This is a genomic window from Streptomyces sp. NPDC048606, assembly GCF_040650855.1.
Taxonomy (GTDB): Bacteria; Actinomycetota; Actinomycetes; order Streptomycetales; family Streptomycetaceae; genus Streptomyces.
Genome location: NZ_JBEZIB010000053.1, coordinates 1 through 41,970 on the forward strand (window position 1 = coordinate 1; position 41,970 = coordinate 41,970).

Below are 41,970 nucleotides of genomic sequence, written 5' to 3' on the forward strand. Positions count from 1 at the left end.
GTACACGTGCTTCCGCCCGGCACGCCGAGAGCACGCACCAGACGCCGCAGGGCCGCCCTCCGGGCGACGACAGGAGTTTGACGACAGGCCCTAGCGGCCCGAGTGGTCGATGACGTTGCCGTTGGAGCAGTTGTTGACGTGGTCGCCCGTCCAGTCGCCCAGGACGGGTACGACGGCGACCTCCTGGAGGCACACGGCGGCGGCCGTGAAGTTCCAGTTGTTCGCGGCGTTGACGCCGCCGCCGAAGTTGGAGTCGTTGTCCGCGTGGGCCGGGGCCGCGAGGCCGACGCCGGCGAGGACCAGGGCGGCGGCTGTGATGATCTTCTTCATGCCGGGGTAACGACGCACCTCCGGCGGCGATACGGGCGTCCCCCCGTCCGGTCGCCCACCGCAAGGTCGCCGGCGGTGCGCGGGCCGTCCCGGGATACGGTCACCCCGAAGGAAAGCGCTCTTCGGCGGGCCCGCTCGTACGTGGCCGACCACCCGTACCCACCGCGGCCCGCGCGAGGAGCCCCGCACGCACACCACCATCCGGGGGAAACCAGTGACCGCATCCGACGTGCGCGCCCGTGCGCCGCGACCGCCTCGAATAACGGAGGTCGACGCCCTGCGCGGCTTCGCGCTCCTGGGCATCCTGCTCGTCAACGCGCTGATGATGGCCGGTCCGTACGGGGTGGGGTCGGTCGCGGACCCGGACGCCTCCACGCTCGACCGGACCGTGTACGGCGTCGTCCAGGCCCTCGTGGTCGGCAAGTTCTACCTGATGTTCTCCTTCCTCTTCGGCTACAGCTTCACCCTCCAGCTCGCCGCGGCCGACCGCGACGACGCGCGCCCCGTGCCCCGGCTGCTGCGCCGCTCCCTCGGCCTGCTGGTCCTGGGGGCCCTGCACGCCGTACTGCTCTACGTCGGCGACATCCTCATGACCTACGCGCTGCTCGGCCTGGTCCTGATCGCCGTGCGCGACCGCCGGGCTTCGACGGCCCTGCGGGCCGCCCGGATCGTGTACGTCTGCGTGAGCGGCGTCCTGCTCCTGCTGAGCCTGCTCTCCCTGCTCGTGCCGGAAGCCGAAGCGGCGAAGCTGGACGCCGAACTCTCGGCGGGCTTCGCCGAGCGGGTCGCCGACTACCGCGGCGACGCGGCCTCCGTCGTACGGGCCAACCTCGCGCTGCTGCCCGAGGCGCTCCTCTCCGTCCTCGCGATGGGCGGCTTCGTCCTGACCGCCTTCCTCGTCGGGCTGTACTGCGGCAAGCTGCGGCTGCTCGCCTACACGGAAGGGCACAGGGCACGGATGCGCCGCCTCTGCGTGCTGGGCGCCGTCCTCGGGCTGCCCGGCGGCCTCTTCATGGTGCTGGCCACCAACGGCCCGCTCGGGGCGCGTTGGGCGATCCTCGGCGAGATCGTGGGCCTGGTCACGGCGCCGGCCCTCACGGCCTCCTACGTCTGCGGCCTGCTGCTGTTCCTGCGATCCGCCCGCGGGGCGCGCGTCACGGCCCTCCTGGCACCGGCCGGCCGCATGGCCCTGACGAACTACCTGGGCCAGTCGCTCGTCATGGCCCTCGTCTTCACCGCGTACGGCCTCGCCCTCTACGACCGCCTCGACCCGGCGGTCGTCGTCCTCGGCGCGTTCCTGCTCTACGCCGCCCAACTGGCCCTGAGCGCACGGCTCATGGCCCGGTTCCGGTACGGCCCGGTGGAATGGCTGCTCCGCGCCGTCACCCTGGCCGGTCCCCCGCACGCCCCCGCCCGCGCGAGGACGACGACCACCCGCTGAGGCGCGCCGCGCGGCCCCGCCGCGAGCGCTCACGGGCCGCGTACGGCCACGAGCGCGCACGGCGGCGGCCCGCCGGGGGGTCAGTACGCGCGCGGGCCCGCGTCGGTGGCGCGCATCGGCTGCGGGTAGTACACCTGCCCGTCCTTCATGACCTGCTGGCACGTGTACGGAGTGGGCCCCATCGGCACCGCGACGGCCTCGGGGACGTCGTTGCACAGGATGTGGTCCAGGGTGTCACCGCTGTTGCCGAAGATGATGCGGCGGACGCCCTCCTGCGTGATGAGCCCCTGGCGCGGGGAGGCCGTGTAGGTCACGAGGTTGTCCGAGAAGCCGGACTTGTCGCCGATGGTGACGTCCCACTGCACCACCGCGCCCTTGTACTCGGACGTGCAGACGACGGTGGTGCCCTTCGTCGAGTTGAGGTCCTTCGGGCACTTGGCGGTGACCTCACCGGTGCCACCGCCGAGGCCGAGGGTCTTCTTGCGGAGGGCGTACTCCACGTTCGCCGAGAACGGCGCGTCGGAGGCGGGCGACGGTTGCAGCTCGCCGGTCGGGAGGGGTTCGGGACGATCCAGCCGGTTGGGCAGTCGACTGACCGACGGCGCCGGCTTGGCGCTCTTCGCGTCGGTTCCTCCGCACCCGGTGGCCAGAACGGCCACGCTCGTCACCGCCACCACACCCAAAATCTTCATGCGCATGACGAAAAGATTACTGGTCGGAACGGGTGTGACCGTCCTACCGGATGGTCGGTCCGACCCCCGACCGGAAGATCCACACCGGTGGGGGCCGAACGGGTCCGAACGGGTCCGAGCGATCCGAGCGGGCCCGGAACCCTTCGCTCAGCGGAACAGGTGCGCGTGCTCCTCGGCCCACTCGTCGAAGGTGCGGGCGGGACGGCCCGTCAGATCGGCGAGGGTGGGCCGCTGGTCGAGCGTCCACTGCCGGAGCTCGTCGAGGCGCAGCGCGTACTCGCGGAGCGCGAAGAGGGTGACGTCGATGCCGTCGTCGGGCCACCCGCGCTCGCGCCACGCGTCCCGGCCCGCCTCGGGGGCGAGGTCGACCGTCGCGACGGTCCTGCCGATGGCCCGGCCGATGCTCTCGACGCGGTCGCGGGTGGCGAGCGGCGGTCCGACGGCCTCCAGGACGGCGCCCACGTGGTCGGCCGTGCGCAGCGCCGTCGCGGCGACGGCGGCCAGGTCCTCCTCGTGGACGAACGGGTAGTAGCCGTCCTCGACGAACGCCTCGCGGACGGTGCTCTCGCCGCGCACCGTGTCGGGCCAGTCCGATCCCGTGGCCGGGTAGGTGCCCTCCAGGACGGCTCCCATGACCGCGGAGGGCCGGATGTGCGTCCACTCCATCCCGGACGCCTCGACGGCGCGTTCGACGGCCAGCCAGAACCAGGTCTCCGGCGGGTACGCCTCCTCGTGCTCGGGCCCGTGCGAGGAGAGCGTGACGACGCGCCGCGCGCCGGCCTCGCGGGCGAGCTCCAGTGCCTCCCGTACGGTGTCCGGCACGGCGCCCGCCAGGAAGACGGTGTCCGTGCCGGCGAAGACCCCGACGCGTTCGGCGGGTCGGGTGACGGATCCCTCGACGAGTTCGACGCCGGCGGGCCAGTGGCCCATCTGCCCGGGCTCGGCCAGGACGCGCACCCGGTCCCCCGCGGCGAGGAGTTGCCGGGCGAGGCGTCGCCCGACGACTCCGGTGGGGCTGCTGCCGGCGCCCTTGCGGGCCTCGACGGCCGTCAGCAGGTGCAGCGGGGAGGCGGACGACGGGGACGGGTCGGAAACCGTGTTCGGGATCGTCTGGTGAAAGGACACGGCGAGCACCTCCGGTGAAGCCGGCGGAGACCGTGCGCCGTCCTCCCCGTCCCGGGGGGAGCGGTTGCCGATCAGGGCCGCCCACACTACCAAGGCGACCCGCGGCGCGCAGGGCCGCGACCGGGCCGACCCGAGGCGCTCCGCGCCCGCGCGAAACCCTCCGACCTGCGCCCGGCCGGCGGGCGGGATATCAAGGAGCGTGAAGGCGGACGCGAGGTCCGGCGGTCGCCTCCCACGGCTGAGGAGTACGTCTCGTGGAGTTCGAGGTCAATGGCGCCCGGCGCGCGGTGGACGTGGACGACGATCCGGCCGCCGTGGAGGTGGTCCGCGACAGGCTGGGGCTGACCGGCACGAAGCTGGTCTGCGGGGGCGGGGTGTGCGGGGCGTGCACGATCCAGGTCGACGGTGAGCCCCGGGTGTCCTGTCTGACGCCGGCGGCCTTCCTGGCCGGTCGGCGGGTGACGACCGTCGAGGGTCTGTCCGACCATCCGGTGGCCCGTGCCTTCGCCGGCGAGGACGCCCTCCAGTGCGGTTACTGCACGCCGGGGTTCGTGGTCGAGGCGGCGGCGTTCCTCGATCGGTGGCGGGCGGCGCACGGCCACGCCCGACCGGAACGGGAGCTGATCTCCGAGGCGCTCTCGGGCCACCTGTGCCGGTGCGGCGCGTACGAGGCGATCCTCGCCGCGGTGGCCGCCGCCTGCGCGGGCGACTACGACACGGCGCCGGCCCCCGGGCGGGAGCCCGCGGCCCCGCGCGTCGAGGCTCCGGCGAAGGTCGACGGTTCGGCCCGCTACACCACGGACCGGCGCCCCGAGGGACTGCTGCACGGGGTGATCGTCCGTTCCCCGCACGCGCACGCCCTCGTGCGTTCCCTGGAGGCCGGGGACGTGGCGCTGGTGTCGCTGCTGCCCCCCGACGGCGTCGTGCGCTACGTCGGGCAGCCGGTGGCCGCGGTCGCGGGGCCCGACCGGGCCGGCGCGCTGGCGGCGGCCGCGCGGGTGCGGGTGGACTACGAGGTGCTGCCCGCGGCCCTGGACGCGCGGCGGGCCCGGTCCGGGGAGGGACCGCTCGTCTACGAGGACAAGGCGGCGCGCGAGCGGGCTCCGGGCTCGGGCGAGGCGCCCCAGCTGGTGCCCGCGCGCTGGCGGGGAAACCTGCGCGGGCCGTCCGCGATGAGCAGGCGACCGGCCACGGCCGTGCGCCGCATCCTGGACGCCCGGACCCACAGCCCCGAGCGGCTGGTGGAGGGCGTGTTCACCACCGCCGCGCAGACGCACACCCCGCTGGAGCCGCACGCCTGTCTGGCCTGGTGGGAGGAGGGGACCCTCCGTCTGGAGGTGTCCACGCAGTCGGTGAGGCAGGTGGCGGAGCAGGCCGCCGAACGGTTCGGCGTACCCGCCGACCGGGTGGTGGCGAAGGCCGTCCACGTGGGCGGCGGCTTCGGCTGCAAGATGGGGCTGACCTCGGACGTCGTCGCGGCCGTCGAACTGGCGCGGCTGCACGACGCGCCCGTACGGGTGGTGCTGGACCGGGACGAGGAGCTCGTGGACGGCGGATACCGGCCCGGCACCCGGATCCGGCTGGCGATGGCCGCGGACGCGGACGGCGCCCTGAGCGCGCTGGCCATGGACGTCGACAACGACGGCGGTGTCTCGGTCGGCGGCACGGTCGCCGCCCTCGCCCGGTTCGTGTACGGCAAGGCGCCGCGCCGGCTGCGGGACTTCGACACGCTCACCCACCGGCCCCCGGGCGCCCCCTTCCGCGGCCCGGGCGGGCCCACGATGTGCTGGGCCCTGGAACAGGCCGTCGACGAGATGGCCCACCGGCTCGGCGAGGACCCGATCGCCCTGCGGCGCCGCTGGGACGGCAATCCCAAGCGGCACGCCCTGTACGACTGGGCCGCCGCCCTGCCGGTCTGGTCGGCGGCGCGCGGCGGCGGCGGCGGACGGTTCCGCCGGGGCGTCGGCGTCGCGGCGGCCAACTGGCTGTACTTCCTCGATCCCGACACCGAGGTGGAACTCACCGTCGAGGACGGGGTGGTCGTGGCCCGCTGCGCGGTGCAGGACATGGGCACGGGATCACGGTCCGTGCTGTGCCGGGCCGTCGCCGAGGGCCTCGGCGTCACGGCGGCCCGGGTGCGGGCGGAGGTCGGCCACAGCGACGCCGTCCACGGTCCGACCTCCGGCGGCAGCCGTACGACGCCCTCCCTGGTGCCCGCGGCGTCGGACGCCGCCCGGCGACTGCGCGAGGCGCTCGGCGGCGGCGACGACCTCGCCGCCCGTCTGGACGCGGCGCACGGCCTGCGGGTGGTCGGCCGTCGGCCCCGCGACCGCCGGGGGTTCGTGACCCCCTTCGGCCTCACCATGGGCGGCGTGGCCATCGGCCGTGGGTTCACCGGATCGGTGCAGGTCGCCGAGGTCGAGGTGGACACGCGCCTCGGCCGGATCCGTCCGCTGCGCGTGTGGAGCGGCATCGCCGCGGGCCGGGTCCACGAGGAGCGGTTGGCCCGCAGCCAGTGCGAGGGCGCCGTGGTACAGGGCATCGGCTACGCCCTGTACGAGGAGCGGCGCACCGATCCGGTCACGGGCCGGGTGGTGACGGAGAACCTGGAGGACTACCGCATCCCCGGTATCGGCGACACCCCCGAGATCACCGTCCACTTCCATCAGGAGGGCTTCGAGCACGTCCCGGGAGGCGGTGTCGGTCTCGGCGAGATCGCGACGCTGCCCACCGCGGCGTGCCTGGCCAACGCGGTGTTCGACGCGACCGGCCGGCGCCCGTACGACATGCCCATCCGCCCCGACCGACTCCTGGAAGGACCGGGCGCATGAGCAACGAGCCCGCCCTGGCCGACCTTTCGGCCGTCGTCCTGGCCCGTGGCGGGGAGCTGCGCGCGGGCGGCACCGACACGACCGCACGGCAGCGCAGCGGCATCTCCCCCGGGCCGTTCACCGACCTCGGCGGGGCCGGGGAGATGCGTGGCATCACGCCGTTGCCCGGGGGCGGGCTGCGGATCGGCGCCCTGACCACCCTCGCCGAGCTGGCCACCGACCCGCGGGTGCGCGACGGTTGGCCGGGGTTGGCGCCGGCGGCCGCGACCGCGGCCACTCCGCAGATCCGCGCGGCCGGCACCCTGGGCGGCAACCTGCTCCAGCGCAACCGCTGCTGGTACTACCGCAATCCGCACGTCGACTGCCTCCAGAAGGGCGGGAGCGACTGCCCGGCGCGTCGGGGCGACCACCATTTCGGGGTGGTGTGCGGCGACGGCCCGTGCGTCACCCCGCACCCGTCGACGCTGGCGACGGCCCTGCTCACCTACGACGCCGAGGCCGAGGTCCACGGCGAGTCCCCGCGCGGGGTGGCCGCTTTGTACGGGGACGGCGACCTCCTCTTCCGTACGGACCACCTGCTCGCGCCGCAGCGGATCCTGACGGCGGTCCGGCTGCCCGCCCCGTGGCCCGGTGAACGCGCCGCCCACCACCGGACCATCAGCCGGGCGCACGCCGAGTGGCCCCTGGTGGAGGCCTCGGTCCGGCTGGTGCTCGACGGTTCCACGATCACGCACGCCGCCGTCGCGGCGGGCGGGGTGGCGCGCGTCCCGCTGCGGCTGCCGGAGGTGGAGACCGCCCTGATCGGCCGTGGGCACGACCCCGACTCCCTCGCTGCCGCGGCGGCGACGGTGCTCGCCCGTTGCCGACCCCTGCCGCAGACCGGCTACAAGGCCGCGCTGTTCAGGGACACGGTCCTGGAGGCCCTGGAACGGGCCGCCGCCGCGCCCGCGGACGCCTGACGCGCGGCCCGGCGCCGGGGGTCAGGCCGTGTCGAGCAGGGAGTCGAAGGCGGCGGGCAGGGCCTTCCAGGCCTCGCGCCCCGACCGGTACTCCCTGTCCGTCAACAGGCAGGAGTCCAGGAGCCGTTCCAGCGCGTCGCGGTCGAGCCCCGGCGAGGTGAAGACGAGGTGTTGGCAGCGGTCGCCGTGGTCGGGGTGCCAGTCCAGGGCGGCGGCGGCCCGGCGCATCGGGGGGACCAGCTCCCAGGCCGCGTCGGGCAGGGAGGCCAGCCACGGGCCCGCGCTCTCCACGCACAGCGCGCCGCCCGCGGCGTCCCAGGCCAGCAGGGTGTCGGGCCGGTCGGCGAGCCAGAACCTGCCGCGGCTGCGGGTCGCCGCGCAGCACAGGTCCTCCAACGCCTCGTAGAGGCGCTCGGGGTGGAAGGGGCGTCGGCGGTGCCAGACGAGGGTGGTGACGCCGGCCTCGTCCGCCTCCTGCGGCAGGAGCGCGCACGCCGGGTGCTGCGCTGCTGCCGCGATCTCGACGTCGAAGCCGGCGAACGCGGCCCGGGCGAGGTCGGCGGAAGCCGCCGACACCCGCCGCGCGGTGGGGTGCAGCTGCGCGAGCAGCGCCCGGTCCTCCTCGTCGGCCCGCTCGCCGTCCACGATCGCGAGGACCGGCGCGTACTCCAGCTGTCGGGCGAAGGTGTCGCCGACGGTCCGTCGGTCGGTGGGGGCCGCGGCGAGCCCCACCTCCGCCAGGTCGTCGCCGTTGGCGAGGCAGGGCAGGACGAGCGCGGGGTCCACGGCGGTGATCACGTTGGTCAGGGCGAGCCGACCACCGCCGTGACCGGCGACGACCTCCGCCATGGCCCTGGGCTCGACCGAGTCCCACAGTTCGACGACCGCCAGGCGGGTCGGGCCGCCGTCGGCCATCCGCTCCAGTTCCGGGACGAGGTCCTCGCGCAGCGCGCAGCAGGCGCAGTCGTTGACCAGCGGCGTCTCGCCGCGGGCGAGGGTGCCGGAGGCGTCGCGGATCAGGCGGAGCACGGTACCCGCCGGCGCCCCGGACAGGTCGTGGTGCAGCGCCACGCTGCCGGGAACGGTGCGCAGGAGCCGTTCGACCACCTCCGCGCGGGCCTCGGCGTGCATGCCGGCGACGATGACGACGGGCAGGCGCTCTCCTCCCATCAGCGGGCTCCGTAGCGGCGCTGGAACTTCTCGACGCGGCCGGCCGTGTCCACGACGCGTGCGGTGCCCGTGTAGAAGGGGTGGCTCGCGGAGGAGATCTCGACGTCGACGACCGGGTAGGTGTTGCCGTCCTCCCAGGTGACGCTCCTGTCGCTCGTCATCGTGGAACGGGTGAGGAAGGCGGTGCCGGAGGCGGTGTCGCGGAAGACCACGGGGCCGTAGGCGGGGTGGATGCCGGACTTCATGGCAGGAACCTTTCGGGGGTGGGGTGGGGTGCGGGGTCGGGGGTCGTTCGCGCGCCGGCGGGGCCGGTCAGCGGTCTTCGCGGAAGTCGACGTGGCGGCGGGCGACGGGGTCGTACTTGCGGAGCACCAGCCGGTCGGGGTCGTTCCGTCGGTTCTTGCGGGTGACGTAGGTGAATCCGGTGCCCGCCGTGGAGCGGAGCTTGATGATCGGGCGGATCTCGTTGCGTGCCATGCGGCTAGTATATGACAACGGTTTCCATTTCCAACAAGCTCGGCCACCGGGGCCGGCCTTCGAGAAGGGCGACACACCCATGTCCGCACACTGCCAACTGACCGGCGCCAGGCCGGGATTCGGCAACACCATCTCCCACTCGCACCGGCGCACCTCGCGCCGCTTCGATCCGAACATCCAGCACAAGCGCTACTGGCTGCCGAGCGAGGGCCGTCACGTACGCCTCACCCTGAGCGCGAAGGCGATCAAGACGGTGGACGTGATCGGCGTCGAGGCCGCCGTGGCCCGGATCCGGGCCCGCGGGGTGAAGGTCTGATGGCGAAGAAGAGCAAGATCGCGCAGAACCGGAAGCGCGAGGAGACCGTCAGGCGGTACGCCGCCCGGCGGGCCGAACTCAAAGAGGTGCTGCGCCGACCGCGCTCCACGGCAGCCGAACGGGAGGCCGCCCGCGCGGAACTGGACCGCCAGCCGCGGGACGCGAGCGCCACCCGCGTGCGCAACCGCGACAGCGTGGACGGCCGCCCCCGCGGCCACCTGCGCAGGTTCGGACTCTCGCGCGTGCGCCTGCGCGAGCAGGCACACGCGGGATTCCTGCCGGGCGTGACGAAGTCCTCCTGGTAACCGCCGGCCGTTGCGCACGCCCGTACGCGCACGCCCCGGGTTCGAGGCGTGCGCGTACGGCTCTCGCGCGGGCGCCCGGGCGGAGCGGCCCCGCCCGATCCGGCTGCGGTCAGCGGGCCTGGCGGTCCCAGAACGCGCAGTGGTGCGCGGAGCCCGCGTCGACGGGACGGATCCCGCCCGGTCCGGGCGCCAGCGACAGCACCGACCGCGCGGGGGCCCGTGTGGTGCGCAGGCGGGGCCAGGTGGGGGCGCCGTGGGCGTTGGGGTCGCCGGTGCGCGCGAAGTTCGTCCAGTAGTCGACCATCCGGTCGGAGAGCTCGCGTTGGGCGGCGTCCATCGGCTTCTCCGTGGGGAAGGAGGGGAACAGGAACGGGATCTCGAAGCCGTGCGCGGCGCCGTAGGGGAAGTCCGGGTTCGCGGGCAGGCCCGCCAGGACCGGAGCGTTCGGATCGTCGAACTCGTACCCGTAGAGCGGCAGTCCGGGGGCGTGCGCGGCCAGCGTGCGGGCCGCCGACAGGGTGGTGCACGCGAGGGACCGGTCGGTGAGCACCGAGGCCCAGGCCAGTGCGGGGGTGGCGTGGCGCGCCGCCGGGTACCTCGCCTCGACGGCCGGCGCCCCGGACCCGAAGGCGTCGACCAGACGGGCCCGGTAGTCGTCCTCGGTGCGGATCGGGAAGGCGGCGAGCGACAGCCCGACGAACGTGCGCATCTCGTCGTGGTTGGTGCCCAGCAGGACCGGCACGCGGTGGAAGCGTCCCGCCCCCAGCGCCCGACGGGGCTCCTCGGGCAGCAGGTCGTTGCCGAAGGCGGGCCGGTTGAAGGACGCCATCAGCCCCGCCGTGGCCAGTCGCTCCGTGCTCTGTGCGCGCAGGCACGCCAGTACCCCGTCCCCGCCGCCCGCCGTGCAGCCGAGTTGCCGGGCGGTCTCCTTGCCGGCGGTCTGGACCTCGTCGCGGGAGGAGAAGGGTTCGTACGCGGGCGTGCCGGGTCCGAGGGCGCCGCGCGGGAAGGACATGAGGCAGGAACCGCTCTGCAGGACGGCACGCCGGAAGAGGCCGGCGGCCGTCGGCGAGGTGAGGTGCGCGCAGATGCCGATGGCGCCCGCGGACTCGCCGAACAGCGTGACGTTGCCCGGATCGCCGCCGAAGCGGTCCGCGTTCGCCCGGACCCAGCGCAGGGCGGCCTGTTGGTCCGCGAGACCGAAAGGCGGGGCGGAGCCCAGGTCGGGGTGCCCGAAGTAACCGAAGATCCCCAGGCGGTAGTTGATCGTGACGACGACCGCGTCGCCCCGGACCGCCAGTCGCTCGGTGTCGTGGTCGCCGCCGGCGCCACCGAGGAAGGCGCCGCCGTGCATCCAGACCAGGACGGGCCGCTTCCCCCGGTCCGGTCTCGGGGAGGGCGTCGTGACGTTGAGGTAGAGGCAGTCCTCCGAGCCGACGACGGCGCCCGCCCCCGGGGCCGGCATCTGCACGCAGCGCGGCGCCGGCGTCGTCGCGTCCCGGACACCGCCCCACGCGGCCGCGGGAACCGGGGCCCGCCAGCGCAGCGGCCCGGTCGGCGGCGCGGCGTAGGGAACGCCGAGGAAGGTGGCGTACGCGCCGTGGGAGACCCCGCGCAGGAGGCCGCGGTCGGTGCGCACGACAGGGGCGTCCTGCCCGGCGGAAACCGGGGAAGCGGGCCGTGCGGCGCTCGCCGGCGCGACGCCGGCCGCGAGCAGGGCAAGGGCGCACAGCAGCGGGGCGAGCACCGCACGGAGCCCGCGTGGTGGGCGTGGAGGTGGTGCCGTCGTGGTCGGGGGCATGCGTGGCCACCGTTCTGGGTCGAGGGGAGCGGACGCGTCGCGCCGCGGGCCGGGCGGTAGCGGGCCCGAGCGGCGGGTCTCGGCCGGCCGAACCGGTGTGGTCGGTGCTCGGTACGCTAGGACCTCCCCCGCACAGGAGATTCAAGGCACCGTGACGCACGACACGTGGAGCATCGGCGAACTCGCGGCCGGAACCGGCGTCTCGGTCAAGACCCTCCGTTACTACTCCGACAGCGGCCTCCTGCCCGTGGCCGCCCGCAGCGCCGGCGGCCATCGACGCTACGGGCCCGAGGCGTGGGAGCGCATCCGCCTCATCCGACGACTCCGGGCGCTGGGCACCACCGTGGCCACCATCACGCAGGTGGTCACCGGAGAGCGCTCCCTCGGCGAACTGGTGGCGACCGAACTCGAAGCGGTGCAGGAGCGACTGGCCGAGTTGCGGTGGCGCGAGGCCACGCTCAAGGCCCTCGACGACTGCGCGGGCGAGGAGCGGCTGCGTCGCCTGGAGGTGCTCTCCGGTGTGCGGAGCCTGCCCGAGGCGCACCGCGACCTCACCGATCACTGGTACCGCGCGCTGTCCGCGACCATGCCCCGGCGGCGGCTCGACATCATGGTCGCCATGCTGTCGCCCGGCCCGCCGCAGGACCCCGACGCCTCCTCCGCCCTGGCCTACGCCGAGCTCCACGTGCTCGTGGCGACGCCCGGCTTCACCCGCTGGACCCGCGACCACGACGCGGAGTTGCGGGACGGCCCGGCCTTCTACGAGGAGATCGACGAGGTCGCCGCCCTGACGGCGGCCGCGCTGACCCGGGGCTTGCCACCCGGCCCGGGGGAGGCCGTGAACGCCTTCGTGTCCGCCCACGCCCGCGCCCGGCGCGCGTCGGACACCCCCGCCTTCCGCGCTCACCTGCACGAGCTGGTGTCGAGGTCGTCCGGCTTCGATCCCCGGCTGGAACGCTACTGGGCCCTGGTCGGCACGGCGACGGGCGGCCGCGTGCCGAACATGACGGTGGCGCACCAGTGGCTGACGCGGGGGTTGTCGATGTCGTTGTCGCCCGGCGGGCACGGCTGATCGCGCGGCCGACCGCGTGGCCGACGGCCCTGCCGACCGCCGTGGGGCGCGCTGTTAGCCTGCCCCTCATGATCGAGAAGAGCTCCGGATCGCGAATATCCCGCCTGCTGGGGTCGGACGGTCCGCAGCGCGCCCTGATCGTCGCGAGCTTCGTCAGCCGGGTGGGCAACGGGCTGTTCAACACCGCCTCGGTGCTCTACTTCACGCTCGTGGTGCACCTGCCCGCCGCCCAGGTCGGTGTCGGGCTCACCATCGCCGGGCTGGTCGGACTGCTCGCGGGGATCCCGGCCGGGAACCTGGCCGACCGGCACGGGCCGCGCACCGTGTGGCTCGCGTCCCTCGCGGTGCAGGCCGCGACGATGGCGGCGTTCGTCCTCATCGACGACTGGCTCACCTTCACGCTGCTCGCCACCCTGGACCGGCTGGCGGCGACGGCGAGCGGCGCCGCCGGCGGAGCGCTCATCGCCCGCGCCGGCGGCGAACGCCCGGCGGCGTTCCGGGCGAAGCTGCGGACGTACGTCAACCTCGGCGTGGTCCTGGGCACGCTCGGCGCCGCCGTGGCCGTCTCGATCGACACCCGAGCCGCCTACACCGTGCTCATCCTCGCCAACGCCGCGAGCTTCGCCGGGGCCGGTGCGATCGCCTTGGCCCGCGTCCCGAACTACCGGCCCCTGCCGCGGCCCGCGGAACACCACCGCTGGGCCGTCCTGTCCGACCGGCCGTTCGTGTCCTTCGTCGCCCTCTACGGAGCGATGGGGCTCCAGTACCAGACCGTCTCCCTGTTGCTGCCGATCTGGCTGTCGGCCCACACCGACGCGCCCCGCTGGACCGTGGCGGCGGTCTACGCGGTCAACAGCGGGGTCTGCGTACTGCTCCAGAGCCGGATCGGCTCCCGGGTGGAGACGCCGCGCCAGGGCGGTCGGGCGCTGCGGCGCGCGGGGCTGCTCTTCCTGGTCAGTTGCCCCCTGATGGCCCTGACCGCGAACGTCCCGGTCTGGGTCGCGCCGGGACTCGCCGTCCTCGCCGTCGTCCTGCACAGCCTCGGCGAGGTGTGGGAGTCCTCGGGCGGCTACGCGCTCGGCTTCGGTCTCGCCCCCGATCACGCCCAGGGGCAGTACCAGGGCTTCTTCGGGATCGGCTTCGACGCCGGACAGGCCCTGGCCCCGGTGGTGCTGACGACGGCCGTCCTCGGCCTCGGACACGCGGGCTGGCTGGGTCTCGGCGTGTTCTTCGCGGCGGTGGGCGCGGCGGGCCCGCCGGTGGCCAGGTGGGCGGAGCGCACCCGACCCGTGGGCGGCGCGGCGGCCGAGGCTGCGGCGGCGGTCGCGGATCGGCCGGACGGCAGGCCTGCGTCGCTCGACGCCGACACCCGCTGAGGCCCCGCCCGACCGGGGCGGGCGGGCTCGGGTCGGCGCCCGGCTCACCCGGCGTCGGCCGCCGGGGACAGGCAGGCCCGCAGTTCGGCCTCCCCCGCGTTCCCGCCGGTGCACACGATCGCCACCCGCTGCCCGGCGAATTCCCCGCGCGCCGCGAGGAGCGCAGCCAGGGGCGCGGCGGCGGCCCCCTCGGCCACGGTTCGGGCGTCCCGCATGAGCGTCCACTGGGCGCGTCGGATGGCGTCGTCCTCGACGAGCCGGAAGTCGGCGAGGTGCTCGCGCATCAGGCGTTGCGTCAGCTCGAAGCCGGACCCGGTGGCCAGTCCCTCCGCCGTCGTGGTGTTCGGGCGCGTGACGCAGTGGCCGGCGCGCCAGGAGTCGTGGGCGGCCGGGGAGGCGGCCGACTGCACCGCGATGACGCGGCAGCGCGGGCCGATCGCCGCTGCCACCAGGCCCGCGGCGGCGGCGCCGCTGCCGCCCCCGACCGGGACGAGGATCGCGTCGAGGTCCGGTTCCCGCTCGAAGACCTCCAGGAACGCGGTGGCCACGCCGGCGATCAGGTCCGGTTCGTTCGCCGCGCTCACCAGCCGCATCCCGCGCCGGGGGGCGAGTTCCTCGGCGTGCCGGCGGGCCTGGTCGAAGTCCGCGCCGTGCTCGACCAGTTCGGCGCCGAGGCGGCGTACGGCCGCGGCCTTCAACGGGTTCGGGTCCCTCGGCATGACGAGGGTGCACGGGACGCCGAACAGCGCCGCGGCGTGGGCGAGGGACTGCGCGTGGTTGCCGGTGGAGTACGACAGGACGCCCCGGGCCCGCTCGGCCGGGTCCATCGCCGCGAGCAGGGTGACGCCCCCTCTGACCTTGAGGGCGCCGGTCGGCTGGAGGTTCTCGTGTTTGACCAGGACCCGGACGCCGCCGCCCACGGAGGCGTCGAGGGCGGGATAGGACATCAGGGGGGTGGGTGAGAGGTGGGCGCGCTGGAGACGGCGTGCGCGAAGGACGTCGGAGATCGTCGGACGGTGCATGTCCCCATGCTGCGCAGGGGGCGACCGATAGGACCAATGCCTGTTTCCGATGGACCCATCGATACCATCGATGGATGTTCGACGAGAACCGGCTGCGGGTGTTCGCGGCCATCGCCCGCGAGGGTTCGGTGACGGGCGCGGCGGCGGCCCTGCACTACGCCCAGCCGACGGTCAGTCACCACCTCGCCCGGCTCGAAGCGGAGGCCGGCGTGCCGCTCGTACGGCGCGTGGGGCGCGGGATCCGGCTGACCGAGGCCGGTCGCCTGCTCGCCGACCGCGCCGAGGAGATCCTGGGCCGGATCGACTCGGCCCGGGTCGAACTCGCCGCCCATGCCGGGCTCGGCGCCGGACGGGTGCGCCTCGCGTCGTTCCCCTCCGCGCTCGCCACGCTCGTACCGGCGGCGGCCGCCGCCTTCGCCGCCGCGCACCCGGACGTCGAGCTGGCCCTGACCGAGGCGGAGCCTCCCGAGGCCCTGGCGGCGCTGCGGCGCGGGGAGGTCGACGTCGCGCTCGCCTTCCACCACGGCGACGGCCCGCCCGCCGGCCGCGAGGGCCACACCGCGACCCCGCTCCTGCACGAGCCGGTCTACGTCGTCAGCCGGGCCGGCGACCCGTACACCGGACCGCGCGCCGACCTCGCCACCCACCGGGACCGGCGGTGGATCGCCGGCTGCGAGCGGTGCCGGGCGCACCTCCTGGCGGCGTGCGCGGAGCGCGGGTTCTCCCCCTCGATCGCCTTCGAGACCGACGATCACGTCGCGGCCCAGGCCCTCGTGGCCGCGGGCCTCGGCGTCACCACGCTGCCCGGCCTGGCGCTGCGCGCCCATCGCAACCCCGACGTGCGCGTCGACCGGCTGCCGGAGGTCCGGCGCCGCGTCGAGGCCGTCGTCTACGGCGCGCCGCCGGCCCCGGCGCCGGTCGACGCCTTCCTGAAGGTCCTCGCCGACACCGCCGGCCGGCCTCTGCGGTGGCCCTGAGCGGTGCGGGCGACGGGCTGCGCCGCTGCCGCGCTACCGCTTCGAAGTGCGGCTGATGCCGGAGGTGATCTGGGAGACCCTCGGGACGGAGATGCCGAGGGTGTCGGCGACCTCGGCCACCGACCGGGTGGTCCGCAGTTCGATGACGGCGGCCTGCCGGGTGGCGCGGAGTTCGGCCTGGAGCGCGGGCACGGCGTCGAGGACGGCGCCCACCGCGCGGGCGCGATCGGTGGGGTCCGGGATGGCCGCGAGGCTCGCGACGACGGAGCGGATCGCGTCGACGGCGGGAGAGGTCTCGATCATGGGGGCAGGCTAACCCGCAGATGTGACAGTCGGGTTGTCCGATTCCCGAAGAAGGGTGCCCCCAAGTGCGCCGATGCGCGGGGACGCGCGGAGCGCACGCCGTCGCGGGGGAGACGGAACGAGCCCGGTTTCGGCGTACGCTGACCCCTATGACCAACATCAGTACGAATGACGAGCAAGCGCACGAGGAACTCCGCGTCCTGACGGAACGTTATGTGAAGGAGTTCAGCGCACGCCTCGCCGAGGTCGAGTCCCCGCTCGCCCGTGAGGGTGTCGCCCGGATGATCGTCGACGCGCTCCTGACCGACGCGGTCCGACAGGCCAAGATCGTACGCAGCGACGCCATACGCGAACTGAAGCAGGGGCGCACCCTGAAGCAGGTCGCGGAGATGACCGGGCTCTCCATCCCGCGCGTCGACCAGTTGGTCAAGTGGAGCTGAACGTCCCCGCCCCCGACCGGGTTCGATCACCGGGCGGGGGCGGGCGACCGCCGGCGGGTCGGGGGCGGGGCCGCGTTCAGACGGTCGGGTCGTCCAGGACCTCGACGTAACCCTCGGCGCCGTGGACGCGGATCCGTTGCCCGTCGCGGATCAGTCGGGTGGCCCCTTCCACGCCGACGACGGCCGGCAGGCCGTACTCCCGGGCGATCACCGCGCCGTGCGTCATCTGACCGCCGACCTCCGTCACCAGCCCCGCGACGGCGACGAACAGCGGCGACCAGCTGGGGTCCGTGAAGGTCGTGACCAGAATGTCTCCCGCTTCGAGGTCGGCGTCCGCCATGTCCAGGACGACGCGGGCCCTGCCCTCGACCGTCCCGGCGGAGACCGCCACGCCGACCAGGGCGCCGTCCGGCACGCCGTCGCGCCGGTACTCCCCACCGAGGCACTCGCCGTCCGAGGTGAGCACGCGCGGAGGCGTCAGGGAGTGGTACGAGCGGAACTCCTCCTCGCGCCGCCGGATCAGCGCCCGGTCCGCGCGCCGCGAGCGCACGACCTCGTGGAGTTCCTCGAACGTGAGGTGGAAGGCGTCCTCCCGCTCCGCGAGCACGCCGGCCCGCACGAGGCGGTCGGCCTCCTCCAACAGGGCCCGCTTGTAGACGAAGGAGCGGCAGACGATGCCGTACTTCGGGTACTCGCGGTATCCGATGAAGGTCCGCACCCGGTCGATCATCCGCCGGGTCTCCTCGGCCTTGCGCTCCCCGTCCGGCAGGGCCCGCAGGCGCGACAGGACGTCCCGTTCCTTCTCCCGCGCCGCGCTCAGGCCCTGCTCGAAGCGCCTTCGGGCGGCGCCCGGTTCGAAGTTCGCGACGTGGTCGAGGATCACGGGCAGCAGCGTGGTGGGGCGTTCGCGCCAGCGCGGCCTGGTGATGTCGATCTCCCCGACGCACCGCATGCCGTACCGGTCGAGGTAGGCCTCGATGGCGTCGCGCGCCGCGGCCCCGCCCGGGAGCTTCGCCAGCCCGTCCAGGAAGTCCTCGTCCTCGGCGTCCCGGAGGTGGGCGATGACCTCCGGATGCGGGCGGACGACGTCCGCGACGTCGAGGAGTTCCAGCCCCATCCGCGAGGTGATGTTGTCGGGGGCGGACAGCGTGAGCGTGTCGGCCGCGTTCCTCTCCCCCAGCCACTCGCCCAGCCGGTCGTTGAGCCACCACGTGGCCTCCATGCCGGCCATGATCGCCTGGATGCTCAACGGGTCCCCGACGACCCGCTTGTGCTCCTCGAAGGCCTCCAGCAGGAAGTCGAACAGCTCCGGTCCGCTCTTCGCGCGGATGTCGCGTTCCAGGGCGGCGACCGAGGCCCGGCTGCGCCCGATCAGTTCGGTGACGACGGCCGGGTCGGTCTCGATCGCGACCACCGCGCCACGGGACGGCGCCGCGCCGGGCGGCGCGCCGGCGGGGTCCGGCTCCGGGAGGGTGGGCACGAAGTCCTCGCGCTCCAGGATCGTCTCCAGGGCGTCCCTGACCAGTGGGTCCCCCTTGCCCACGGCGTCCAGGAGACCGGCGCGGCTCGCCGGCGAGGCCAGGCGCGGGGTGACGTCGACGTACAGCCGCCCGCCGGCCTCGTGCATGTCCACCATGGCCGTGAGCCGCCACAGGGAGGACCCGAGGGCCTTCATGGGATCGGTCATCATCTGCCCGTGGCCGACGCAGACGTAGACGCGGTTGTCCCGGTCGGCCCGCTCGGGGACGGGGAACAGCGTGGTGATCGGCCGGCTCTGGACGATCCGGAACTCGTCGTCGACCAGGCACCATTCGATGTCCTGCGGGCGACCGAAGCGCGCTTCGATCCGCCGCCCGAGCTCCACGAGCCGCAGGAGCTGCGCGTCCGTCAGTGCCGGCCGTTCCCGCCGCTCCGCCTCGACCTCCACCTCGCGCGTGCCGCCGCCCGCCACGGCGTGCAGGGCGCGCCGCTTGGCGGCGATCGTCCGCGCGACGACCTCGCCGTCGCGCACCGCGAAGACGTCCGGGGCGACCAGGCCGGAGACGAGGGCCTCGCCGAGGCCCAGGCCCGCGTCCACGGTGGCGACCTTGCGGTTCCCCGTGACGGGGTCGGCGGTGAACAGGACTCCCGATGCCTCCGGGAGGACCATCCGCTGCACGACCACGGCCATGTGGACCGTGCGGTGGTCGATGCCGGCGCGCTGCCGGTAGGCCACGGCCCGATCGGTGAACAGCGACGCCCAGCACCGCCTGATGTGGCGCAGGACCTCCCCGGTCCCCACGACGTTCAGGTACGTGTCCTGCTGGCCGGCGAAGGAGGCCGTCGGCAGGTCCTCCGCCGTCGCGCTGGAGCGGACGGCGTACGCCGCCCCCTCGCCCAGACGGGCGAGCGCGTCGGTGATCTCCGCCGCGAGGTCGTCGGGGACCGCGATCTCCTCGATGGTCCGACGGATCCGCGCGCCGAGCGCGGCGACCGCCTCCCGGTCGCCCGGATCGAGGTGTGCGAGCCGATCGAGCTGTTCGTCGAGGGCGGGTGCCCCCGCCGTGATCCGTCGGTAGGCCTCCGTGGTCACGCAGAAGCCGGCCGGCACGTCGATCCCCTCGATCCGCGACAGCGCGCCGAGGTGTGCGCCCTTGCCGCCGACGAACGCCGCCCGCCCCGCGTCGACCTCGCCGACCTCGTCCAGACCCACCACGTACCGCCCTGCCACCGGGGCACCTCCCGCACTGTCGAACACGTTGTCGAGCACTTCCTCATCCCCGTTCGTCCACCCACCGCCGGAACCGACCCCGTTTGCGCAGGTCATGACCGTAGGCCGACGATTCTGCGGTACGACCGGGCCCTTGCGGCAAGCCCCCCGGTGCGCTATATCTTGAGAGTGGCGAGGAGATGTTTCTCCTCGCTTTTCCTTTTTCCCCCACCCCCTCCCCGACGTCGCCGGCGACCCGGTCTCCGTAACGTCGGAGCGCTGTGCCCGTATTGCACGGCTATGGTGGAAATGTGATCGAGTCTGGACGGCCGCGGCACCCTCGGCGCTACGGCCGGGGGTGGCTCGTGCGGCTGTCACCGGTGATCCTGACCGTCGTGATCGCCGGCCTGGCCTACGCCACCCCGCCGGAGATGGCGTTCAGCCGCCTCCTGCCGGCGGCGCCGGCGCTGGCCGCCGCCATGTGGCCGGTCCTGCCCACCGTCCTGCTGGGCACCGTCTGCCTCCTCCTGATGATCGGCCTGAGCCTCGTCTTCCCCGACCTGGGCACGTGGTGGACCTGCGCGGGGATCATCGCCGTCACCGTGGCCGCCGCGTACGGCAGCCACGTCCGGCTCCAGCGGGAACGCACCCTCTTCCAGGTGCGGCTCGTCGCCGACGCGGCACAGCAGGTCGTGCTGAGCCCGATGCCGCGCCGCTACGGCAACATCGAGATCGAGTCGCTGTACCTCGCGGCGGCGGCGGAGGCCCGCATCGGCGGGGACTTCTACGAGGTGGTCGACACGCCGTTCGGGATCCGGCTGCTCATCGGCGACGTGCGGGGCAAGGGACTGCCCGCGGTGGGGGCGGCGGCGGCGATCGTCAACGCGTTCCGGGAAGCGGCGTACGGCGAACCCGACATGGTCGACATCGCGCGCAGGCTGGACGCCAGCAGCAGCCGCTACAACGCCGCCTTCGCCCCCGACGGGGCGTTGGAGCGCTTCGCCACGGCCCTGCTCGCCGAGATCCCGCACGAGGGGCGACGCATCCACATCCTCAACTGCGGGCACCCGCCGCCGCTGCTCCTGAACCCCGGCGCCCTGCGCGTCCTGGAACCCGACACCCCCGCACCGCTGCTCAGCCTCGCGGAGCTGATCGGCGATCACTACAACGTCGACACCTTCGAGTTCACCCCCGGCGACCTGCTGCTCCTCTACACGGACGGCATCGCCGAGACCCGCGCCCGCGACGGCGAGTTCTTCCCGCTGGCCACATGGATGCGCCAACAGCCCCCGACACCGCCGCGCGACCTGCTCACGGCGCTGCACCGCGACCTCCTGCACCACAGCAGGGGCCGTCTCGACGACGACATCGCCGCCCTCGCCGTGCGCCTGCGCGAATCCTGAGGCGCCCTCGATCAGATCGAGGGGGCGTCGCCCGGCGCGGGCACGGCGTGGGGCCGCAGGACCATCAGCGCCTCCTCCCGGGTCGCCACCATGGCGAAGGGGAACCGGTCGAGTTCCAGGCAGAGCGCGACGTCGTCGGGATGGGCCCCCTGGCGGACGCCCTCGGCCAGCTCGGAGGCGGCGCGCGAGGCGGCGCCGCGCCGCAGGTACCCGGCCGGGTCCGTCTCGACCCCGTCGGCCCGGCGGGCGATGTACTGGGCGCACGCCAGGTCCTCGTCGGCGCGCCCGTCCTCGCCGGTGACCACGAACGTCACGCTGTCGCAGCCACGCGCGCGGAGCAGCCGCGCCGTCGCCTCGGCCACCACGAAGCCGGCGCACAGCACCAGCGACGCGTCCCGGACGGCGAGGGCGCCGACGGTCCCCGCCGTGGTCTTCTGCACGACGGTCCGTCCGTCGAGCCGCGCGGACCGCAGCAGGGCGGGCGAGTTGACGGCGTCGAACCCCGGCGCCGGCGGGCCGTCCTTGAGCGCCACCCAGTCCGGGTTGCGCGCCTTGAGCGCCAGCGCCTCGTCGAGCGAGGCGGCCAGTACGATCTTCTCCGCCCCCTGCGCAAAGGCCGTGGCGGCCACGGTGTAGGCGCGCATGACGTCGATGACGACCGCCACGGAAGGTGCTTCGACCAGCTCGGGGATCCCGAGGAAACGAGCGTCCATCGAGCCATGATCACGCATGCCCGGGCGGTGGCACGCGGACGGTGACGCGCCTCACAAGCACGCCTGCCCGCAACGCCGTTCGGGCAGGCCGACCCCGCGCCCGACTGGGCTGGCCCGGGTTTCCCGCGGCGGTCGCGGGCGGGGGTCGGCGGGTCGGCGGGTCGGCGGGTCGGCATGGAGCGTGGGGGGCCGGATGGAATGGCAATCGGCGGCGGCCGGCCTGGGCGTGGGCCTGTTGATCGCCCTGGTGACCGCGCCGGTCGGTTCAGGCCGGGACCGCGTCCGGTGTCACGCCCGCCCCGCGGCCGAAGGCCTCGTCCGCCGCCTCGCGGCCCAGGGCGGACAGGCAGGACGCCCACGCCCGGTCCACGTCGTGCCGCTCGGCCGGCGGGAGCGGGGCTCCGGTCGTGGCGCGGGCGGCGTGCGCGGTGCCGAGGAGCTCGGCGGCCCGTACGCTCTCGCCCGCCGCCGCGTCCGTCGCCGCCAGGCCTTCCAGGGCCAGCGCCACGGCCCGTACGTCGCCCAGCTCGCGGGCCGTGGCCAGCCCGCGCGCGTGCAGGTCGCGGGCCCGCGCGAACGCGCCGCGCAGTTCGGCCGCGAACCCGAGCTCCGCCAGGGCCAGCGCGGTGCCCGGGCCGTAGCCGATGGCCCGGAACCAGGCCAGGACCGCCTCCATGTGTGCTTCGGCCGCCTCCAGGTCGCCCGTACGCCGGGCCGTCAGTCCGAGGCCGATCCGGGCGTCGGCCTCCGTGGGGCGGTGGCTCTGTTCCCGGGCCAGTGTCCGGGCGCGGCCGTGCAGTTCCGTCGAGGCCGCGTGGTCGCCGGCCAGGAGGGCGAGGCGGCCCAGGGCGCAGAGGCGTTTGGCGGCCTCCGTCCACAGTCCGAGGTCCTCGGCGAGGGCCAAACCTTCCCCGTGCAGCCGGGCGGCCCCGGAGCGGTCTCCGGCGATCTCGCACAGGGCCGCGCGGGGGAACACGGTCTGGAGCAGCCCCCAGCGGTCGCCCAGCGTCGTGAACAGGCGCAACGAGCGGTCGGTGTCCGCGCGCACGGCCTCCAGGTCCCCGCGCCCGAGGGCGTGCCGGGCGCGCACGCAGAGGGCCGACGCGGTGCCCCAGGGGTCGCCGAGTTCCTCGGAGGCGCTCAGCGCCCGCCGGGTGATCTCCTCGCCGGTGGCCACGTCCCCGGCGCCCATCTGCGCGGCCGCCAGGAAGCAGAGGGCCAGGGCGCGGGCCCGGGGGTCGGCCGTCACGACGAGGGGGTCGTCGAGGGCGGCCAGTACGGAGTCGAGCGGGGTCCCGGCGGCTTCCGGCGAGGCTCCCTCCCCCAGGGTCAGGCCGGCCCGCCACGCGGCGGCGGTCGCGCGGACCGCCGCCCGCTCGCCCCGCGCGACCGGGTCCGGGTCCGGGTCCGACGGGGCGTCGCGCTCGGCGGCCAGGCAGGCGTCGAGGAGTCGGCCCGCCGCGGCCGGACGGCCGCGCAGCAGCCGGTAGCGGGTGAGGTCGCGGGCCGTGCGCAGGGCGGTGACCACGTCCGCGCGCGACAACGCCTCCTCGACCGCCGGGCGCAGTTCGGCTTCGGCCCCGTCGAGGAGCGCCAGCCACTCGCGTTGTCCGGGGCCGCGCAGCAGGGGCTCGGCCCGCCGGGCGAGTTCGCGGTGGTGGGCGCCGTGCCGGGCGCGGGTGTCGGCCTCCTCCCCCGCCTGCCGCAGGCGTTCGAGCGCGTAGTGCTTGACCGACTCGGGCAGTCGGTAGCGGGGCCCCGCGGGCCGGTCGACGAGGACCACGAGGGAGCGGTCGACCAGTCGGGCCAGTACCTCCGCGACCCGTGGCGCTGTCAGGTCGGGGCGGGCGCAGGAGGCCCGGGCGGCTTCGGCGGAGGCATCGCCCGCGTGGACGGCGAGCCGTCGCAGGACGGCTTCCTCGGCGGGTCCGAGGAGCGCCCAGCTCCAGTCGATGACGGCGCGCAGGGTCCGTTGGCGTTCGGGGAGTCCTCGCAGTCCGCGCGACAGCAGGGCGAAGCGGTCGTCGAGGCCGGCCAGCAGGCCGTGGACGCCGAGGCCGCGGGCGCGGGCGGCGGCGAGCTCCAGTGCGAGGGGCAGTCCGTCCAGCCGGGCGCACAGGGCGGTGACGGCGGCGGCGTCCTCGGGTGAGGAGAGCGCGGCGGGCGGGAGGGCGGCCCGTGCCGTGAAGAGGGCGACCGCGTCCGGGGACGCCAGCGGGGCCAGGGGGTGGACGGCCTCCCCGGCCAGTCCGAGGGGTTCCTGCGCGGTGGCGAGGACGGCCAGTCCCGGCAGCCTCGGCATGATCGAGGCCAGCAGGTCGGCGACGCCGTCCGCAAGGTGTTCGCAGTTGTCGAGGAGCAGGAGCGGTCGCCGCTCGCGCAGGGCGCCGACGAGGAGTTCGGCGGCCTCGTCCGGGGCGGGGGTCGCGTCGGGGCCCGCCTCGGGGTGGCGCAGGCCGAGGGCGGTGAGGACCGCCTCGGCGACGGCCTCGGCGGTGGATCCGGCGGGCAGCGGGGCCAGTTCCACCAGCCGCGCCCCGTCCTCGGGGCCGTCCGGTCCCGGGTTCGCCGCGCAGGCGAGGGCGAGGCGCGTCTTGCCGACTCCGCCGGGGCCGGTGACGGTCACCAGCCGGGAGCGGGCCATCAGGTCCGCCACGGCGCGGAGGTCGCGGGCACGGCCCACGAGGGGCGTGAGGGGTGCGGGGAGCCCTGCGGGCGCCCCGGCCGGGGTGCGCGGCGCGGTCCCCGGGACGACGGACGCCGCCTGCGCGGGGGTCGCGGTGGCGCGGGCGGTGTCGGCGACGGCCGGCGCGCTGACGGCCCCGGCGACGGTCGCGGGGGCGGTGGGCTCGGCGGCGGTCGCGGCGGCGGCAGTGGCCTCGGCGGCGGTCGGGGGCACGGCGCCGTCGTCGGTGGTGGCGTCACCGGCGACGGTGCCGGCGGGCGCGGCGGCGGCCGTGGGGGCTCCGGCGGCGATCGTGGCGGTCACGGGGGCTGCGGCGACGGGCCCGGCGGACCGGGGCGTCGGGTGCGGGGCGTCGCGCGGTATCCGGCGGGGCTCCGCGGGGCCGAAGCGGGTCTCCAGGTCGGGGTCCTGACGCAGGATCGCCTGGCGCAGCTCCGTCAGTTCCCGGCCGGGGTCGAGCCCGAGGTCGCGGGCGAGCCGGTCGCGCAGGTCCTCGTAGCCGGCGAGGGCGTCGCCCTGCCGGCCGGCCCGGTACAGGGCGCGCAGGTGGACCGCCCTCAGGCGTTCCCGCAGGGGGTGTGCGGCGACGAGTTGCCCCAGCTCCCCCAGGACGGCGTGGTGTCCGCCCGAGGCCACGCGCAGGTCGAGCAGCTCCTCCCGCGCGGCGAGACGTTCCTCCTCCAGGCGGCGCGCCGCCGCCCGTACGGAGGGGTCGTCGGTGTGGCCGGCGTACGCGTCCCCGCGCCACAGCTCCAGCGCCTCGGCCAGCAGGCCGATCCGGGGTGCGACGCCGAGCCCGTCGGCCCGTGCCCCGGCGAGCAGTTCCGTGAACCGCAGGGCGTCCAGTTCGGGGCCGGCCACCCGCAGGAGGTAGCCGCCGGGGTCGTGGGCGAGGCGTTCGCGGCCACGGCCCGGGTCGGCCCGTTCCAGCGCCGACCGCAGGCGCGACACCTGGCCCTGGAGGCTTCCGTAGGGGTGCTCCGGGACCTCGGTGTCGGGTCCGCCCCACAGGCTGTCCACGAGCCGGTCGGCGGAGACGGGCCGGCCGGGGTCGGCGAGCAGCCGGGCGAGCAGCCGGCGCGCCTTCGCCCCGGTCACGGGCACCGCCTCCCCGTCGACGGTCCACAACAACAGCGGTCCCAACACCCCCATGCGCATGCCGTCAACCCTAACGGGCCCGTGATGACGGACCGTCAGCGGTGGGCGGGGCAGGGGGTGGGAGCGGCCCGTGCGGCGATCGACGGCGCACCGCGACGGAGGGCCGGCCGACGGACAGCGGACCGGCAGCGAACCGACAGCGGACCGGCAGCGCCCCCGCGCATCGTGGTGCCCGTTCCAAGCTCCACCTTCCCGAACGGCCCTTCCCAAGGAGACAGGCGACATGAACGCGAACACCACCACCCGGCCCCTCACCATCGGCGTCCTCGGCCTGGGCAACCTCGGCCGGGCACTGGCCGGCGCCTTCCTCGACGGCGGCCACCGCACCACCGTCTGGAACCGTTCGCAGGGGAAGGCCGACGAGCTGGTCGCCCGGGGCGCGCACCCGGCCGACTCCCCGACGGCGGCCGTCGCCGACGCCGACCTCGTCGTCGTGGCCGTCCTCGACTACGCCACGGTCCGTGAACTGCTCCTGCCGGCCGCGGGCGCGCTGGCCGGGCGTACGGTCGTCAACCTGACCACCGGCACCCCCGCGGCGGCCCGGGAGCTCGCCGCGTGGGTCACCGACCAGGGCGCCGCCTACGTGGACGGCGCGGTGTACGCGGTGCCCCAGACGGTCGGCACCGCCTCCGCCTTCGTGCTCTACAGCGGGGACGAGGCGGCGTACCGGACGCACCGGCCGGTCCTGGACCGGCTCGGCGAGGGCGTGTTCGTCGGTGCGGCGCCCGAACTGTCCTCCGTGTACGACACCGCCGTCCTGAGCGGCATGTACGGGCTGTTCGCGGGGTTCTTCCAGGCGGTGGCGCTCGCCGGGACCGAGGGGATCGCCGCCTCGGCCGTCACCCCCCTGCTCGTGCGCTGGCTGACGTCCGCCGCGCAGGCCCTGCCGGAGTTCGCCGGGGAGATCGACCGGGGCGAGTACGCCACCACCACGTCCACCCTGGAGATCAACCAGATGGGCCTGCGCGACATCCTGGCCACGACCGAGGCGCAGGGGCTCTCCACGGATCTCCTGAGCCCGCTGCTGCGGCTGTTCGACGACCAGGTGGCGGCGGGGCACGCCTCGTCGAGCCTGTCGCGGGCGGTGGAGTCGTTGCGCGGCGCCCACTGACCCCGGCACCGCCGGTCAGGGGGCGTCGGGACCGGCTTCGAGGTCCCCGGCGGCCAGGCGCCGTTCGAATGGGGTGCGCATGCTGGGGCGAAAGCGCATCCCGCCGAGGAAGTCGGCCAGTCGGGCCGCCTCGGTGGCGATGGCCGCGCGGGCCTCGCGGGAGCGGCCCGGCGGTGTGAGCGGTCGGGTGACGATCTCGCCGTCCGGACGCTGGGCCCAGCCGCCGACGATGCGGCCGTCCCACCAGAGGGTGGGGCCGATGTTGCCGTTGGTGTCGAAGAGCTCGGGGACGAGCGCGGGGTCCAGGTACCAGTCGCGGTGCCGCCAGCCCATGGCCGTGGGGTCCAGGGAGGGCAGCAGGGCGGCGGCGGGTTCGACGGCCGCGGGCGGGTCGAGCTGGTCGGGCAGGGCGTGGCCGGGGCCGTGCGAGAGGTCGACCTCGACGGCCCCGGTGCGGGCCAGGGCCCGGCGGGTGTCGGTGAGGGTCCAGCCGGTCCACCACTTGAGGTCCTCGACGGTCGAGGGGCCGAAGGAGCGCAGCCGACGGACGAGGAGTTCGACGCGGGCCTCGTCGACCGGCAGGTCGGGGTGCGGCTCGGCGAGGGCCCAACGGAACTGTGAGGAAGCCCAGGTGCCCAGGGGGCGGCCGCGCCGGATCCGGCCCTGGGCGGCCAGCACCCCGAGGACGCGCGTGGTGATGCGGGGCGTGGCACCGTACGGCTTCCCGGGCGCGACCGTGAGCTGCGTGCGCAGGGCGGGGACGGCCTCCGCGAGCGCGGTCGCGGTGGCCTCGCCCGCGTCGGCCAGGGCTTCGAGGACGGCCCGTTCGGTGGCGGCCAGCCAGTCCTCGCCGTATCCGTGCTGCTCCCCCAGCACCTTCAGGAGGTTCCCGCGCTCGCGGGCCGCGACGGCCCTGGCGGTCGAGCCGTCGACCACGGGGGCGAGCTCGCGCGGCACCACGAACATGGTGCGGCGCATGCACAGCATCCGCAGCAGGCTCCGGTCCTCGTACAGGGCCCGTTCCAGTGCCGCGGGCGTCGGGGCGTTCGTGCGGGCGGCCACGGCGAGATGGACGGTGGCCGGGTCCGTGGCGTGCAGGGCGACGAGCGCGTCGGCGACCTGTACGGGTGTCTGCGCCCGCGCGGCGGGGGTCAGCAGGTGGGCGGTGGCGAGGCGGTCGCGCCGCTGCTCGTCGGTGATCCTGGGGCGGGGGGCGGTCACGGCCGGCCGCCGCGTGCGTTCCGGGACCCGTTCATGGTGTGCGCGCCTCTCCGTCGGGTGGTCGGCGGTGCGCCGACCACCCCAGGGTGCAACCCCTTGCGGACAGCTGAAGTCCTCAAGGGGCGCGGAGGGCGCGTGGATCACCCGACCGCCCGCTCCCGGCGGTGGGGCCGTGACGGGTCACAGGTCGAGTTGGTACTCGTGGGCCGTGTGGATGGGGAGGTAGCCGAGGTCGTCGTTGACGCGTCGCATGTGCGGGTTGTTGTCCGCGGTGTCGGTCAGCAGGCCTTCGAGGTGGGGGTGGTGTTGCCGGGCCCGAAGGATCGAGGCGGCCTTCATCGCCCGCGCGAGGCCGTGGCCGCGGTGTTCGGGCAGTACCGCGGTGCCGTAGTGCTGGGCGTCGCCCGTGCCGCTGCCGGGGACCACCAGTTCGGTGAAACCGGCGACGGAGCCGTCCGACGCGTCGACGGCCGCCACCGTGTGCAGGAGGTCCCCGCGGGCGGCGACGGCGGCGACCGCCGCCGCCACTCGGTCGAGGTCCCAGACCACCGTGCCGTAGGAGACGGCGCCCATCGGCATGTCGTCCATGGCGCGGCGCGAGGCCACGAAGGTGTCGGCCAGTTCGTCGGGCACCATCCCCTCCCACGCGACGAGTCGGTAGCCGGCGTGCGGCCTCTCGGCGAGGGCGGTGAGCGCGGCCCGGTCGGCCTCGGCCAGGGGCAGCCGGGCGTAGGTCAGGGCCAGGGCCGCGCGGAAGCCCTTGGCGACGAGGAAGGCGGCCCCGGGGGAATCCGCGTCGGCCTGGGCGACGACGCACGTCCGGGCGTCCTCGCGGGCGGCGGCGACGGCGGTGTCGAGCAGGAGGGAGCCGGCGCCCCGGCGGCGGGCGGCCGGGGGCACCCGGACGTCCAGTTCGGCGAGGTGGCGTTGGCCCTCCTCGACGAACAGGCGCAGGGAGGCCTGCCCGACGGGATCGCCGTCCGCGTCGGAGGCCGTCCAGCCGAGGCGGCGGCCGACGGGGGTCGCGTCGGGTTCGGGCAGGGCGGTGATGCGCAGGGACAAGAGGTCTCCGGTGCGGGAGGGAAGGGGCGGGTGCGAGGGGTGGGGTGCTTCGGGGCGGGGTTCGGCCGGGGTGGGGGCCGTCATCGCGCCCAGGGCAGGACCCGGGTGCCCTCGGTACCGGGCACGAGGACCACGCCGTCGGCGCGCATGGCGACGTGGGCCTCGGCGGCCTCCGGGGCGTGGATCCTGCGGAGCACCTCCGGCGGGAGGACGAAGGTCCGACCGGCGGTGACCTTCTCGGCACGGCCCGCGCAGGTGACCTCCAGGGCGCCGGCGGTCACGGTCCAGACCTGCTCGCGGTCGACGGAGTGCTCGGGGCCGCTCTGACCGGCCCGCATCTCGACGGTCCAGGTGCTGAGTTCCGTGCTGCCGCGACTGGGGGCGGCCAGCCCGGTCATGCGGGCGTTCGGGGACTCGGTGACGTTCTCGGCGTCCGGCGCGATGACCAGCAGGGCGGGCGCGTCGGCGGCGGACGCGGCCTGTGCGGGCTCGTCGGGGGTGACCCATTCGACGAGCTGGACGACGATCCCGTTCGGGTCGGTCATCTGGAACAGCCGCTCGCCCCAGGCCTCTTCGCGCAGCGGCAGGGTGATCGGCGCGCCGGCCGTGCGCAGTCGCGCCTCCTCGGCCTCGATGTCCGTGACGGTGAGCGCGAAGATCAGGCCGCCGGCCAGTCGGTCCCGCTGTTCGGGCGGGAGCACCTCGCTGCCGCTGCGCAGCAGCACGACGTCGGCGGCGGCGTCGCCCCGGGTCAGGGACGCGAAGCCGTCGAAGGCCATGGCGACCTCGTAGCCGAGGTGGGTGTGGAAGAACTCACGGGAGGCTTCGACATCGGCGACGGTGAGGGACACGGTGGCGGTGGTGACGTTCAGTTTCTCTCCTGAGGACGCGGGTGGCGGCCCGGCGGCAGCGGCGGGGAGCCCTGGGGCTCCGATCCGTTCCGTCGGACGAATTTTGCGACGGACGTAAACTTAACCCCGACCCCCGAACCGGTCAAGAGTATTTTTGCTACGGAGGTAAGATTTCTTCATGGCCACCGAGACGGGACTCCGCGAGTCCAAGAAGCAGGAAACCCGGCAGCTGATCTCCGACTGCGCGACCAGGCTCTTCATCGAGCAGGGCTTCGAGCGGACCACCATCGCCGAGATCGCCGCCGCCGCGCGCGTCGCCAAGAAGACGGTGACCAACTACTTCGCCCACAAGGAGGACCTGGCCCTCGACCACCACGAGGTGTTCACCCAGGGCCTGGCCAAGGCCGTCGCCGAGCGCGACCGGGGCGAGGACCCGCTCACCGCCCTGGGACGCACCTTCCGCGCGGCCCTGCTGGAGCACAGCCCCGTCGTCGGCTTCACCGGGCCCGCCTTCGCCCGCATGGTCGCCGACAGTCCCACCCTCACCGCCCGACTCCGCGAACTGCACGACCGGCGCGAGGCCGCGCTCGCCGCGGCCCTGGCGGACGCCGCCCCGGACGCCCCGGCCATCGCGCCCCGCGCCGCCGCCGCCCTGATCGCCGCGGCGGACCGGCTGCTGTTCCGGCGCATCCAGGAACTCACGCTGGCCGGACGTACGGACGACGAGATCGAGGTCGCGCTCCTCCCGGAGGCGGACCACGTGCGCGCCCTGCTCGGCGCCGCCCTGGACGAACCCGCGTTCTGACACCCCCGAGACGACCGCGCCACCCCTACGACCCCTCGAACCCGTGGGCCACCGCGACGGGCTTCGATCCGACCCTGCTGTACGCCGCCGAGCTCGACACCCGCGGACGCGCGCCACCTGAGGGTTCGTCACCGCCGACGACTCACGCGAGGAGGTCGAGGGTCATCCCCCTTCCCGTCACCTCGGCCCGACGAAGGGCGAGCCGGCTCAGGGCCAGGTCCTGCCAGGGCAGACCGACCGGGGCGTACACGGTGACCTCCCGGCCGTGGGTGCGTGCGGGAGCTTCGCCGCGCAGGATCTCCCCGAGAGTGGCGTCGGCCGCGGAGGAGGGCAGTCCCGCGTTGGCGAGCGCGCCGTGCGCCGTGACGAGCGCGACGTCGTCGACGATCAGTCTCGCGTCGGCGAGCACCTCGGGGGCGAGTTCCCGCTTGCCGGGTTCGTCGGCTCCGAGCGCGGTCAGGTGCTGACCGGGCGACAGGTCCGCCGGACGCAGCAGGGGTTCGCGCGACCAGGTGGCCAGCACCACCACGTCCGCCGCCGCCGCGACCGCCGCGGCCGTGGGCACGACGCTCCCGCCGTGCCGCCGCGCGAACGCGACCGCCCGCCGCTCGTCGGCGTCGTGGACGACGAGCGCGTCCCACGAGCGCAGCGTACCCAGGCCCCGGAGGGTGAGTTCGGCCTGGGCCCCGGCTCCGATCACCCCGACCGTGCGGGCGCCTTCGCCGGCCGTACGGGCGATCAGGTCGGTGGCCAGGGCCGCGGCGAGGCCGGTGCGCCAAGCGGTGACGGTGGCGGAGTCGACGAGGGCGAGCAACTCGCCGTCCCTGCCGCTGTGCAGGCAGATCACGCCCCGCAGCGCGGGCGTGGCGCCGGGGAACTTCGCGTTGACCTTGACCGTGTAGGCGTCGACCCCGGGGAGCAACCCGGGCAGCAGAGCCGTGGCCGTGCCCGCGAAGGGGAGGTCGGTACGCACGCGCCGGCCCGGCAGGGCGCTGCCCGCGGCGACGGTGAAGCCCTCGCGCAACGCCTTGAGGCACTCGGCGGGTTCCAGCAGTTCCAGCAGGTCGGTGCGGGTCAGGATCCGGGTCATGCGCGTCAGATTCTCACGCCGCCCCGGCGCGGTCGGCGACAGGCCGCCCCAAGCCGCCCGGCTCGACCCGGGCGGGGAGGACGTCGGGCAACTCGCTCCCGACGCGGTGGAGTCGAGGTGAGCGGACGGGCGGGACCTAAGCACCGCATCGAAAGGCCCTTCGGCCCTGTGGGGCAGAGGCGGGAATTCTTACGCTCAGATCATGATCATGACGAAGAATTCACGGTTATCCGGCCCCTCCCTCGTCTCCGGCGCCGCCGTTCTGGCGCTCGCCGCCTCCACCGCCCTCGTCCCGACGGCCGCGCAGGCCTCCGGCGGCGTCGCCGGCGCCGGCACGTCCGTGTCCCCCGCCGGACATCGCTTCGCGGCCGTCGCCTCCGGGCCGGTGGTCTTCGAGGCCGGGCCGATCGTCGTCACGTGCGCCACGTCGAAGACGCGCGACAACGTGATCCCCGCCGCTCCGGGTCAGGCCAACGCCGCCGGTCCCGTCGCCCTGCGCATCGCGCCCCCGGTCTTCGAGGACTGCACCACGGACGCGCCGGGCCTGCGGGTGACGGTCGAGACGAACGAGAACAGCGGCCCCTGGCAGGTGTCGCTCCAGCACGGCGATCCGAGCACGGCCCGGCTGTCGATCCCCGCCCGGGGCTTCGTGCTGAAGACGAGCGGGCTCCTGGCCTGCACGGCCACCGCCGCGCCGACCGGCCCGGCCGGTGCGGGGGGACTCTGGGAGGGCGGGCCGAAACCGGCGGTCGCCCTGGACCGGGCGGCGATCCCGGTGAAGCTGGAGGGTTCCTTCTTCTGCGCCACGTCGATCACCAGCGCCACCATCTCGGCCCGTTACGCCGTGCACGACACCACGGACCCGAGCCGCGTCGTCACCGTCGACCCGGCCTGACGGGCAGGCGTACGGAGACGGCCGCCCGGGCGAACGCCGCCCGGGCCGGGGGCCGTCCGGCGGATCTCGCAGGACGGGCCCCGGCGCGGACGGACGCGGTCAGCGCTTGAGCGTGAAGGAGAAGTCACCCGCGAGCCGGCCGTCCAGCCGGTCCAGGGAAACGATCCTCCCCTCCGCGATCAGCCGCTCGACCTCGGCCCGCGAGAGCCCGCACCCTTCGGCGATCAGCCGGACCGGCCGGACCGGAACCGGCGCGGCGAAGCGGACCGTGACGTCGAGCGCCTCGTCCGACGGAACCCGCGTTCCGTCGGTGTCGAGGCTCCAGGCGCCCTCCCAGTCGAGGGCGACGCGATTGCGGCGCAGCAGGGCCGGGTCACGGAGCAACTCGGCCGTCAGGTCGAGGTCGTTGCCGTGGAGCCGGTCCAGCAGCTCGGGGCGTACGGAGCGCACGTTCGTCCGCTCGAAGATCGTGAGCTTCGCCGTGTCCCCGCACCCGGTGCAGAGCACGAGGAGCCAGGCGTCGATGGACTTGTGGTGTGCGTTGACGCGGAATTTTCCGCTCGCCCGAAAGCGCCGGCTCGCGCAGGCGGGGCAACGACGGACGACGAGCGGCAGGCAGGTGGCAGCGACCACCCAGGTCTTGAGCAAAGGGATACACCGATTCCAGTGAGAAGTCCGCAGCAGGAAGCAGCGCGGCGCAAGGGCGCGACGCGCTGAACATCACTCGGGGGGTCTCACACGGTGTACAACGGCATGCCTTCGGCTCGACGGCTCGGACGGGCAGCACCGTAGCGGCGCACGACGGCGGCGCACCACCGGTTTTTCGCGGAGCTCTCCAGTGGGCGCCCTCGTCTCACGCGGTCGGGTGGGGGGCCGCCCAGCCCGGCACCCAGGTGCCCGCTCCGTCAAGTCCGGCCGCGGCGGCGGCGAGGTGGGCGCGCAGCGCCGCCAGGGCGGGGTGGGGGTTGTCGCGGTGCCAGAGCAGCGAGTGGGGGTAGACGGGGGTGGGTCCGGTCACCGGGATGCGGCGCAGGCCGTGGTCGGCGGGCCAGACGAGGCGGGTGTGCGCGCCCATGAAGGTGGCCAGGGCCGGGGTGTCCGCGATCGTGTCGAGGAGCGCGTCGGAGCCGAAGTTGGGGCCGGTCGCCTCGATCGTGAGGCCGAACTCGGCGACGAGGTCGTCGTAGTAGGCGGCCCATTCGGAGCCGGGGACGATGCCGGGCATCCAGATCCGGTGCCCCACGAGCCCGGCCGGGGACACCGACCGGGCGCCGGCGAGCGCGTGCGCCGGGCCGGTGAGGAGCTGGAGCGGCTCGTCGAGGACCCGTACGGCCCTGACGTCCTCGGGCAGGGGCCGGCCGGGAGCCGTGACGGCGCGGAAGGAGGCGTCGATCTCTCCGGACCGGATGGCGTCGACGGCCGTCTCGATGTCGAGCAGCATCAGCACGTCCAACTCGACGTCGGGGTGGGTGCGGTGGAAGGCGCGCATCAGCCCCGCGGCGGCGCCGCGCGAGGCGATGATGTCGACGCGCAGGGGGCGGCGGCCGGCGCGGACGGAGGCGGTCGCGCGTTCGGCGACGCGAAGCAGCTCGCGGGCGTGGGGCAGGAACGCCTGCCCGTCGATGGTGGGCACGGCGCCGCGCGGGGTGCGGGTGAACAATCTGACGCCGAGGTGGCGTTCCAGGGCGGCGACGCGCTTGGAGACGGCCTGCTGGGTGACGGCCAGCTCGACGGCGGCCTCCCTGAACTGCCCCGCGTCGGCGACGGCGACGAAGGTCCGGACGGCTTCGAGGTCCATGCCCGCAGCCTAGTCGTACAACCAACGGTTGTGGCCAAGGCTCGGATGGTTGTTTGATCCCATGTCGCGGCGCTCGCTTTGATGGCTCCGATCGCGGACCGGTTGTACGGGTGAGGGGTGTCGGGCATGGGGAGCGGGGGACGCCCGGGGCGGGATTTCGCCTGGCTGTGGGCGGCGTACGGGGCCGGCGCGCTCGGCACCTGGATCGCGTTCGGCGCGTTCCCCCTGATCGCGATCCGGGTCCTGGACTGCGGGCCGGCCGAGGTCGCCGCACTGTCCGCCGCCGGCGTCGCGGTCGGCGCGGTCGTGGCGGTACCGCTCGGCCCGTGGGCGGAGTTCCGCCGCAAACGGCCGGTGCTGATCACGATGGCCCTGGCGCGTTGCGCGGCCCTGCTGACGGTGCCCGCCGCCTTCGCGCTCGGGGCGCTCACCTTCACGCAGCTCCTGCTGGTCACGGTCGTCGTCTCGGCCGCCGACATCACCTTCCGGGCCGCTTCGGGCGCGTACCTGAAGGCGCTGCTGCCGGCCGAGGAGCTCCTCCTCGCCAACGCCCGGCTCGAATCGACGACGTGGACGACGGCGATCGTCGGACCTCCGCTGGGCGGCGCGGCGATCGCCCTCCTGGGCCCGGTGGCGACCGTGGTGGCCGACGCCGCAGGCCAGCTGCTCTCGGCGTTCGCCGTCCACGCCTCGGGCGGGCCCGAGGCCCGACCCGAACGACCCGGACGCGCCGCGCGAACCGGACGCGCCGGACGTGCGAAAGGTGCCCGTGGGCGGGCCGGAGAGCTGTTCGAGGGCTGGCGGTACGTCCTCGCCGACGCCGCCCTGCGTCCGCTGTTCCTCAACACCACGACGTTCAACGGCCTGGTGATGGCCACGCAACCGTTGATGGCGGTCCTCATGCTCGGTCCGCTGGGCTTCGCGCCCTGGCAGTACGGGCTCGCCTTCGCCCTGCCCTCGATCGGCGGGCTGCTCGGGGCCCGGCTCGCCGGACCACTCGCCGCCCGGTTCGGGCGCGACCGGGTCCTGGTGGCGTCGGGGACCCTGCGCGCGCTCTGGCCCGTCGGCCTGGTCTTCCTGGGACCGGGTACCGGCGGTCTGCTGCTGGTGGTGGGCGTCGAGTTCGGCCTCGTCCTGTGCTGCGGGGTCTTCAACCCCGTCCACGCCGCCTACCGTCTCGAACGCACCCCGGACGACCGGGTCACCCGCACCCTGGCGGCCTGGGCGGTGACGGCCAAGGCGACGACCGCCCTCCTGACGGCGCTCTGGGGCCTGTGGGGAGCCCTGCTCGGTCCGCGCGCGGCGATCGGCCTGGCCGGCGCGCTGCTGCTCGCGACCCCGCTCCTGCTCCCCCGGCGGCTCGGCGACCGCTCCCGGGGGTGACCCGGTGGCTCCGGCGGACCGCGCTCTTGGACGATCGACCGTTTCCGACCGGGCCGCACCGGCCGGATTCCGTGTCCGGATCCAGTCACCCCCGGGAAGCACTCCTGGTTGACTGACGCCTGCGGCCGGACCCCGGACGGAAGGGCGGCTCCTTCCCGCCACGGGGCGGCCGACAGGAGGCCTCGCGCGCCGACCAGCGGTGTTCGGCGCGCGCGGGCCCTCCGCCGCCGCCACACCCCCTCCCCCCTCCATCCCAGCATCGGAGATGGTCTGGCATATGCGCCACATCGAGGCGCATTCTTACCTGGATGCCCATCGAATACGTCGATTCGGCTCGCAGGTGAGGAGTGGGAAATGGCGGTCTACGTCCTGGGGCACCCGTCCGAACGGGCTCGGCCCGCCGTGGTGAGGGCGCTCTCCGGAGCGGGTCTGGACACCGCGTTCGACCTGCCGCGCGGGGACCTCGCCGGGGTCGAGGGCGTGGTCGTGTGGGGCGGACCGGGGCCCTGGGAGCCGAACGGCGCGCGGCGCCTCGTACGGGAGGCCCTGGCCGCCGAGGTCCCGGTGCTGGCGTGGGGCGACGGCACGCGCCTGCTGCTCGGGGGCGCGGATACCGTGACGGACCCCGGTCCGGGCGCGCGACCCGCCGCGGGGCCCGACCCCGACCGGGCATCCGCCCCCGAGTCCGAAGCCGAAGCCGAATCCGGCCCCGGCCCCGTGGTGGCGGGACCGGCCGCCGAAGCCGACCCGCTGTTCTCCGGGATGCCGCTGCCGCCCCAGGGGATCCGGGCCGACCCGGCGCCCGTGGACCTGCCCGCCGGAGCCGTCGTCCTGCTCTCCCGCGACGGTTTCCCGCCGCAGGCGTTCCGCCTCGGCCCCGGCGCGTGGGGCGTTCGTCTCCGTAAGCGGGGCAATCCCGGGGCCGGGACCGCCCTCGATCCCTGGGCGGAGGAGCTCCTGGGCCGGTTCGGGGCGCTCGTGGCCGCCCGCGCCGAGCACACCGCCACCCGGGCGTTCTTCACCCGCCGCGCGGACGCGTGGGAGGAGCGCTTCGCCCATCAGACCCCCGCTTACGAGGCCGCCGTCGCCCGCATGCGGCTCGCGCCCGGCGGGCGGGCGGTGGACCTCGGCTGCGGCACGGGACGGGCGATGCCCGCGCTGCGGGGCCAGGTCGGCCCCGCCGGGCAGGTGTTGGGCATCGACGTCACCCCGGCCATGCTGACGGCGGCGGCCCGGCACGACCGCGCCCGCCACGGGCACCTGCTGGCCGCCGACTGCACCAGGCTCCCGCTGCCCGACGGCCGCGTCCACGGCGTCTTCTCGGCGGGCCTCCTCGACCACCTCCCGGACCCGGACTCCGCCCTTCGCGAATGGGCCCGCGTGACCGCGCCGGACGGCGCCCTCCTGCTCTTCCACCCCTCGGGACGCGCCGAACGCGCCGCCCGGCACCACCGCCCGCTCGACCCCGACGACCTCCTCGCCGAGCACAACCTGCGCCCCGCGCTGGAGCGGAGCGGCTGGCACCTCGACGAGTACGAGGACGCCCCCGGCCACTTCCTGGCCCGCGCCGTACCCGGCGCCCCGGGCTCCGGCGGGGGCCCCGGCCCCACCTCGTGTCGTCGCTGACGCGCAAGCGCTCGAAGCGCAGGACGAGCAGGGGTGTCGGGGGGGCCTCCGCGTCCGCGGGCGGATCGTCAGCTCACCCGCGCGCCGTCCCCCGCGCGCGCGGACGTGAGCCGGCGGACGCCCGGCACGGCGAGCAGCACCACCGTCGCGAGGAGGATGCCCAGGCAGCAGACCCACATCATGGTGGTCGAGCCCGCCCGGTCCGCCGTCCCGCCGGCCAGGACGTAGGCGAGGGGGACCAGGGCGGTCTCCCCCAGCATGGTCAGCGAGGTCACCCGGCCGATGAGGGCCTCCGGTACGTGTTGCTGCTTCGCGGTCTCGAAGAACACGACGGCCAGTTCCAGGGCGGATCCGCTGACCAGCATCGCGGCGAGCAGGCCGGGCAGGTCCGCGCCGTACGCGAGGGCCGCGAGCGGCAGGGGCCACACGAGCTGGACGAGCACGCAGGCGAGCATCACGCGGCGGGGCTTCCACCGGAGGGCGACGAGGGAACCGAGCACCATCCCCGCGGAGAACGCCGACACCGCCCAGCCCCAGTGCTGCGCCCCGTTCGGCCGGTCGGACAGGACGAGGGGGCCGAGGAGTTGGTATCCGGCCATCCACAGCGGTACCGCGAGGGTTCCGGAGAGGGCGTAGCCCCACATCCACGGCCGGCTGCGGAAGGCGGTCCACCCTTCGCGGGCGCCCTCGAAGAAGCCCGTGGTCCGCCCGGGCCCCGGGGTGGACGCGGTGGGCAGGCCGGCCAGGACGAGGGCGCAGGCGGCGAAGGCTGCGGCGGCGACGAGCAGCACGGGGCCGAAGCCGAAGGCGGCGCCGAGCAGGGAGCCGAGGCCGGGGACGGCGATCCGGGCGAGGTTGAGGACCAGGCGCAGGGCGGCGTTGGCGCTCTGGAGGTCGCGGGCGGGCACGAGTTGGACGATGAGTCCCTGGAAGGCGGGTTGGACGGCGGCGGCCGTGGCCCCGGTGGTGGCGGCCGCCGCGAGGAACATCCACAGGGCCGGCCGCGGTGGGCCGGCGAGGAGGACGGCCCCCATCAGGCCCTGGACGACGGCGAGCAGCGCGTTCCCGGCGACGACGAGGGCGCGCCGCGCGTACCGGTCGGCGAGGACGCCTCCCACGGGCAGCAGGAGGGTCTGGGTGGTCACGGTGCAGCCGAGGACCAGGCCGACGGAGAGGCCGTCGCCGCCGGTGCTCAGGACGGCGAAGGCGAGCACCACGTTGACCAGGCTGGTTCCGGCGGTGGAGATGCCCCGGCCGGTCACGTAGCGGATGTAGGGGGTGCGCCAGGCCGTGGCGGTCGCCTCGGCGGTTCGGGCGGTGGTCATCTGGCTCCTGCGGTGCGGGTACGGGTGGTGCGGGCGGGGCGGGTAGGGGGCGGTGCGCGGCCGGTTCCCGGGGCCTGTCGTCGAACTCCTGTCGTCGCCCGGAGGGCAGGCGGGAGTTCGACGACAGGCCTTAGCGGGCTGGCGGTCCCGGGGGGCGCTCCGGTCGGTGCTCCGGGTGGTCGGGGCGGGGGACGGCGTGGCGGGCGCCGGCCCGCAGGCCGGGGGCGATGAGCTTGACGACCGAGAAGTCCTCGGTGGTGCCGAGGTCGACGACCAGTGGTTCCTGCCCCGTGACCTCGGCCAGTCGGGCGCAGGCCCAGCGCAGTTCGACCCCGACGTCGGTGAAGTCCGGTGTCGTGGCGGCGGGCAGTTCGTGGTGGGCGCGGGCCCCGGGGTCGCGCCGGGGCCGTGCGGTGACCCCGCGCCGGGCGTGCGCGTAGACGGCGGTGACGTCGTCGCGGGTGCCGTTGATGAGGGTGAGGCGGCTCTGGACCGCCTCCGTGATGGCGCGGGCGAGGGCGACTCCGGGCGAGGAGTGGGCGCCGGATCCGGCGGTGAGCAGGGCGAAGTCCTCGCTCCAGACGAAGGCGGCGAAGCACGGGAGTCCCCAGCGGTTGGGGACGAGGGCCAGGTCGAGGAAGACACCACCGCGGGTGACGCGCTCGATCAGCTCGGTGCACAGGGGGTCTTCGACGGTCTCGGCGCGGAAGGTCACCCGGGGGTCGCCGGGGACGGCGGCGAGCCGGCTGAGGGCGTCGCGTTCCATCACCTCGTACGCGGCGTGCAGCGCGGCCTCCTCGAAGGTGTTGCCCGAGGCCAGGCCGTTGCTGGTGACCGTGAGCCCCGGCGGCCGCCAGTGGCCGGGCCGCGAGCTGCCCAGGCGGACGCAGTCGCGCGGTACGGGGACGCGGGCGCCGCCGAGGGTGCCGGTGGCCGTGACCCAGTCGAGCGGGGTGCCGTCGTGCAGGAGGCTGCCCGGGTGCCGGTCGAGCAGGTCGAGGGCGTAGGGCGGCCGCAGGGCCGAGGCGGGGGTGCGATGGTGGACGGCGGGCGGGCAGGCGAACTCGGCGTGCCACATCTCGATGGACTCCATCGCGGCCGAGACGCGGGCGAGGAGCGGGGTGTGTCCCTTGCCCTGGGAGACCGACAGGCTGCGGGAGAGGGGGCGTACGGCGACGGCGACGGGGATGCCGATGACGTCCAGGCCCGTGACGTCGGCGACGCGGGTGATCCCGTACTCCGGCAGGCGACGGCGCACCAGTTCCCAGGTCTCGGCGGGCGGGCGGACCCGGTGGGTTCCGGCGGTGAAGACCTTGAGCCCGGTCGGGGCGGCGGACGGGCGGGCGTTCACGAGGCCTCCCCCTTCCGGGCGGGCTCGCCCCGCCGGGCCGTACGCGCTCCCCCGGCTTCGCGTCGCTCCCGGAGTTCGGCGTGCTCCCGCATCCGGGGACGCTCGGTGGATTCCGGGGTCGCGCGGTCTTCGCCCGTCTCCCGATGGCGCCTCAGGAAGAAGGGCCGCAGGGCCTCTTCGGCTTCGTGTGCGGACGTGAATCCGCGGTCCCGGGCGGCGGCGTCGAGTACCTCCGTGCTGCAATCGCCGCGCAACTGCCAGGCCTGTGCGAGTTGGAGACGGAGAACCGATTTCTTCAACTGGTCGGGGTTCCTGGAATATCCGGAACGGGCGACGGCCTGGTTCATCGCCAGACTCGCGGAGATCTCGGTGTGGTGAACCGCGGATTCCGGAAGGAGCAGTCGGACCGTGGCGGGGTCGCGGAGGTCGGCCGTCAGACGGGCCGAGCGGACCAGGAGGGTGAGCATGGCTTCCCGTTCGCCCAGTTCCTCGCGTTCCCGTTCCGGAACCCAGGCGTGGATCGCCTCGTCGCTCAGTGAGCCCGCGTCCAGCCCCTCCCGGGCGGCGGCCCGCAGCGCCTCGTCCTCCAGCACGCGCGCCGGGGTGCCGGGCGGGCGGCCGGACACGGCGGCCAGCACCTGGGTGCGCCGGCGCGCGCGCTGGTCGGCGCCGAACAGCCGCTGATAGTCGAAGCGGGCGGCGAGGCTGACGAAGCCCGCGGCGGTGCGCTCGCCGGTGAACCGTCCGCGCCAGCGGTGGAGCCAGGCGGTCTCCCAACCGTCGGTCCACGTGCCCGCCACGGCCGCCGGCCTGGGGTGGGAGGCGTACAACGCGCGGACGTGGCGCAGCGCCTCGCGGGCGTCCCGCCGTTTGAGCGAGACCTCCTCGGGGCGCGCGCCGGCCAACCGGCCGACCCGTTCGGCCGCCGCGGCGAGGACGGCGTCCGGGGGGAACACCTCCCCCCGCGGACCCAGTTCGCGCGTGACGGCGCGCCAGGACCGTCGGAGGTAGGGCAGGGTCCGCGCCACCTCCAGGAGCGCTTCCGCTTGTGCCGCGTCGATCACGCCCTCGGCGCCGGCCAGGCGCAGCGCGTGGCGCATGTCGACGAGGGCCTCGCTGAAGGCGCTGCCGTCCGGTCGCTCGCCGTGGGCCACGGCGACCTCGTCGTCGGCGTCGATCTCGCCGGTGCGGTACATGGCGTAGACGCGGCCCACGCCGCGCATTCCGCAGGAATGCAGTTCGGCCGCCCGTAACGCACCCATACTGGCGGCCCCGATCACGACGGTACCGCTGTTCATCACGTCCAGTATTTCCTTGTGCCGCACCGGCTCGTGTCCGTGGTAAAGGCCGTCAATAATGAGGACGAAATCCTGGGGCCGGACACCGAGGCAGAAAAGGTCACCATGGCGAATCGGTGGGTGCACGATACAGTCATCAATTTCTCCGAGAATTTCCGCTGCCCCGAGGGTCGGCCCCGCAAAAACGTGGACGGTCATCCGGTTTTCTCGCCTCCACTCCTCCGACGGTTCGACGGTTCGGCCGGACGGCCGCGTCGGGGGGCAGCGTAGCGGGGGAGGCACGGGATGGATACGGGCAAAATATCGCCACCAACAGGTGGAACCGGCCCATAGCGCACATCTGCGACACGGCACTGTAGACCGGCGATCCGGACGGGCCGAGGAGCTCGTGCGGAGAATCAGTGAAGAAGAAATCGGCGCCCGTCGAATTACCGGAACCGCCGACCCGGGAGGGTTTTCTTGATCATCTCCACGGTTGTCCGAAAGGCGCTCCCGAGGGATTAGGCCGTTGACCCCGCAGACATCCCGTTGTTACGTTCGAAGTGTCGAGCCGCCCGGCGGTCACGCTCCATCGCGGCCCGTTCGGGGGCATCCCGATGCGAAGTCACACGCCATTTCGAGCTGCTTCGCGCCAATTATCGAGGGAGGAAACGTCATGAACACCGAGAACGCCATCGAGGCGTCGGAGGACCTGTTCGACGAGGCCGTACCGACGACCATCGCGCACGAGTCGGCGTCCTACACCGACGAGTGACGGCCGGTGGGGGGGGGCCCCCGGGGCCCCCCCCCCCCCCCCCCCCCCCCCCCGCCGCCCCCCGGCCCCCCGCCCCCCCCCACCCCGACCGCGACCCGGCCGCCACACCCCGGA

Annotated in this window: 37 protein-coding genes; 16 read left to right on the forward strand and 21 right to left on the reverse strand. The window is 74.8% G+C overall.

Annotated elements, in window-relative coordinates; translation table 11 throughout:
• Positions 1–90 precede the first annotated feature (90 nt).
• Positions 91–330, reverse strand: coding sequence for a hypothetical protein (locus tag AB0D01_RS36270; protein WP_363063020.1), 240 nt, complete (start codon positions 328–330; stop codon positions 91–93).
• A gap of 214 nt (positions 331–544) precedes the next feature.
• Between AB0D01_RS36270 and AB0D01_RS36275 the strand changes: the two genes are divergently transcribed.
• A complete protein-coding gene (locus AB0D01_RS36275) occupies positions 545–1,771 on the forward strand; it encodes a DUF418 domain-containing protein (RefSeq protein WP_363063022.1) in 1,227 nt (408 codons plus the stop codon).
• A gap of 80 nt (positions 1,772–1,851) precedes the next feature.
• Here the strand turns inward: AB0D01_RS36275 and AB0D01_RS36280 are convergent, their stop codons facing one another.
• Both AB0D01_RS36280 and AB0D01_RS36285 read right to left on the reverse strand, forming a co-directional pair.
• Positions 1,852–2,469, reverse strand: coding sequence for a hypothetical protein (locus tag AB0D01_RS36280; protein ID WP_363063024.1), 618 nt, complete (start codon positions 2,467–2,469; stop codon positions 1,852–1,854).
• Positions 2,470–2,610: 141 nt separating this feature from the next.
• Entirely contained in the window at positions 2,611–3,588 is a 978-nt protein-coding gene (locus AB0D01_RS36285; RefSeq protein ID WP_363063026.1) for an NAD(P)H-binding protein, read from the reverse strand.
• 254 nt (positions 3,589–3,842) lie between these two features.
• Here AB0D01_RS36285 and AB0D01_RS36290 point away from each other — a divergent pair, with 254 nt between their 5' ends.
• Both AB0D01_RS36290 and AB0D01_RS36295 read left to right on the forward strand, forming a co-directional pair.
• On the forward strand, positions 3,843–6,419 hold the full coding sequence (locus AB0D01_RS36290; RefSeq protein WP_363063028.1) for a molybdopterin-dependent oxidoreductase: 2,577 nt from the start codon (positions 3,843–3,845) through the stop codon (positions 6,417–6,419).
• Entirely contained in the window at positions 6,416–7,378 is a 963-nt protein-coding gene (locus AB0D01_RS36295) for an FAD binding domain-containing protein (RefSeq protein ID WP_363063030.1), read from the forward strand. The genes AB0D01_RS36290 and AB0D01_RS36295 overlap by 4 nt, the downstream gene beginning before the upstream one ends.
• 21 nt (positions 7,379–7,399) lie before the next feature.
• On the opposite strand, the gene AB0D01_RS36300 is transcribed toward AB0D01_RS36295, so the two are convergent.
• From AB0D01_RS36300 to rpmG, 3 genes are all read right to left on the reverse strand, one after another.
• Positions 7,400–8,548 (reverse strand): GTP-binding protein, encoded by a 1,149-nt coding sequence (locus AB0D01_RS36300; protein WP_363063032.1) that lies wholly within the window; start codon positions 8,546–8,548, stop codon positions 7,400–7,402.
• Positions 8,548–8,793, reverse strand: a complete 246-nt coding sequence (locus tag AB0D01_RS36305) for a type B 50S ribosomal protein L31 (protein WP_363063034.1) — start codon at positions 8,791–8,793, stop codon at positions 8,548–8,550. Before AB0D01_RS36305 ends, AB0D01_RS36300 begins: the two co-directional genes overlap by 1 nt.
• A 67-nt stretch (positions 8,794–8,860) precedes the next feature.
• Positions 8,861–9,025: a 50S ribosomal protein L33 gene (gene rpmG, locus AB0D01_RS36310; protein WP_169090767.1), complete on the reverse strand. Its 165-nt coding sequence runs from the start codon at positions 9,023–9,025 to the stop codon at positions 8,861–8,863.
• Between the two features lie 79 nt (positions 9,026–9,104).
• On the opposite strand from rpmG, the gene rpmB reads away from it, so the two are divergent.
• Positions 9,105–9,341 (forward strand): 50S ribosomal protein L28, encoded by a 237-nt coding sequence (gene rpmB / locus AB0D01_RS36315; RefSeq protein ID WP_363063036.1) that lies wholly within the window; start codon positions 9,105–9,107, stop codon positions 9,339–9,341.
• Positions 9,341–9,646, forward strand: a complete 306-nt coding sequence (gene rpsN, locus AB0D01_RS36320) for a 30S ribosomal protein S14 (protein WP_363063038.1) — start codon at positions 9,341–9,343, stop codon at positions 9,644–9,646. Before rpmB ends, rpsN begins: the two co-directional genes overlap by 1 nt.
• Before the next feature lie 109 nt (positions 9,647–9,755).
• On the opposite strand, the gene AB0D01_RS36325 is transcribed toward rpsN, so the two are convergent.
• Positions 9,756–11,285 (reverse strand): carboxylesterase family protein, encoded by a 1,530-nt coding sequence (locus AB0D01_RS36325; protein ID WP_363063040.1) that lies wholly within the window; start codon positions 11,283–11,285, stop codon positions 9,756–9,758.
• 313 nt (positions 11,286–11,598) lie between these two features.
• On the opposite strand from AB0D01_RS36325, the gene AB0D01_RS36330 reads away from it, so the two are divergent.
• Both AB0D01_RS36330 and AB0D01_RS36335 read left to right on the forward strand, forming a co-directional pair.
• Complete coding sequence (locus AB0D01_RS36330) at positions 11,599–12,519, forward strand: MerR family transcriptional regulator (RefSeq protein ID WP_363063042.1); 921 nt, start codon at positions 11,599–11,601, stop codon at positions 12,517–12,519.
• Between the two features lie 68 nt (positions 12,520–12,587).
• Complete coding sequence (locus AB0D01_RS36335) at positions 12,588–13,895, forward strand: MFS transporter (RefSeq protein WP_363063044.1); 1,308 nt, start codon at positions 12,588–12,590, stop codon at positions 13,893–13,895.
• Positions 13,896–13,939: 44 nt separating this feature from the next.
• Here AB0D01_RS36335 and AB0D01_RS36340 read toward each other — a convergent pair whose 3' ends face one another.
• The gene (locus tag AB0D01_RS36340; RefSeq protein ID WP_363063046.1) at positions 13,940–14,917 is read right to left on the reverse strand and encodes a pyridoxal-phosphate dependent enzyme; all 978 of its coding nucleotides are present in this window, start codon (positions 14,915–14,917) and stop codon (positions 13,940–13,942) included.
• 74 nt (positions 14,918–14,991) lie between these two features.
• Between AB0D01_RS36340 and AB0D01_RS36345 the strand changes: the two genes are divergently transcribed.
• A complete protein-coding gene (locus tag AB0D01_RS36345) occupies positions 14,992–15,894 on the forward strand; it encodes a LysR family transcriptional regulator (RefSeq protein WP_363063048.1) in 903 nt (300 codons plus the stop codon).
• A 33-nt stretch (positions 15,895–15,927) separates the two neighbouring features.
• On the opposite strand, the gene AB0D01_RS36350 is transcribed toward AB0D01_RS36345, so the two are convergent.
• Positions 15,928–16,197, reverse strand: a complete 270-nt coding sequence (locus AB0D01_RS36350; RefSeq protein ID WP_363063050.1) for an RNA polymerase subunit sigma-70 — start codon at positions 16,195–16,197, stop codon at positions 15,928–15,930.
• Positions 16,198–16,346: 149 nt separating this feature from the next.
• Here AB0D01_RS36350 and AB0D01_RS36355 point away from each other — a divergent pair, with 149 nt between their 5' ends.
• Positions 16,347–16,637, forward strand: coding sequence for a hypothetical protein (locus tag AB0D01_RS36355; RefSeq protein WP_363063052.1), 291 nt, complete (start codon positions 16,347–16,349; stop codon positions 16,635–16,637).
• 76 nt (positions 16,638–16,713) lie between these two features.
• Here AB0D01_RS36355 and rph read toward each other — a convergent pair whose 3' ends face one another.
• Entirely contained in the window at positions 16,714–19,347 is a 2,634-nt protein-coding gene (gene rph / locus AB0D01_RS36360; protein WP_363063088.1) for a rifamycin-inactivating phosphotransferase, read from the reverse strand.
• Positions 19,348–19,691: 344 nt separating this feature from the next.
• On the opposite strand from rph, the gene AB0D01_RS36365 reads away from it, so the two are divergent.
• On the forward strand, positions 19,692–20,729 hold the full coding sequence (locus AB0D01_RS36365) for a PP2C family protein-serine/threonine phosphatase (protein WP_363063054.1): 1,038 nt from the start codon (positions 19,692–19,694) through the stop codon (positions 20,727–20,729).
• Between the two features lie 11 nt (positions 20,730–20,740).
• On the opposite strand, the gene AB0D01_RS36370 is transcribed toward AB0D01_RS36365, so the two are convergent.
• Both AB0D01_RS36370 and AB0D01_RS36375 read right to left on the reverse strand, forming a co-directional pair.
• Positions 20,741–21,442, reverse strand: coding sequence for a 2-phosphosulfolactate phosphatase (locus AB0D01_RS36370; RefSeq protein WP_363063056.1), 702 nt, complete (start codon positions 21,440–21,442; stop codon positions 20,741–20,743).
• A gap of 265 nt (positions 21,443–21,707) precedes the next feature.
• Positions 21,708–25,286, reverse strand: coding sequence for a BTAD domain-containing putative transcriptional regulator (locus AB0D01_RS36375; protein ID WP_363063058.1), 3,579 nt, complete (start codon positions 25,284–25,286; stop codon positions 21,708–21,710).
• A 223-nt stretch (positions 25,287–25,509) separates the two neighbouring features.
• Between AB0D01_RS36375 and AB0D01_RS36380 the strand changes: the two genes are divergently transcribed.
• Entirely contained in the window at positions 25,510–26,397 is an 888-nt protein-coding gene (locus AB0D01_RS36380) for an NAD(P)-binding domain-containing protein (protein ID WP_363063060.1), read from the forward strand.
• 15 nt (positions 26,398–26,412) lie between these two features.
• On the opposite strand, the gene AB0D01_RS36385 is transcribed toward AB0D01_RS36380, so the two are convergent.
• From AB0D01_RS36385 to AB0D01_RS36395, 3 genes are all read right to left on the reverse strand, one after another.
• Positions 26,413–27,618, reverse strand: coding sequence for a winged helix DNA-binding domain-containing protein (locus tag AB0D01_RS36385; protein ID WP_363063062.1), 1,206 nt, complete (start codon positions 27,616–27,618; stop codon positions 26,413–26,415).
• A 180-nt stretch (positions 27,619–27,798) separates the two neighbouring features.
• Positions 27,799–28,680: a GNAT family N-acetyltransferase gene (locus AB0D01_RS36390; protein ID WP_363063090.1), complete on the reverse strand. Its 882-nt coding sequence runs from the start codon at positions 28,678–28,680 to the stop codon at positions 27,799–27,801.
• Positions 28,681–28,760: 80 nt separating this feature from the next.
• Positions 28,761–29,531, reverse strand: a complete 771-nt coding sequence (locus AB0D01_RS36395; protein ID WP_363063064.1) for a VOC family protein — start codon at positions 29,529–29,531, stop codon at positions 28,761–28,763.
• 178 nt (positions 29,532–29,709) lie between these two features.
• On the opposite strand from AB0D01_RS36395, the gene AB0D01_RS36400 reads away from it, so the two are divergent.
• Positions 29,710–30,336 carry a TetR family transcriptional regulator gene (locus tag AB0D01_RS36400; RefSeq protein WP_363063066.1) on the forward strand — a complete coding sequence of 209 codons (627 nt, stop codon included), beginning with the start codon at positions 29,710–29,712 and terminating at the stop codon, positions 30,334–30,336.
• Between the two features lie 142 nt (positions 30,337–30,478).
• Here the strand turns inward: AB0D01_RS36400 and AB0D01_RS36405 are convergent, their stop codons facing one another.
• Positions 30,479–31,426: an ornithine cyclodeaminase family protein gene (locus tag AB0D01_RS36405; protein ID WP_363063068.1), complete on the reverse strand. Its 948-nt coding sequence runs from the start codon at positions 31,424–31,426 to the stop codon at positions 30,479–30,481.
• Between AB0D01_RS36405 and AB0D01_RS36410 the strand changes: the two genes are divergently transcribed.
• Together AB0D01_RS36410 and AB0D01_RS36415 are read left to right on the forward strand one after the other, a co-directional pair.
• On the forward strand, positions 31,425–31,547 hold the full coding sequence (locus tag AB0D01_RS36410; RefSeq protein WP_363063070.1) for a hypothetical protein: 123 nt from the start codon (positions 31,425–31,427) through the stop codon (positions 31,545–31,547). The genes AB0D01_RS36405 and AB0D01_RS36410 overlap by 2 nt on opposite strands.
• 81 nt (positions 31,548–31,628) lie before the next feature.
• A complete protein-coding gene (locus AB0D01_RS36415) occupies positions 31,629–32,321 on the forward strand; it encodes a hypothetical protein (RefSeq protein ID WP_363063072.1) in 693 nt (230 codons plus the stop codon).
• Positions 32,322–32,420: 99 nt separating this feature from the next.
• On the opposite strand, the gene AB0D01_RS36420 is transcribed toward AB0D01_RS36415, so the two are convergent.
• Positions 32,421–32,969: a DUF1062 domain-containing protein gene (locus AB0D01_RS36420; protein WP_363063074.1), complete on the reverse strand. Its 549-nt coding sequence runs from the start codon at positions 32,967–32,969 to the stop codon at positions 32,421–32,423.
• A 205-nt stretch (positions 32,970–33,174) separates the two neighbouring features.
• Positions 33,175–34,119 carry a LysR family transcriptional regulator gene (locus AB0D01_RS36425; RefSeq protein ID WP_363063076.1) on the reverse strand — a complete coding sequence of 315 codons (945 nt, stop codon included), beginning with the start codon at positions 34,117–34,119 and terminating at the stop codon, positions 33,175–33,177.
• A 126-nt stretch (positions 34,120–34,245) separates the two neighbouring features.
• Between AB0D01_RS36425 and AB0D01_RS36430 the strand changes: the two genes are divergently transcribed.
• Positions 34,246–35,502: an MFS transporter gene (locus AB0D01_RS36430; RefSeq protein WP_363063078.1), complete on the forward strand. Its 1,257-nt coding sequence runs from the start codon at positions 34,246–34,248 to the stop codon at positions 35,500–35,502.
• Between the two features lie 354 nt (positions 35,503–35,856).
• Positions 35,857–37,128: a methyltransferase domain-containing protein gene (locus tag AB0D01_RS36435; RefSeq protein WP_363063080.1), complete on the forward strand. Its 1,272-nt coding sequence runs from the start codon at positions 35,857–35,859 to the stop codon at positions 37,126–37,128.
• 68 nt (positions 37,129–37,196) lie between these two features.
• Here AB0D01_RS36435 and AB0D01_RS36440 read toward each other — a convergent pair whose 3' ends face one another.
• The 3 genes from AB0D01_RS36440 to AB0D01_RS36450 form a co-directional block, all read right to left on the reverse strand.
• On the reverse strand, positions 37,197–38,453 hold the full coding sequence (locus AB0D01_RS36440) for an MFS transporter (protein ID WP_363063082.1): 1,257 nt from the start codon (positions 38,451–38,453) through the stop codon (positions 37,197–37,199).
• Positions 38,454–38,583: 130 nt separating this feature from the next.
• The gene (locus AB0D01_RS36445) at positions 38,584–39,804 is read right to left on the reverse strand and encodes a YcaO-like family protein (protein ID WP_363063084.1); all 1,221 of its coding nucleotides are present in this window, start codon (positions 39,802–39,804) and stop codon (positions 38,584–38,586) included.
• Positions 39,801–41,300 carry a TfuA-like protein gene (locus AB0D01_RS36450; RefSeq protein ID WP_363063086.1) on the reverse strand — a complete coding sequence of 500 codons (1,500 nt, stop codon included), beginning with the start codon at positions 41,298–41,300 and terminating at the stop codon, positions 39,801–39,803. Before AB0D01_RS36450 ends, AB0D01_RS36445 begins: the two co-directional genes overlap by 4 nt.
• Positions 41,301–41,970 lie beyond the last annotated feature (670 nt).

Bases quoted from the DNA above. Each gene is read 5' to 3' on its own strand.
- AB0D01_RS36335 (WP_363063044.1), top strand. From the start codon at position 12,588: ATGATCGAGAAGAGCTCCGGATCGCGAATATCCCGCCTGCTGGGGTCG.
- AB0D01_RS36400 (WP_363063066.1), top strand. From the start codon at position 29,710: ATGGCCACCGAGACGGGACTCCGCGAGTCCAAGAAGCAGGAAACCCGG.
- AB0D01_RS36380 (WP_363063060.1), top strand. From the start codon at position 25,510: ATGAACGCGAACACCACCACCCGGCCCCTCACCATCGGCGTCCTCGGC.
- AB0D01_RS36280 (WP_363063024.1), bottom strand. From the start codon at position 2,469: ATGCGCATGAAGATTTTGGGTGTGGTGGCGGTGACGAGCGTGGCCGTT.
- AB0D01_RS36405 (WP_363063068.1), bottom strand. From the start codon at position 31,426: ATGACCCGGATCCTGACCCGCACCGACCTGCTGGAACTGCTGGAACCC.
- rpsN (WP_363063038.1), top strand. From the start codon at position 9,341: ATGGCGAAGAAGAGCAAGATCGCGCAGAACCGGAAGCGCGAGGAGACC.
- AB0D01_RS36375 (WP_363063058.1), bottom strand. From the start codon at position 25,286: ATGCGCATGGGGGTGTTGGGACCGCTGTTGTTGTGGACCGTCGACGGG.
- AB0D01_RS36430 (WP_363063078.1), top strand. From the start codon at position 34,246: ATGGGGAGCGGGGGACGCCCGGGGCGGGATTTCGCCTGGCTGTGGGCG.
- AB0D01_RS36345 (WP_363063048.1), top strand. From the start codon at position 14,992: ATGTTCGACGAGAACCGGCTGCGGGTGTTCGCGGCCATCGCCCGCGAG.
- AB0D01_RS36415 (WP_363063072.1), top strand. From the start codon at position 31,629: ATGATCATGACGAAGAATTCACGGTTATCCGGCCCCTCCCTCGTCTCC.
- AB0D01_RS36450 (WP_363063086.1), bottom strand. From the start codon at position 41,300: ATGACCGTCCACGTTTTTGCGGGGCCGACCCTCGGGGCAGCGGAAATT.
- AB0D01_RS36410 (WP_363063070.1), top strand. From the start codon at position 31,425: ATGCGCGTCAGATTCTCACGCCGCCCCGGCGCGGTCGGCGACAGGCCG.
- AB0D01_RS36270 (WP_363063020.1), bottom strand. From the start codon at position 330: ATGAAGAAGATCATCACAGCCGCCGCCCTGGTCCTCGCCGGCGTCGGC.
- AB0D01_RS36295 (WP_363063030.1), top strand. From the start codon at position 6,416: ATGAGCAACGAGCCCGCCCTGGCCGACCTTTCGGCCGTCGTCCTGGCC.
- AB0D01_RS36370 (WP_363063056.1), bottom strand. From the start codon at position 21,442: ATGGACGCTCGTTTCCTCGGGATCCCCGAGCTGGTCGAAGCACCTTCC.
- AB0D01_RS36440 (WP_363063082.1), bottom strand. From the start codon at position 38,453: ATGACCACCGCCCGAACCGCCGAGGCGACCGCCACGGCCTGGCGCACC.
- AB0D01_RS36350 (WP_363063050.1), bottom strand. From the start codon at position 16,197: ATGATCGAGACCTCTCCCGCCGTCGACGCGATCCGCTCCGTCGTCGCG.
- AB0D01_RS36305 (WP_363063034.1), bottom strand. From the start codon at position 8,793: ATGAAGTCCGGCATCCACCCCGCCTACGGCCCCGTGGTCTTCCGCGAC.
- rpmB (WP_363063036.1), top strand. From the start codon at position 9,105: ATGTCCGCACACTGCCAACTGACCGGCGCCAGGCCGGGATTCGGCAAC.
- AB0D01_RS36425 (WP_363063076.1), bottom strand. From the start codon at position 34,119: ATGGACCTCGAAGCCGTCCGGACCTTCGTCGCCGTCGCCGACGCGGGG.
- AB0D01_RS36300 (WP_363063032.1), bottom strand. From the start codon at position 8,548: ATGGGAGGAGAGCGCCTGCCCGTCGTCATCGTCGCCGGCATGCACGCC.
- rpmG (WP_169090767.1), bottom strand. From the start codon at position 9,025: ATGGCACGCAACGAGATCCGCCCGATCATCAAGCTCCGCTCCACGGCG.
- AB0D01_RS36355 (WP_363063052.1), top strand. From the start codon at position 16,347: ATGACCAACATCAGTACGAATGACGAGCAAGCGCACGAGGAACTCCGC.
- AB0D01_RS36435 (WP_363063080.1), top strand. From the start codon at position 35,857: ATGGCGGTCTACGTCCTGGGGCACCCGTCCGAACGGGCTCGGCCCGCC.
- AB0D01_RS36340 (WP_363063046.1), bottom strand. From the start codon at position 14,917: ATGCACCGTCCGACGATCTCCGACGTCCTTCGCGCACGCCGTCTCCAG.